The following is a 55,157-nucleotide window of genomic DNA, read 5'->3' as shown; positions in this document are numbered from 1 at the left end:
CGGCCTCCCGCACCTGGCGGCGTCCCGCCCGCCCCGTCATCTGCAGATGCGCCTCGTTGAGATGCGCCATGGCGCCGCCGACGCCGCAGTGGCCGTAGCTCAGCAGACCGCCATGCGTGTTGAGCGGGATGGCGCCGTCGCGGCTGAAATGCCCCGCTTTGATTCGCGACGCCGCCTCGCCGCGGCCGGCAAGACCGAGATCCTCGAGCAGCATGCACAGCGTGATGGTGAAGCTGTCATAGACCGCGGCATAGTCGACATCCGCGATCGCGACACCGGCAGCGGCCTTGGCTTTCTCGATCGCGATCTCCGCTCCGAGCTTGCTCAAAGCCGGAGCCGCGGTGACATGCTGATGCGTGTGCGCCTGGGCGCAGCCGCGCACGCTGATCGCAATCGATCCGGTCGGCTCGCGGCTGACGATGATGGCTGCGCCGCCGTCGGACACCGGACAGCAGTCGAGCAGCTTCAGCGGCTTTGCGACCAGCTTCGACGCCATCACGTCGGCAACCGTGATGGGCTCATGAAACTGCGCGCCGGGATGACCCAGTGCGTGCGTGCGCATCAGCACCGCAAATTCGGCAAGGTCCTCCTCGGTGACACCGTACTCGTGCATGTAGCGCGAGGCGACGAGGCCGTAATAAGCGGGGATGGTCGGACCGAGCGGCAGCTCGTAGCCGGGATGACCGACCTGCGCCAGCGCCTGGATCGAGGCGTCGCGGCTCTGGCCGGTCAGGCGGTTCTCACCGGCGACGACGAGCATATTCTCGACGACGCCTGCCTCGACCAGGTGATGCGCGAGCATCACCATCGCGAGCCCCGTGGCGCCGCCGACCTGCACCGCATGGGCATAGGACGGAGTGATGCCGAAATGCTCGGCGAACACGGTTGCGAGCATGATGTGCGGCGACACCGTCGAATAGCCGCACAGGATGCCGTCGATGTCATCACGCGTCAGCTCGGCGTCATCGAGCGCCAGTTGCGCCGCCATGCTCATCAGGTCGAGCGACGAGCGGCCATCGTGGCGGCCGAACGAGGTCAGGCCGGTGCCGGTGATGTAGGTCATCGCGCCACGCGCTCCGTCATTCCGGGGCATCGCGCAGCGATGAGCCCGGAATCCATAGCCACCGGATGCTGTGTGAGGCACAGACGTGGTTGGCATCCCGCCTCACGACATCGCCCTGGGGTTATGGATTCCGGGCTCGCCCTTCGGGCGCCCCGGAATGACGTAGGGAGGGAGTGCGGGCATGTCATCGTCAAACTCGTCTTCAGTACGATTTCGGCATCCCGAGGACCTTCTCGGCAATGAAGGACAGGATCAGTTGCGGGCTGATTGGGGCAATACGGGGGATCAGGGATTCACGCAGGTAACGCTCGACGTGATACTCGCGTGCATAGCCGAAACCGCCGTGAGTCATCACGGCCTGCTCGCAGGCGTGGAAGCCGGCTTCTGCCGCGAGATATTTCGCGGCGTTGGCGGCCGGGCCGCAGGCCATGCCCTGGTCGTATTGCCAGCCGGCCTGCAACACCATCAGCCACGCGGCTTCCAACTCCATCCAGTTCGTCGCCAGCGGATGCTGGATGCCCTGGTTCTGGCCGATCGGCCGGTTGAAGACGTTGCGCGTCCGCGCATAGGCCGAGGCACGCGACAGCGCAAGATGGCCGAGCCCGACGGCTTCCGCGGCGATCAGGATGCGCTCGGGGTTCATGCCGTGCAGGATGTAGTCGAAGCCTCGCCCCTCCTCGCCGAGGCGGTCCTCGACCGGGATCTCGAAGTCCTCGAAGAACAGCTCGTTGGAGTCGACCGGCTTGCGGCCCATCTTCTCGATCTCGTGCACCTTGATGCGACTGCGGTCGAAATCCGTGTAGAACAGGCTGAGCCCATGGGTCGGGCGCTTGACCTCCTCGAGCGGCGTGGTGCGCGCCAGCAGCAGGATCTTTTCGGCGACCTGCGCGGTCGAGATCCACACCTTCTGGCCGTTGACGACGTAGCGGTCGCCCTTGCGCACGGCGCGGGTTTTCAACTGCGTGGTGTTGAGGCCGGTGTTCGGCTCGGTGACTGCAAAACACGCCTTCTCAGTGCCGTCGACAATGCCGGGCAGCATCCGCGCGCACTGCTCCTTGGTGCCAAACACGACGACGGGATTGAGACCGAACACGTTCATGTGGATCGCCGAGGCGCCGCTCATGCCCGCTCCCGACTCTGCAATCGTGCGCATCATGATCGCGGCATCGAGGATGCCGAGGCCGGAGCCGCCATACTCCTCGGGGATGCAGATGCCGAGCCAGCCGGCGTCCGCCAGGGCCTTGTGGAAGTCGGCAGGGAAGCCACCTTCCTTGTCCTTCTTCAGCCAATACGCGTCGTCGAAATCGGCGCAGATTTTTGCCACCGCATCGCGGATGGATTCCTGGTTGGCGGAGAGCGCGAAATCCATCTGCTCACTCCTTTGCCGCCGGACGGGGCATCGTCACACCGTCGCGGATCATCGCGGCGATCTCGTCCGTCGAGAAGCCGAGCTCGCGCAGGATCTCCTCGCCGTGCTCGTTCGGCCGCCCCGCCAGATGCTGCGGCTCGGCCCTGGTCTCGGACCAGGTCGCGGAGACGCGGGTGCTGCGGATCGGGCCTTCGGTCGGATGCTGCACGACGGGAAAGAAATCGGTCGCGACGAGGTGCGGATCGTGCAGCAGGCTTTCGAGATCGTGCATCGGCATGACCGGGATGTCGGCCCTGTCGAGCAGCGCGGTCCATTCCGCCGTGGTGCGGGTCTGAAAGATGCGCGCCAACTCGGCGTAGACGACATCGATGTTGGCGGCGCGCCGGGCGAAGCTGTTGAAGCGGTCATCGGCGCGGAGGTCGGTGCGGCCGGACGCCTCGAAGAACGCCTCCCATTGCTTGTCGTTGTAGACGATGACGCAGATATGGCCGTCGGCGGTCTTGTAGGGCCGGCGGTCCTGCGACAGGTGCCGCGCATATCCGCCCTTGTCCAGCGGCGGCTCGTAGGTCAGCCCACCCATGTGGTCGCCCATGATGAAGGCCGACATGGTCTCGAACATCGGCACGTCCAGGCGCTGGCCGCGGCCGGTGCGGTCGCGATGCACGAGGCTGGCGCAGATCGCGCCGACGGCGGTGAGTCCCACGATGCGGTCGACCAGCGCGTTCGGCACATAGCGCGGCGTGCCGTCGCCGGCCACCGCCATCAGGTGCGACAGCGCCGCTCCGCCCTGGATCAGGTCGTCATAGGCGGGCTTGGCCGCATAGGGGCCGTTCTGTCCGAAGCCGAACACGCCGGCATAGACCAGCCGCGGATTGAGCGCGGAGATCACGTCGTAGCCGAGGTTCAGCCGCGCCATCGCCTGCGGGCGAATGTTGTAGAGCAGCACGTCGGCGTCCTTGACCATGCGCAGAACCGCCTCGCGGCCGGCCGGCTTCTTCAGGTCGAGGCAGATCACGCGCTTGCTGCGGTTGGTGTTGAGGGTCACCGGCCCCATGCCGGGATGACGCCAGGGGCCGATCTTGCGGGTGACGTCGCCCTCCGGCGATTCCACCTTGATGACATCGGCGCCGTAATCGCCGAGCGTCTGGGCGGCATACGGCCCCATCAGCACGGTGGTCATGTCGATGACCTTGATGCCCGCAAGCGGTCCCATCGCGGCGTCGGCTCCCTGGTTCGTTGTTATGGACAGAGCTAACGGCACAGTCGGTTCCGGAGCAAGCGGGTGTGCGCGTATGGGGCCATGCGCGCGAGCGCGCTGTCGCAACATTCCGCCGCGCGGATCACGGCCGCACCCGGGCCGTTGCATCGCACCAGATGTTCCGTGCCATCAGCTCCATTCTGCGATTCCCTTTCGCCGCCAAGCTGTGTCAGCATGTCCGTCCAACATCCAAGAACACCAGTGAGGGAGAACGCTGTCATGACGCTGTATCAGGGCAAATGCTTCTGCGGCACGGTCGAGCTCGAAGCCGACGGCGAGCCGGAGGCGATGGGCTATTGCCACTGCTCGTCCTGCCGCTCGTGGTCGGCGGGCCCGGTCAACGCCTTCACCTTATGGAAGCCCGCCAACGTGCGCGTGACCAAGGGCGCGGAAGCGATCGGCACCTATCACAAGACCGACATGAGCCACCGCAAATACTGCACCAAATGCGGCGGTCACCTGATGACCGACCACCCGCCGCTCGGCATGATCGACGTCTATGCCGCGACCATCCCGACCTTGAAGTTCACGCCCGGCGTGCACGTCAACTACGCGGAGAGCGTTTTGCCGATCAAGGACGGGCTGCCGAAGCTGAAGGATTTTCCAGCCGAGTTCGGCGGCTCCGGCGAGATGATGCCGGAGTGAGTCAAGGTCCGCGTGCAACAGATGCGCAAGCATCACCGGCCTCGCGACAGGATCTGTCCGAGCTTTGCTGATCCGACCGCCCTCTCTTGAAACAGAGGGCGCAGGGAAGGCCGGGTGCCGACTGGCACCCGTGGCCCCCGTGCGAAAGAAAAGCACGGGGAGAGAACCACAGGTTCAGCCGGACCGACCCGGCCTTCCCTGCGCGATGGTTTTCACGCTTACTTCGCGCTCTCCTCGGTGCACCGGCTTTTGGCCACCGTCGCCCTCGGGATCATCATGCCCCTCAGGCTTGGCATCAGCGTCGGGATGCCGGGATGCCGGGACCACGCGACTTCGCGTCCGCGCCATGCCGTTCGTCCGCGCAGACAAGCTACGCTGCGACACGTCGCGGCCACCGCCTCCCTGCCTCAACGTTCGTGACGATCGCGAAGCGCCCCTCGTGGCGAAGCAGGATGACGGCATCAAAGCATGATTTCTGAAAAATGGAAACAGGATTATTTTTTGCGGCAGGACTGGACAGGGCAAATCGGCTTGATCCCGCAGGCGAATTCTGGCTGCCGGCGCAGGCTCCGAACCGCTTGTCGCAGGGATCGCAGCGCGTCTTCGGACGATGACGCCTCGCCCAAAGACCCGACCATGCGAAGGTCGAGGCCTCGCCCTTCGAGACGCCCGCCCTGCGGGCGGGCTCCTCAGGGTGAGGGGCGAAACCGGTCTGGCAAAGCGGCAAGCACCAATCGGTTCAGGCGTCCGCCTTCTGTCTATGAGCACGCCGCCCATGGTTCGGGCGCCGCGATGATTTCCGAGCTGCCCCCTCATGGTGAGGAGCGCCGCGGGCACGGCGAGCTGACCGGGACGAGCCGCTCATGGAGCGGCGCGTCTCGAACCATGAGGCCACGGCCGTGTCAGACATCCAACCACGGAGCCGAACGATCCGCTCACGCCTGCACGCCTTCCCCCGCCCGCTGTGGCACAAGCTCCGGCGCCGGATCAGGTGGCCGCGTGTCCAGTTCCTCGATCATGCCGCGGGCGATCTCGCGCTCGCCCATGATGACCATGTCGGCGCCGAGCGATTTCAAATGCTCGACTTCGGCGTCCGAATGCGCGCGCGCCACGATGTGCAGAGCGGGGTTGGCGGCGCGGGCCTGCTCGACGATCTGGCCGGCCTCGAACGCCTCGGGGATGGCGATCACCAGCGCATGGGCCGCCGACGGGTTGGTCGCGCGCAGCACGTTGCTGCGGGCGGCGTTGCCGGTGATGGTCTCGATGCCGGCGTCCTTCAGTTGCTTGAGAATGTCATCCGATGTTTCCACCGCAAGGAAGACGTGGCCGCGCTGCTGCAGCGCTTCGCCGACGAGTCGACCGACGCGGCCGTAGCCGACGATGATGGTATGCTCGGTCAGATCCGTCACCGGGATTTCGGCCGGCGGCGTTGCGGCTGGCATGGCCGGATCATCGCGCCGGCGCTCCAGCCGCGGCAGCAGCCAGTCGAGCGCCGCGAACATCAGCGGATTGAGCATGATCGAGATGATGGCGCCGGCCAGGATCAGGTCGCGGCCAGCTTTCGGCAGCAGGTTGGTGGCGCCGCCGATCTCGGCGAGGATGAAGGAGAACTCGCCGATCTGCGCCAGACTTGCCGAGATCGTCAGCGCGGTCGAGACCGGATGGCGGAATGCGACCACGATCAGGAACGCGGCGATCGACTTGCCGAACAGGATGATGAACAGCGTCGCGAGCAGCGGCCAGGGCTCGCGGATGATGCTCGCCGGATCGAACAGCATGCCGGCGGAGACGAAGAACAGCACCGCGAAGGCATCGCGCAGCGGCAGCGATTCCTGCGCAGCGCGCTGGCTCAATGGTGACTCGCCGAGCATCATGCCGGCGAAGAAGGCGCCGAGCGCCAGCGACACGCCGAACAGTTTCGTCGAGCCGAACGCGACGCCGAGCGCGATCGCGAGCACCGCCAGACGAAACAGCTCGCGGGAGCCGGTGTGGGCGACATAGTGCAGGATCCACGGGATCAGGCGGCGGCCGACCAGCAGCATCACCGCCATGAACACGCCGATCTTGGCGAAGGTCAGCAGCAGCACGCCGGTCAAGCCCAGGCCGAAGCGGGCGGCGAGCGGATCGGCGGCGGCGACGTCGCCATTGCCGGTCTGCAGGCTGGCAAAGGCAGGGATCAGCACCAGCGCCAGGACCATCGCGAGGTCCTCGACGATCAGCCAGCCGACCGCGATGCGGCCGCGCTCGGTGTCCATCAGCCGCCGCTCCTGCAAGGCGCGCAGCAGCACCACGGTGCTGGCGACCGACAGCGCCAGGCCGAAGACGAGGCCGCCGCCGATCGACCAGCCCATCGCCCAGCTCAGCGCCATGCCCATCAGGGTGGCGACGGTGATCTGCACGACCGCGCCGGGCACGGCGATGGCGCGCACCGACATCAGGTCCTTCAGCGAGAAATGCAGGCCGACGCCGAACATCAGGAGGATGATGCCGAGCTCGGCGAGCTCGGTCGCCAGCGCCTGGTCGGCGACGAAGCCGGGCGTGAACGGGCCTACGGCTACGCCGGCGAGGAGATAGCCGACCAGCGGGGGAAAGCGGAACCGCTGCGCGAGGGCTCCGAAGACGAAGGCCAATCCGAGGCCGGCGACGATGGTCGCGATGAGGGGTGTGTCGTGCGGCATCTGAACTTGTTGCACGGGAGGCCTGGCGATGCACCGCGACCAATTGTGGCAGAGTTCCGTCACGCGGGTGGGGATGATGCGCCGCGCGGAGCCGAAATCGGTGGTGAAGGGCGCGATCCGTTCCGTATGATCGGCGACGAGCCATCACGGGGTGATCAGACGCAATGCCCGCCGATCTCGTCCAGACTTTTCGTGCCTTCGCTTACAACAACGCCTGGGCCAATCACCGGCTGCTGAGCGCCTGCGGCCAGCTCAGCGCCGAGGAGTTCGCGGCCGAGCGCACCGGCTTCTTCCCGAGCCTGCAGAAGACGCTCAACCACATCTACATCATCGACCTCTTTTACGTCGACGCGCTGGAGGGAGGTTGGCTCGGCCCGATGGCCTGGCAGGACCAGGTGCCGTTCCCGCGCCTCGCCGATCTCGTGAAAGCGCAGAGCGCGATGGATCGCCGGCTGATCGGCTTCTGCGAGGCGCTGACGCCGGCCCGGCTCGATGACACCGTGCGCATCAACCGCGAGACCCGCGTGCAGAACGAGCGCTGCGACCGCCTGCTGCTGCATCTGTTCCAGCACGACATCCACCACCGCGGCCAGGCGCATGCGATGCTGTCGGCGACGGCCGTGAAGCCGCCGCAGCTGGATGAGTTCTTTCCGGCCGATGATGCCGGCTTGCGGACGAAGGATTTCGCCGAGCTGGGGTTCAGCGAGGAGAAGGTGTGGCGGAGCTGAACAAGGTGCGAAAGGCGGCAGCGAGCACGAGCTGAACGTTGGGACCGAAGCCTCACCCCGCGGTCATTCCGGGACGCGCGCAGCAGCAGGCCGACCCATGTCGGCCTACTGTCGGAGTGCGAGCCCGGAATCCATAGCCACCACCTGCCGTGAGGATCGAGCTGGCAGTGGCGCTATTCTTCATCCCACGCCCGCTCGTGGTTATGGATTCCGGGCTCATTCGCGCTGTTTCAAAAATGGCTGCGCCATTTTTGCGCGCGAATGCCCCGGAATGACGAGGAGGAGAGATGAGCGGGCGAGCCGATACGCCATCTGGAAGGACGCACCACCGTCATTGACAGGAGCGAAACGACGCAATCCAGAGCCGAGTGCTTGGCCCTGGATCGCTTTCGCTGCGCTCGCAATGACGGAGGATGGAGTGGCGGCCTACTTCACCGGCTCCAGGATCGACACGTAGTTGGCCACCGCGGCGCCGCCCATGTTGAAGATGCCGCCGAGCTTGGCGTTGGGGAGTTGCATGCCTTCCGGCGCGGAGCCGGTGAGCTGCATGGCGGTCATCACATGCATGGAGACGCCGGTGGCGCCGATCGGGTGGCCCTTGGCCTTGAGACCGCCGGACGGATTGACCGGCAGCTTGCCGTCCTTGAGCGTCCAGCCCTCCTTGATGGCGCGGGCGCCCTGCCCGCGCGGCGTCAGGCCCATCGCTTCGTACTCGATCAACTCGGCGACGGTGAAGCAGTCATGGGTCTCGACGAAGGAGAGGTCGGACAGGGTCACTCCCGCCTTCTCCAGCGCGCGCTGCCAGGCGACGGTGCAGCCCTCGAAGGCGAGGATGTCGCGCTTGGACATCGGCAGGAAGTCCTGCGCATGCGCCGTGGCGCGGACATTGACCGCCTTGGCGAACGACTTCGCCGTCTCGCTGTCGGTCAGCACCAAGGCGGCGGCACCGTCGGAGACGAGCGAACAGTCGGTGCGCTTCAGGGGGCCGGCGACATACGGGTTCTTCTCGCTCTCGGAGCGGCAGAACTCGAAGCCGAAATCCTTGCGCATCTGCGCGAACGGGTTGGCGACGCCGTTCTTGTGGTTCTTGGCGGCGATCAGCGCCAGCGCGTCGGACTGGTCGCCATATTTCTGGAAATAGCCCTGCGCGATCTTGCCGAACACGCCGGCGAAGCCGCCGACCGTGTCGCCGTCCTCCGGCAGATACGACGCCTTGAGCAGGTTCTTGCCGATCTCGGGCCCAGGCGTCCGCGTCATCTGCTCGACGCCGACCACGAGGACGATCTTGGCGGCACCCGCGGCGATGGCGCGGATGCCCTGGTGGACGGCGGCGGAGCCCGTGGCGCAGGCGTTCTCGACCCGGGTTGCCGGCTTGAAGCGCAAGGCCGGATCGGCCTGCAGCACCAGCGAGGCGGTGAAGTCCTGGGGGGAGAAGCCGGCGTTGAAATGGCCGAGCACGATCTCGTCGACGTCGCCGGCCGAGATGCCGGCATCCGCCAGCGCTTCATTGGCGACCTTGACGACGAGGCTCTCGACGGTCTCGGCGTCGAACTTCCCGAACGGCGTATGCGCCCATCCGACGATGCTGGCGGTCATGCTGTCTCTCCCGAATGTCTACCTGCCCTCAAATGGCGCTTTGCGCCATGCGAGTCCAGAGGCTGGTGGCGGTCTCAGGCCACGAACTTGCCGCCGAGCTCATCCTCGATGTGAATCCGGATGATGTCGTCAAAGGTCTTTTCCTCGGTGGTGAAGCCGAGCTCGCGGGCCCGCTTGGCCTCGAAGTTCCGCGGCCAGCCGGCGACAATGCCGACGATGAAGGGATCCGGCTCCCGCTTGATCCGGTCGGCGACCTTGTCGCCGGCGACGCGGCGGAGCGCGGCGATCTGCTCGCCGACGGTCGCGGTCAGGCCGGGCATGGTCAGGTTCCGGCGCGGGCCGATCTTGGCGGTGTCCATGGTCGCGGCATGCAACAGGAAGCCGACCGCCGAACGCGGCGTGGCGTGCCAATGCTGGACGTCCTCGGACACCGGCAGCACGGCCTCCTTGCCGGCCAGCGGCTCGCGCAGGATGTTGGAGAAGAAGCCGGACGCCGCCTTGTTCGGCGCGCCGGGGCGGATACAGATGGTCGGCAGGCGGATGCCGACGCCGTCGAAGAAGCCGCGGCGGCTGTAGTCGGCCAGCAAGAGCTCGCCGATCGCCTTCTGGGTGCCGTAGCTGAGCAGCGGCGCGTTGACGAACTCGTCGCCGATCGCCGCGGGGAACGGCGCGCCGAACACCGCGATCGAGGAGGTGAAAACCAGCCGCGGCTTGTAGCCGTCGCCGATCAGCCTGACCGCGTCGAACAGCATCCGCGTGCCGTCGAGATTGATGCGGTAGCCCTTGTCGAAATCGAGCTCGGCCTCGCCGGAGACGATCGCGGCGAGATGGAAGATGACGTCGGGGCGATCAGCGACGAGCTTCTCGGCGAAGCCGGGGACGGCGAAATCGCCAGCGATGGTTTCGACGGCGATCGACGTGTCGGGCTTGGACGGCGCGACGATGTCCTGCAGGGTCATGCGGGTGATGGCGTGATTGCCGAGGCGGCCGTCGCGGACCAGCCGCTCCACCAGCTTGCGTCCGACCATGCCGGCGGCGCCGAGAACGAGAATATGCAAGGGGATGCTCCTTGTTTCTTTTTGTCTGATCACAACCCGCGGTGATGGCCATTGCGAATGCGGTCTACATTACTGCGCCCTCTCCCCTTGTGGGAGAGGGCTACACCGGCCGTGCCGCAGACTCGCTTGGGTGAGGGGTTGCTCCCACACGCACCGCCTTCGCGGAGAGAGACCCCTCACCCGGCGGCGCGCTTCGCGCGCCACCACCCTCTCCCACAAGGGGAGAGGGTGCACCGTCGATGCGGCGACATCGAAATCGCTTCTAACTAAACCGCCCTACTCCTTCACCGCGCCGGTCATGGCCGACACATAATGCTCGACGAAGAAGGCGTAAAGGATCACGAGGGGCAGCGAGCCGACCAGGGCGCCGGCCATCAGCGACCCCCATTTGTAGATGTCGCCGTCGACGAACTCGTTGACGATCGCGACCGGCACGGTCTTGTTCGGCGTCGACTGCAGGAAGGTCAGCGCGTAGATGAACTCGTTCCAGCACAAGGTGAACGAGAAGATGAAGGCCGAGATCAGCCCGGGCACCGCGAGCGGCACCACGATCTTGACCAGGATCTGCCAGCGGCTGGCGCCGTCGATCAGGGCGCATTCCTCGAGCTCGAACGGGATGGTCTTGAAGTAGCCCATCAAGAGCCAGGTCGAGAACGGGATCAGCAGCGTCGGATAGACCAGGATCAGGGACAGCGGCGAGTCGAACAGCCCATAGGCCTGGATCACCGAGGCCAGCGGAATGAACAGGATCGACGGCGGCACGAGGTAGGCGAAGAAGATCAGCACGCCGACAGTGTCGGCGCCCTTGAAGCGCAGCCGCACGATCGCATAGGCCGCGAGCACCGAGGCGAAGATCGACAGCGTGGTGGCGCCGACCGCGACATACATCGTGTTCCACAGCCAGCGCGGATATTGCGTCTCGAACAGCAGTTTCGAGATGTGCTTGAAGGTCGGATGCACCACCCAGAACGGGTTGTACTTCTCCATGTCGATCAGCTGTTCGTCGGGTTTGATCGAGGTCAGCCCCATCCAGTAGAACGGGAACAGCAGGACCACGAGGATGATGAACAGCGGCAGATAGAGCGTGATCAGCCGCCGCGGCAGCGACTCCAGATAGCTCATGCCCTCCGATTCGTCGGAGCCGGCCGTGGTGGACGCCTTGGCTTGCAGCGTGGTGTCGGTCATTGGTCTGATCCTTGCTGCCATTTGCGCCGTTGCATGCCGAACCAGGAGATCGCGATCGCCGCCGCCAGGAACGGGATCATCGCGGTCGCGATCGCGGCGCCCTCCCCGAGCCTCCCCGAGATGATGCCGCGCTGATAGCTGAGCGTCGCCATCAGATGAGTGGCATTGACAGGGCCGCCACGGGTCAGCGCCCAGATCAGCTGGAAGTCGGTGAAGGTGAACAGCACCGAGAACGTCATCACCACCGCAATGATCGGGGTCAGCAGCGGATAGGTGATGTAGCGGAAGCGCTGCCAGCTGGTGGCGCCGTCCAACGTCGCGGCCTCATACAGCGAGGGCGAGACGGTCTGCAGGCCGGCCAGCAGGGTGATCGCGACGAACGGCACGCCGCGCCAGATGTTGGCAATGATGACGGAGGCGCGCGCCCAGGAGGTGTCGCCGAGGAAGTTGATGTTCTGCGTGATGATTCCGAGCTTGATCAGCGACCAGGAGATGATCGAGAACTGCGAATCGTAGATCCACCAGAACGCGATCGCCGACAGCACCGTCGGCACGATGAACGGGATCAGCACGATGGCGCGGATCATCGCCTTGAACGGCATGTGCCGGTTCAGCAGCAGCGCAAGATACAGCCCGATTGCGAATTTGATGGCGCTCGCCACGATCGTGTAGAGCAGCGTGTTGAACACCGACAGCCAGAAGATCGAATCGTCCCACAGCCATTCGTAGTTCTCAAGACCGACGAAGACGCCGGTACGGCCGATCTTCTCGTCGGTGAAGCTCATCCAGACGCCGAGCCCCAGCGGATAGGCCAGGAACAGGATCAGGAAGGCTGCCGCCGGCAGCATGAACCACAGCGCGATGACGTTGCGGTTGGTCTTCAGGCGCGACCATGCCGAGGGCTCGCCGACGGCGGCGCCCGATGGCAGCGAGGTCTGAATGGTACTCATGTATCGAGCAGCTCCCTTCGAACCGGGGGTGGGCAACCCGAGATGCCCACCGGTGTTCGGGACGGATCAACGCCAATTTCGTCATTGCGAGCGAAGCGAAGCAATCCAGGGCCGAAGCAGGAAAATTTGGATCGCTTCGTCGCCTTCGGCTCATCGCAATGACGGCAGTGAGTAAGCCGTAGAGTCGGCGCGGCGCGCGGGAGATTTGGCTCTCTCCTCCACCCCCGGCGCGCCGCCTTTGCCCACCCTACGAGATCGGCGCCCGCCTCAGCGGAAGATGCGCTTGGCCGACCGCTCGGCGGTCGCCATCGCCGTCTTCACGTCCTCGCGGCCGGTGCAGTAGTTCGCGAACATGTCGACCACCACGAAGTCGGCGATCGCAGCCGCAGCCGCCTCGCCGAGCTTGCCGAGGCCGGCCGGCGTCGTCGCGGTCGCCGCGACCTCGCGATACGGCGTGTTCTTCGGGTCGACCGTCCAGATCGGGTTGGCGTCATAACCCTTCAGGAAGTGCGACAGATAGCCCTGCGCCGCCTCGATCCACGGATTGAACTGCTCCGGCTCCAGCATGAAGGCGGTGAACGCCTTGCAGGTCTGCGGGTACTTGGAGAAGTTGAACACCAGGATCGGGAAGCCGAGATGCATTTCACGAGTCTTTCCGTCCAACCCGGGCGGCAGATGCGCGTGGTTCATGTCCTCGGCGATCTGCGGCGCCTCCTTCTTGGCGGTGACGTAGATCGAGATGCCGTTGACGGTGGCGTAGAGCTGGCCGGCGAGGAACGCCTTGTTGTTCGACGAGTCGTTCCAGGACGCGGTGCCCGGCACGAAATTGTCGTACAGGCCCTTGACGTATTCGAGCGCCTTGGCGGTCTCCGGCGAGTTGATGACGACCTTGTTGTCCTTGTCGATCAGGTTGCCGCCATGCGCCCACAACGCCCAGTGCGTCCAGCCGTTGGCGTCGCCCGAGGCGTGGCCCAGCGCCATGCCGCCCGGCGTGCCGTTCTTGTTCATCGCCTTGAAGAACTCGGACAGCTCCGCGAGATTCTTCGGGAACGTCTTGAAGCCGGCCTTCTCGGCGGCCGAGATGCGGTAGTTGACGAGACCGCCGGTCGCCGCCACGGGGATGCCGATCCACTTGCCGTCGAGCATGCCGTAGGCCTTGCCCGAGTCGGTCCAGCCGCCGCACTTCTTGCCGAGGTAGTCGGCAACATCGGTCATGTCGACGCATTTGTTGGAGAACAGGAAGGGCAACGTGTAGAGGCCCCACACCATGTCGAGGCCCTGCCCGGTGTTGGCCGCGACGGAGGCCTTGGGCTGAACGTCGTCATAGGATTCGTTGGAGACGTTGATCGTGACGTTGTTGGCCTTCTGGAAGGCGTCGACGATCTTCATGAAGGCCACGTCCTCGGCCTCGACGAAGCGCTTCCAGCGCATCATGTTGATCTTGGCGCCGGGCTCCGGCTTGAAGGGCGAGGTCTGCGCCCACGCCTTGGCGTAGCCGAGCAGATCCTCTGCCGACATCGTCGCCGCAGCCGCCAGCAGCGTCGCGCCGCCCTTGAGCAGAGAACGTCGATCGGTGGGGAAATAGGTCATCTGAAGTTTTCTCCCGTTGAGTATTGCTTGTTTTGTTCGTTGCCGATTTTTCGGTCGTTTTGGTTCTTAGGTCTGCGTCGCGCGACCGGATCAAAGTCTCCGGCCGCTGTCCTTGTCGAACAGATGCGCCGCCGACGCGCGCGGGCGCAAATGGATCTTCTCGCCGGGATTGACCTCGTGGCGGTCGCGGAACACCGCGATGATGTCCTGGGTGCCGATACGGGCGACGATCTGGGTCTCCGAGCCGGTCGGCTCGACGACCACGACCTCGGCCTCGATGCCGTCATCGGCAAGCTCGAGATGCTCGGGGCGAACGCCATACACGACCGGGCGGCCGTCGGATGCCGCCGGCGCCGACAGCAGCGGCAGCTTGGCGCCGTTGTCGGTCTCGACATAGACCGAGCCGTTGGACTTGAGATGGCCGTTGAGGAAGTTCATCGCCGGCGAGCCGATGAAGCCGGCGACGAACTGGTTGTCGGGTTTGTCGTAGAGATCGAGCGGCGAGCCCATCTGCTCGACGATGCCGTCATGCATCACGACGATCTTGTCGGCCATGGTCATGGCCTCGATCTGGTCGTGGGTGACGTAGACGGTGGTGGTCTTGAGCCGCTGATGCAACTCCTTGATCTCTGTGCGCATCGCGACGCGCAGCTTGGCGTCGAGGTTCGACAGCGGCTCGTCGAACAGGAATACCTGCGGATCACGAACGATGGCGCGGCCCATGGCGACGCGCTGGCGCTGACCGCCGGAGAGCTGGCGCGGATAGCGGTCGAGCAGCGGCGTCAGCGCCAGGATCTCGGCGGCGCGCGCGACGCCCTTCTTGATGTCCTCGGGCCGCGCGCCGCGCAGCTTGAGCGAGAAGCCCATGTTGTCGGCGACTGTCATGTGCGGATACAGCGCGTAGTTCTGGAACACCATCGCGATGTCGCGCTCTTTCGGCTGCACGTTGTTGACGACGCGCTCACCGATCGAGATCGTTCCGGAGGTGATGTTCTCGAGGCCTGCCAGCATGCGCAGCAGCGTCGACTTGCCGCAGCCCGACGGACCGACCAGCACGACGAACTCGCCATCCTCGATGGGGATGGTCACGCCGTGCAGGACCTCGAATCCGCCGAACGATTTGCGCACGTCGCGAATTTGCACCGACGACATCAATTTCCTCCTCATTGACCGGCTGCATTTGCTGCATGCCGGCGGCATCCTGACCGTTGTTCTCGGCCGTTTGATCTGGCCGCTTGTCGTTGCGTAGTCTTGGTCTGCTGGTCTTGTTGACGTGTTATTGGCTGTCTTGTTGGCAGTCTTCTTGCTGGCTGTTTTATTGGCTGCCTTCGATCGTCTGGCTGCGTCCGGAACCGGCGACCAGCTTCGAAGACATTGTCGGCAGTTTATATCGCTTCCGCAATGCTTCGCTTAGCAACCGCGTGATAGCGCTGTCAATATCGCTTGTCTGCCCGTTCGCCTATGCTATGAGCAATCGCATGGGACGGAAACGTAACGAGCCGGGCAAAGTGCGGCTGACCGAGGTTGCGGCCTTGGCGGGCGTCAGTCCGATTACGGTGTCACGTTTCTTCCGTAATCCCGACACGGTGTCGGCCGGCCGCCGGCTGCGGATCGAGAGTGCCGCCAAGGATCTCGGCTACGTTCCCAACCTCGCCGCGCGCGCGCTCGCATCGCAGCGCACCGAGGTGATTGGCGTATTGATACCGTCCCTCACCAACAACGTGTTCTCCGACGTGCTGCGCGGCATCTATGACGCGTTCGAAGGCAGCCGCTACAGCATCCAACTTGCGAATACACGCTACAGCGTGCTGCAGGAGGAGCGCCTGCTGCGGCTGTTCCTGATGCAGAAGCCGGCCGGGCTGATCGTGACCGGCGTGGATCAGACCGCGGAGGGCCGCGCCATCGTGCAGGCGGCAGACTGCCCGGTGGTGCAGATCATGGAGCTCGGCGCCGATCCGATCGACATGATGATCGGCTTCTCCCACGCGGATGCCTGTCATGCTGCCATTTCGCATCTGCTGGCGCAGGGGTGCCGACGGATCGGCTTTCTTGGCGCACGCATGGACCCAAGGGTGCAGCGCCGTCTTCAGGGCTATCAGAACGCGATGAAGGAGGCGTCCGTGTTCGATCCGCGCCTGATCGTCACCACGGCGGTCCCGACCTCGACGACGATGGGCGGCAGCCTGTTCTCCGATCTCCTGCTCAAGGCGCCGGACCTCGATGCGGTGTTCTGCGCCAATGACGACCTTGCGCTCGGCGTGCTGTTCGAATGCCAGCGCCGGCACATCGCCGTGCCCGAGCAGGTCGCGATCGTCGGATTCAACGACATGGAATTCATGGCATCGGCCGTCCCGACGCTCTCCAGCGTTCGCACCAATCGCTACGAGATGGGCCTGCGCGCGGCGACGATGATCATGGACGAGATCGAAGGGCGCGCCGTGGCCGAGCGCGTGGTGGATCTCGGCTTCGAGGTGATCGAACGGCAGAGCTCGACGTTGCAACGGGCTGCCGCGAACCTGCAGCCGGCATCCGGCCGCGCCACAGGAACAAAATGGTAGCGCAACCAAAATTGGTGATCTAGAACCACGCGGCCGAACGACGCGTTGAACAAAGAAGCCTGGGCGACCGGAGGCCATTGCATCTGACCGCGGTGCTTCATCTCGCGTCTCGACGCGCGTGAGGCACCCCCACCAGACCGGCATCGCCACCTTTGCACTGCGGGAGGAAACGAATGACAAAATCGAACGGACATGCCGGCAACGGCGCTGACAAGAGCCGCAAGCTGCGCTCGCAGGCGTGGTTCAACGATCCGCACAATCCGGGCATGACCGCGCTCTATCTCGAGCGCTATCTCAATTACGGCCTGACCCGCGCCGAGCTGCAGTCGGGCAAGCCGATCATCGGCATCGCCCAGACCGGCAACGATCTGTCGCCCTGCAACCGTCACCATCTCGAGCTGGCACATCGCGTCCGCGAGGGCATCCGCGCCGCTGGCGGCATCGCGATGGAGTTTCCGACCCATCCGATTCAGGAGACCGGGAAGCGTCCGACGGCGGCGCTCGACCGCAACCTCGCTTATCTCGGCCTCGTCGAAATCCTGTTCGGTTATCCGCTCGACGGCGTGGTGCTGACCACCGGCTGCGACAAGACGACGCCGGCCTGCCTGATGGCAGCGGCCACCGTGAACATCCCGGCCATCGTGCTCTCTGGCGGGCCGATGCTGAACGGCTGGCACGAGGGCCAGCGCACCGGCTCCGGCACCGTGGTGTGGAAGTCGCGCGAGCGGCTCGCTGCGGGCGAGATCGGCTATGAGGAGTTCATGCAGATCGTGGCGTCGTCGGCGCCGTCGGTCGGGCATTGCAACACCATGGGCACGGCCTCGACCATGAACGCGCTGGCGGAAGCGCTCGGCATGTCCCTGCCCGGCTGCGCCGCGATCCCCGCGCCCTATCGCGAACGCGGCCAGATCGCCTACGAGACCGGCACGCGCATCGTCGACATGGTGTGGGAAGACCTGAAGCCGTCGGACATTCTCACCCGCAAGGCGTTCGAGAACTGCATCGTCGCGAACTCCGCGATCGGCGGCTCGACCAACGCGCCGATCCACATCAACGCGCTGGCGCGCCATGTCGGCGTCGAGCTCGACATCGACGATTGGCAGACCGTCGGCCACGACGTGCCGCTGCTGGTCAACATGCAGCCGGCCGGCTTCTATCTCGGCGAGGAATTCCATCGCGCCGGCGGCGTGCCGGCCGTGATCGGCGAGTTGATGCGCCACAAGCGCATCCACGAGGACGTCATCACCGTCAACGGCCGCAGCATGGGCGACAATTGCCGCGCCGCGCCGAAGCCGGACAACGACGTGATCTGGTCCTACGACAAGCCGCTGGTGAAGGACGCCGGCTTCCTGGTGCTGCGCGGCAACCTGTTCGATTCCGCGATCATGAAGACCAGCGTGATCTCCAAGGAATTCCGCGACCGCTATCTCAGCAACCCGAAGGACCCGAACGCCTTCGAAGGCCGCGCGATCGTGTTCGAGGGGCCCGAGGATTATCACGACCGCATCGACGACGAGGCGCTGGCGATCGACGAGCACTGCGTGCTGTTCATCCGCGGCGCGGGTCCGATCGGCTATCCCGGCGGCGCCGAGGTGGTGAACATGCAGCCGCCGGCGGCGCTGATCAAGCGCGGCATCCTGTCCCTGCCCTGCATCGGCGACGGCCGGCAGTCCGGCACCTCGGGCTCGCCGTCGATCCTCAACGCCTCACCGGAGGCCGCCGCCGATGGCGGCCTTGCGATCCTCAAGACCGGCGACCGGGTGCGGATCGACCTCAACAAGGGATCGGCCAACATCCTGATCTCCGACGAGGAGCTCGCCAAGCGTCGCGCCGAGCTGAAGGCCAAGGGCGGCTTCCCGCATCCGGCCAACCAGACGCCATGGCAGGAGCTCTACCGCAACACCGTCGGCCAGCAGGCCACCGGCGCCTGCATGGAGCTCGCGACGCGGTACCAGAACATTGCTGGCACCGTCGGCGTGGCCAGGCATAATCACTGAACCATCCGCTGTCATTCCGGGACATCGCGAAGCGATGGGCCCGGAATCCATAACCACGATCGGGAGTATGGATTCCGGGCTCGCCCTTCGGGCGCCCCGGAATGACGGCAACTAACAAACAAGCCATCCCAGGGAGACCCCATGTCCGACCGCCTCAAGGGCAAGCGCGCCTTTGTCACCGCCGCCGCTGCCGGCATCGGCCGCGCCTGTGCCATCGCCTTCGCACGGCAAGGCGCCACGGTGTTCGCGACCGACATCGACGAGAAGGGCTTGGCCACGCTGAAGAGCGAAGGCATCGCCGAGGTCGCGACGCTCGACGTGCGCAACACGGCGGCCGTCAACGCCATGGCCGAGCGGGTCGGCAAGGTCGAGATCCTGCTCAATGCCGCCGGCTTCGTGCACAACGGCACAATCCTCGACTGCTCCGATGACGATTGGGAGTTCTCGTTCGATCTGAACGTGAAGTCGATGCATCGCACGATCCGCGCCTTCCTGCCGAAGATGCTGGATCAGGGCGGTGGCGCCATCGTCAACATCGCCTCCGCCGCCGGCGTGTTCAAGGCGGCGCCGAACCGCTACGTCTACGCGGCGACCAAGGCCGCGGTGGCGGCGGTGACGCGCTCGGTCGCTGCCGACTTCGTCGGTCGAGGCATCCGTTGCAATTGCATCTGCCCCGGCACGATCGAGACGCCGTCGATGCTCGGCCGCGCCGCGGCCGCCGGCCCCAACGGGCTTGAGATGTTCATTTCGCGCCAGCCGATGGGCCGGCTCGGCACCGCCGAGGAGATCGCGCATCTGGCCGTCTATCTCGCCAGCGACGAGAGCGCGTTCACCACCGGCGTCGCGCACACCATCGACGGCGGCTGGACGTTGTAGGTCTTTACCTCTCCCCGCCTGCGGGGAGAGGTCGGATCGCATCGCAGATGCGATCCGGGTGAGGGGGTACAGGTCCAACCACGCACACCACCCGTGCGTCTGCCCCTCACCCCGCCCTCTCCCCGTAAGAACGGGGAGAGGGAGCGCACCGCTCGCGCTGCAAGAGGCGGGGTTGTTAGGAGAGGAAACACCATGAACCACATCGATCTCGCCAACCGCTGCGCCGTCGTCACCGGCGGCGCGCAGGGCTTCGGCCGGGCCATCACCGAGCGCTTCAAGGCCTCGGGCGCGAAGGTTGCGATCTGGGATCACGACATTGCGCTGGCCGAAAAGGCTGCGCAGGAGATCGGATCCGAGGTGCTGGCGCTGAAGGTCGACGTCACCGACAACGCGGCTGTCGAAGGCGCGCGCGATGCCACGCTGGCCGCGTTCGGCAGCATCGACATCCTGGTCAACAATGCCGGTATCGCCGGCATCAACAAGACGGTGTGGGAGACCGATCTGGAGGAATGGCGCAAGGTGCTGCGCATCAACCTCGACGGGCCCTTCATGTGCGCCAAGGCCATCGTGCCCGTCATGCTGAAACAGGGCTATGGCCGCATCGTCAACATCGCCTCGATCGCCGGCAAGGAAGGCAATCCGAACGCGGCACACTACTCCGCCTCGAAGGCCGGCCTGATCGCGCTGACCAAGTCGCTCGGCAAGGAGCTGGCGCAGCACAACATCACCGTCAACGCGGTGACGCCGGCCGCGGCGAAGACCGCGATCTTCGATCAGATGACGGAAGCGCACATCAACTTCATGCTGTCGAAGATTCCGAAGGGCCGCTTCGTTCTCGTCGAGGAGCTCGCCGCGCTGGTGTCCTGGCTCGCCTCCGAGGAATGCTCCTTCTCGACTGGCGCGGTGTTCGACATCTCCGGCGGCCGCGCAACCTATTAGGAGCCCGTAGCCCGGATGCGCGTAGCGACATCCGGGGTCTCACGCGCTGCCGACGCGAACCCGGATGTCGCTACGCGCATCCGGGGCTACGCAGTTGTCGTCGCGACGGCGAGATCCGCCTAATTGTGCTTCTTCCAGAAGATGCGCGCGCCCTGCACCGACTGCGCGACGTTGATGCGGGCGCGCTCGAACGGCGTCACCACGCCGTCGGCCTTGGCGCGGTTCTCCAGCCGCTGCACGTGGATCTGGCCGCGGACCAGCTGCTGCGTCTCCGGATAGGTCAGCCGGCCCGAGGCGATGCCGTTGTAGATGCGATGCGACTGCGCATTCTGCCGCGCGTCGATCAGCGGCGTGCCGGCAAAGCTCGCTCCCGACGTGATGACGAGCAGCAGTGCACCGGTCATGATGGACTTCATGTCACTCTCCTGTGGGGTGGTGTCCACCGGCGTGAAGACGTCATTGTCCGCACTCCTCCAGCGAACGGCCGGCAGGATGAGCGAGATCGACGGCGACGACCGTGCGCGCACTCACACTCGATCATGTGGCGGACGCCCGATCGTCGCCCCGCCGTCCGGCAGGATGTGCCGGTCCCGGCGTCGAGATGCTCCGGAAAAAAATCTCGGCATGCGTGAAATGCCGGTCTTGCAAATCTCACCTTTGAGTGCATGTTCACGGCGCACTACTTTTGAATGAATCATTTTTAACATCATTGACGGCGCTCGGCGGCCGGACTTCGCGGCAGACCATCACCGCTCCCCCGCGGGTCCATTCCAGCGCGCGCATCACATGGAGATTGGCCATGAAGACCATTCAGTGGCTCACCCTGACTTTCGCAACGACGATGGCGGCAGGCGGACTTGCCGGCGCGCTCAGCCCGGCCAACGCGGCGGCGCCGCCGCCGGCCAAGAACTGCCCGGCGTTCGGCTGGTCGGAGGGACTCGGCCAGTATCTCAAGCCGGACGCCGCCTTCCCCACCTCGGATACCAAGACGATCCCGACCCCGGACTGCAACTTTCACCAATGGTCGTGGGAAGCATTCGTCTGGGCAACCGCGCTGGTCAAGGATCCGGGATCAGGCAGCAACGTGCCGCGCTTCATGACGCTGGCGACGCCGGCCGAGCTGCTCAGCAATGCCGATGACGCCGGTGCCCCGAAGCTGCGGCCGCTGACCTTGGCGGCCCGCGCGCAGGTCTTCCATGGCGCGGCGGGCTTCACCGAAGGCGCCGGCGCGATCGTCCAGGCTGATGGCAACATGCTGGTCGCCCAGAACGGCTACCCGGTCTATGCCTCGGTTCACATGAACCAGACCTATTTCAACACCGCGCGCAAGAACCTGATCGTGACCGGCGGCTATCAGAGCCAGCCGGCGGGCTCGTCCTTCGCGGTGGGTGATGCCGTGTTCAAGGCGACATGGCTGCGGCTGGATCCGAACCAGGCGCCGCCCGCCGGGGCCTACACGACGCAGGCACAGGTGCCGGTGCTGGAGAACAAGATCACGCCCGGCCAGATCACGATCCAGCCGGTGGCCGGCAAGTTCGTCACTGTGACCGTGGCGCTGATCGGACTGCACGTGGTCGGCTACACCGAGAACCATCCGGAATTCCTGTGGGGCACGTTCGAGCTGAAGAACAACTCGCCGCAGACGCCGGACAACACCTTCGAGCCGTCGGCGAGCCGCTCCGATCCGAAGAGCTACACGCTGTACAAGGGCCGCACGCCGTTCTCGCAGGTCAACATCGCAGCACAGCCCGGCGCCAGCCGGCCGCAGTTGACGCTCGATCCCGCAACCCAGAAGCTCACGCCCGTGACCAATGTCGTGCTGGAGAACAAGACCGGCGGCGAGAACCAGCCGAACGGCGTCGGCAACATCTACGCGATCAATGCGCAAGCCCAGGGCTTCCTGTCCAACCTGAAGGGCCCGCAATCGACCTTCGCCAGCTACAGCCTCGACGGCACGGTGTGGATGCTGCCGAACTCCTACAATCTGAACAGCAACCAGACCAATGCCGTCGGCTCGGTCAATCTCGCCAACGCCACCGCCGAGACCTTCGTGCAGCAGGCCGACAACACGCCGATCAAGAACGTGCTGAACTGTTTCCTGTGCCACAACCCGACGTCCTACTCGTTCCAGACGCCGCCGCCGGCCAAGCTGCCGAACCGGCTGATCGCGCTCAGCCACGTGCTGTCGATCGGCTCGCCCTACGAGGTGCCGAACTCGATTTCGGGCAAGCTTCTGATGCGCCCCGATCCGTTCCGGAAGTAGTTCCTGAGAGCGCGGATTGCCGCCGGTGCCGAATGTAAGCCCGCGCTCTCTCCGGATTGTCATTCCGGGGCGTGCGCAGCACGAACCCGGAATCCATACCGAGCAATGCGTTGTGAGGCACGGGCAGAGCTTTGTCTCGCTCCATCACATCGGACTGTGGTTATGGATTCCGGGCTCATCGCTGCGCGATGCCCCGGAATGACGTGTGGAGAGACGACGCCCTTTTCCGTGATGATGACGACCACTCACCAATCAGCTCCGCGTCGACGTCCGATAGAACGGCGTGTGCGCGGCCGCATCGAAATAGCCGTCATAGAATTGCTTGACGTGCGGGAACACCGCCAGGCCGAGCTCACGGCGGGCGACCTCCTCCTCGGTGCGCGGCTTGGCCAGGATGTCGGCGATCTCGGCCAGCACCTCGTCGCGGTTGATGCGGGTGAAGCGGCCGTCGGCGTAGACGATGTCGCCGCCGACATAGACGGCCGCCACGTGCTGCGATTTGGCGCGCTGAACGAGCGCATCCAGCATCGGGATATCCGGATCCTGGAACGGATAGGTCGCCGCGTTCCAGTCGATCAGCACCGCATCGAACAGCCGGCCCTGCTCCAATCTGCCGATGCTGTCGCCGAACGCCGTGGTCTTGGCGCCGCCTTCGGTGGCCATGCGCACGATCTGCGGCGCCGTCGGCACATCGTCGTCCATGCCCGGCGTGCGGTGGACACGCAGCGCCAGCTTCAACTCCTGCAGCATGTCCCGGTCCTCGTTGATGCCCGCTTCGTCGAGGCCCATGCCGATGGTGATGCCCTTCTTCTCCCAGACGTTGAGCGGCGCGAGCCCCGAGCGCAGCCGGAAGTTCGACGAGCAGTTGTGGCAGATGCAGGTGCCGGTGTCGGCGACGATGTCGATGTCCTCCTCGGTCAGCCAGACGCCGTGGCCGAGCGTCATGTGCGGGCCGAGCACGCCGAGGTCATGCAGGTGCCGCACGGCGGTCTTGCCGGTGCGCCGCCGCGCATATTCCTTCTGATAGGCGGTCTCCAGCAGGTGCATGTGCATCGGCACCTTGGCGGCGCGCGACTTCTCGTGTAGCGCCACGAGGCCGTCGTCGGTGCACCAGTGCAGATTGGCCGGCGCGAGCTGGATGCGGGTCAGCGTCTCGCCGGCGTTCTCGGCCGTGAGCACATCGAACAGCTTCATGTAGTCCGCGAACGGCACCTGCTGCGCCTTCAGATGCGCGGCCAGCCGCTCGTTCCAGGGCGCGGGCAGCCGGGCGCAGAATTCTTCGTCGGCCTCATAGACCAGCCGGTTCTGCTCGCGCACGGCGTAGCAATAGGAGGCGCGCATGCCGATCGCGCGATAGGCCTGCAGCACCTTGGTGGCGGCGCCGTGGATGGCGTCGAAGCCGCCGGCCATCCAGCCGTGAATGTGCTGCACGGTGGTGACGCCCGAGGCGACCATCTCGAAGGCCGAGTACAGGGTATCGAGATAGAGATCGATCCGGCGCGCCGGCAGGCGGCTGGCGAACCACAATTCCAGCGCATGATCGGGCGAGCCGAGCTGCAACGGCGTCAGCCCGACATGGTGGTGGCTATTGACGAAGCCCGGCAGCATCACGTGGTTCGGATGGCGCTTGACGGTCGCCTGCGGCGCCAGCCGCTCCAGCTCGGCAAACGATCCGACCGCCACGATGACGCCGTCGCGGGCCAGCACCGCCCCATCCTCGATCACGACGGGCGTGTGCCGATCCTGGATTCCGGAGACGACCCACTTCGCCCCGACCAACACATCAGTCATCTTGTCTCCTCCCGCTGTCCGGTTCACAGGCCCGACTGCTCGGCGAAGGCCTTGTCGACCTCGGCGGCGAGCAGCTCGGTGAAATAGTCGCGATATTCGTGATAGCGCGGCGAGCGCGTCGGCCTCGGCCGCGGCAGGTCGATCGGCACGATCTCCTTGACCCGGCCCGGCCGCGCCGTGAACACGATCACGCGGTCGGCGAGGCTGATCGCCTCGTCGATGGAATGCGTGACGAGCAGCACCGAGGCGCGGCTGTCCTGCCAGATCTGCAGCAGGAAATCCTGCAGCTTGGCGCGGGTCTGGACGTCGAGCGCGGCGAACGGCTCGTCCATCATCAGCACTTTCGGCTGCATCACGAGCGCGCGGGCGAACGCGGCGCGCTGGCGCATGCCGCCGGACAGTTCATCCGGCTTCTTGTCGAGCACGTCGCCGAGCCCGACGCGGCGCAGGATCTCGCGTGCCTTCTCTCGCCGCCGCTCCGGCAGCTCGGCGCGGATGGCGAGACCAAAGGCGACATTGTCGAGGATGGTCAGCCAGGGAAACAGCGAGGCTTCCTGGAAGATCAGGCCGCGCTCCGGCGACGGGCCGGCGATGGCGAGACCGTCATCCTCGATGACACCATCGCTCACGCTCTCCAGCCCCGCGATCATGTAGAGCAGCGAGGACTTGCCGCAGCCGGACGGGCCGAGCAGCACGACGAACTCGCCGGGCGCGACGTCGAACGACAGCTCGTCGATGGCGCGCAGCGGAGGTCGGCCCTCGACGTCCCAGGTCTTGCCGACATTGCGAATGGAGACGGCCGGACGCGCCATCACACCCCTCCCCTGCTCGGCGCCACCCACCACAGCATGCGGCGCTGGATCTGGCGCAGACCCCAGTCGCTGAGGAAGCCGAGCGCGCCGATCACGGCCATGGTGAAGAAGACGAGCTTGGCGTTGAAGGTCGCGCGCGCCATCGAGATGATCTGGCCGAGCCCGGTGCCGACGCCGACGGTCTCGGCGATCAGGACCACCATCCAGGCGCCGAACAGGTTGAGCCTGAGGGTCATGAACAGGCTCGGCAGGATCGCCGGCAGGATCACGCGCCAGAACAGCTGCGTCTGCGTCGCGCCCATGATACGGGCGACATGGATGTAGTTGACCGGCACGCTCTCGATTTGCGCCGAGGTCGACAGCACGATGGTGAAGAACACGGTGATGAAGACCAGGAAGATCGCCGGCACGTCACCGATGCCGAACACGAAGATCGCGACCGGCAGCCAGGCGACCGGTGAGATCGGCGCCAGCAGCAGCACCGTCGGCATCAGGAGGTTGCGCAGCCAGCGCACGTAGTGCAGCGCGGCGCCGACGGCAACGCCGCTAACGAAGCCGAGCGCGAGCCCGGTGAAGACGCGGAACACGGTCCAGAACATCGTGATCGCCAGCGCGCCGGCGCCGCCGCCCGAAGCGACCGAGCCGACGCGGTTGGAGCGGTCGAAGAATTTCAGCGTGCCCGGGACGTCCTGCAGGAACAGATGCGGCGGCGGCAGCAACAGCGGGTTGATCTTGCCGAAATACCACAGCGCTTCCCAGATCGCGCCGAACAGCCCGATGGAGATCACGCCCCAGCCGAGAGCGACGAGCTGGCGCTGGGCCTTGCGCCAGTTACGCGAGCTGATGGGAGGCGAAGAAGAGCGCGCCATTGGCGACGCGACCGTGGTTTCAAGGGCCATGGGCTGAGGTCCGCAATGCCGTGGTGTGACTGGCCATGATGACGTGACTATCCTTCGAGACGGCCGCCTCCGGCGGGCTCCTCGGGATGAGGTCTGTTTGCGCTGAGAGAGACCCTCATGGTGAGGAGCGTCGCACTTGCGACGCGTCTCGAACCATGAGGCCAACGATCCCTCACGCCGATTTCAGCTTCAGCCCCTCATAGAGCGCCTTGTTGTCGGCGATGACGGCCTCCAGCAGCGACCAGTCGAAGGCGCCCTGGTCGGGCAGCTTCTTGACGTAGCCGAGCTCCTTCATCGAGACGCCGCGGTCGATGATGAACTGGGTCTGGCTGCGCTGGTCGACCACGATGGGCTGCTTCGAGGAGGCGTCGATCGCCGCCTCCATCGAGGTCTTGTAATACTTGCCGACGGTGTCCTTCAGCGCGGCGCCCTTGTCGGCCTCGGCCTGGCTCTGCGCCACCATCAGCGCCTTGATGACCGCCTTCACCGCCGCCGGATTCTTCTCGATCAGCGGGGTGCGCGCCGCCAGCACGCAGTCCGAATAGCCCTTGCCGTAGAGGTCGGTGCCGTCGGACAGCACGGTCGCGCCCTTACGCTGCTGCACGCATTGCGTCGCATACGGCTCGATGTGGCAGATCGCGTCGAGCGCACCGGCCATGAAGGCTTGCGCAAGCTCCGGCGAGGTGTCGAGATATTTGATGTCGACGTCCTTGAACGACAGTCCGGCCTTCTTCAGATAGTCATAAGGCAGCACTTCGAGCGTGTCGGCCTGGAACGTGCCGAAGGTCTTGCCCTTGAGATCGGCGGCGGACTTGATGCCGTCCTTTGCGACGATGATGCAGCCCTGCACGCCGCCGCCGGCGACGATCTTCACCGGTGCGCCGGCGTCGTACAGCGTCATGAAGTTGGAATATGGGATCATCGAGATATCGACGAGGCCGGCGCCGAACATGGTGGTGATCTCGGTGTTCGACGGCGTCACCACGAATTCGAGCTCGACGCCGTCGGCCACCGTGAGGTTGCGCTCCTTGGCGAGGAAGATGCCCATGTTGCAGAAGCCGGAGCCATGGGTCGCCTTGATGACGGTCGCAGCCATTGCCGACGTCGGCGCCAGCAAGGTTGCGAGATGAGCAGGAATGGCCACGGTGGCGGTGGCTGCGGCCACCGAGGTCTTGATGAAGTTACGGCGAGAGAAGCTGCGATAAAACGTTCCGTCACGATCGCACATGCGAGTCTCCATCCATGACGACGGGATGGACCCATGAGGGGTGACGAGCTGATAGCTCCATCGACGGCGGGCGCGATCTCGACATCGTCCCACCGACCCAACGGGGATCCCGACGATGGGCACGCCAACCCATGAGAGCGAAGCTCTGCGCTGAGGTCAATTACGCAAGCCGTGTGCCAACGGGCTGACGTTGAACTCACAGCAGAATTCGTTGTTGTGGAACGCGAGCCGCGGCGACCGCGCTCAATCAAGCATCAGCCTGCTCACGACCGCAGCATCACGGCGCCGCTTGCGCCGCCTCGGCCTTCGCCACAAAGCCCTTGGCGAGCGCATGATAGAGCCCCTCCTCGCAGATCAACCGCGACGTGCCGTAGGCGATCAGCGAAGCCATCATCAGCGGCACCACCATGGCGTGGTTGTCGGTCATCTCGGTGACGATGACGAAGGCGGTGATCGGCGCCTGCACCACGCCGGCGAAATACGCGACCATGCCGAGCAGCATGATCGGCGCCAGCGGGGTCTGATGGAACAACGAGGCGACATTGGCTCCGATACCCGCGCCGACGGCGAGCGAGGGCGCGAAGATGCCGCCGGGAATGCCGCTGATCGCGGCGAAGGTGGTGGCGAGGAACTTCAGCGCGCCGAAATCGACCGGCAGCGGCGTGCCGGTCTCCAGCGCCGCCTTCACCTGCGCATAGCCGGTGCCGTAGATCGTGTCGCCGGAGGCGAGCCCACACAGCGCGACGGCGAGGCCGCAGGCGAGCGCGAACAGCAGCGGCCGGCCTTTGATGAACAGGCCGATCGTCCCCGGCAGCCCGCGCGCCATGCCGATCAGGATGCGGCTGAACAGGCCGCCGGCGGCGCCGCCGGCCACGCCACAGACGGGCACCGCCAGCCAGTCGATGCCCTTGCCCAGCGCCATCGGCGTCGTGCCGAAATAGGCGTAGTTGCCCATCAGCGCCAGCGAGGTGAGGCCCGCGGCGATCACGGTGGCGATGACGAGGCTGGAGGTCCGCGTCTCGAAGGCGCGGCTCATCTCCTCGATGCCGAACACGATGCCGGCGAGCGGCGTGTTGAAGGCCGCCGCGACCCCGGCCGCTGCGCCGGCCAGGATCAGACCAGGCTGCCGCCGGGGCGACAGCCGGCCGAGCGCGAACATGATGGAGGCGCCGACCTGAACCGTCGGCCCTTCGCGCCCGACCGAGGCGCCGCACAATAGCCCCAGCAGGGTCAGTAGCACCTTGCCGATCGCGATCCGGATCGACACCAGCGGGCTGCGCGCCCGCGTGTCCGACAGATGCCGCGCAGCGATCGCCTGCGGGATGCCGCTGCCTTGCGCGTTCGGGAAGTAGCGCTGGGTCAGATAGACCGACAGCGCAAAACCGGCGGGCGTCACGATCAGCGAGGCATAGCGCGATGTCGACAGCAACCAGTTGAAGGCAAGCTGGGCCTGATCGGCGAGCTCCGCCAGAGCGACCGCCGCCGCCCCCACCACCAGCCCGCCAACCACGAACAGCACCCGCCGCTGCCAGCGCGCCGAGGTCAGCTTGAGCCAACGCTTGCGGCGGGGGGTGATCTTCAGCATCGGCGGGGCGATCCGGTCTCTACGCAGGTGCAATACCCTCGACGAAAACCAGCCGGCGGTCCAGCGCCTTCCGGCGCACGCCGAGCGCCTCGGCATATTCGGGCGACGCATACCATTCGCGCAGCCGCGCCATCGAGGGAAACTCGACGATGATGAGAGTTTTGGCCGGAGGCCCGCCTTCGATGATTTCGGCGGGCCCGCCGCGGACCAGATAGCGTCCGCCGTGCTGCGCGATCGATCGCGCAGCAAGACTGCGGTAGCGCTCCATCACCTCGGCGTCCCGGACCTCGACCTCGGAGATGACGTAGGCGGACATCGCCGGGCCCTCAGGCGATGGTGTCGATGATGCCGCCCTCGGTCCGCAGCGCCGCGCCATTGGTGGCGGACGCTTGCTGGGATGCGGCATAGACCACCATGTTGGCGATCTCGTCGACGCTGGCGAAGCGCTGCAGCAACGAGGCCGGCCGGTGCTGCTTGACGAACGACGCTGCTGCCTCCTCTTCCGACTGGCCGTTCTGCCGCGCCAGATCCTTGACGAAGGTCTCGACGCCTTCGGACATCGTCGGCCCCGGCAGCACCGCATTGACGGTGACGCCGGTGCCGCGCGTCAGCTTGGCGAGCCCGCGCGAGACGGCGAGCTGCGCCGTCTTGGTCATGCCGTAGTGGATCATCTCGGTCGGGATGTTCAGCCCCGATTCCGAGGAGATGAAGATGATGCGGCCCCAGTTGCGCTTCAGCATGCCCTGCATGTAGGCGCGCGCCATGCGCACGCCGGACATCACGTTCACCTCGAAGAAGCGGCTCCAGTCCTCGTCGGGAATGTCGAAGAAGTCCTTCGGCTCGAAGATGCCGGCATTGTTCACGAGGATGTCGACCTCGGGGACCGCCGTGACGATGGCATTGCCGCCGTCGACCTGGGCGACGTCGCCGACGACGCCACGCAGCTTGGCGCCGGACACCGCCTGCTTCAGCCTGGCCACAGCGTCGTCGACGCGGCCTTGGGCACGGCCGTTGACGACCACCTCGGCGCCGGATGCGGCCAGCCCTTTGGCGATGGCAAAGCCGATGCCGGCGGTGGAACCGGTGACGAGGGCGGTCTTTCCCGTGAGATCGATGTGCATGAGCAGCTCTCCGTTGTGCTGGAGGAGCGCATGTAGGTCGCCGTTGCGCCGACCCCAACGCGCTGCACGCAGAGCTGATCCTCAAGAATAAGACCGGGCAACCAGGATGCGGCGCGCATGTTGGTAGATGGCTCATCTCCATCCACACGTCATTCCGGGGCATCGCGCAGCGATGAGCCCGGAATCCATAACCACGAACGTCTCGGCATTCGAAGATAGGAGCCACGTACATCCTGCCCCACAGAGCTGCCTGTGGCTATGGATTCCGGGCTCGCGCTCCGCGCGCCCCGGAATGACGCGCGGAGAGACTGCGGTGGCCATCAACAGTCAGAACCGCGGCCAAAATGGACGCGAGTCCATTTGGCCGATTATCCAGTGCGTACTAGGCGCCTTTGGCCCGGGCGTCCCTCAAACGAAAACGGCGCCCGAAGGCGCCGTCTGGCAAACTCAAATCGGAGCGTCGCTTATGCGGCTTCCGAGGTCTCCTGCACCGGGCCGGAATCCTGGCCCTTGGCATCGACGTCGCGATCGACGAACTCGATCACGGCCATCGCGGCGTTGTCGCCGTAGCGGAAGCCGGCCTTGATGATGCGGGTGTAGCCGCCGTTGCGGTCCTTGTAGCGGGGCGCCAGCACGTCGAACAGCTTCTTCACCTGGTCGACGTCGCGCATCTCGGCGATCGCCTGACGGCGCAGGGCGAGGCCGCCCTTCTTGCCGAGGGTGACCAGCTTTTCGACGATCGGCCGCAGCTCCTTGGCCTTCGGCAGCGTGGTGACGATCTGCTCGTGCTTGATCAGCGCGGCGCACATGTTGGCGAACATCGCCTTGCGATGCTCGGCGGTGCGGTTGAGCTTCCGATGAACCTTGCCGTGACGCATTGTCTTAGTCCTTCATTTCAATCTGCCGCGACGGTTCGTCGGACATGTTGCTCAGGTGGGCTGCCTGCGTTCGCCCAAGAGAGCGAGTAGCGAATGGCGAGTAGCGAATGGTGTCGTCCCAGTTCGCTATTCCCCTACTCGCTATTCGCCACTCCCTATTCGCTCAGTAGTGATCCTCGAAGCGCTTGGCCAGCTCGTCGATGTTCTCCGGCGGCCAGCCCGGCACTTCCATGCCGAGATGCAGACCCATCTGGGCCAGCACTTCCTTGATCTCGTTCAGCGACTTGCGGCCAAAGTTCGGGGTGCGAAGCATCTCCGCTTCCGACTTCTGCACGAGGTCGCCGATGTAGACGATGTTGTCGTTCTTCAGGCAGTTCGCCGAACGCACCGACAGCTCGAGCTCGTCCACCTTCTTGAGGAAGGCCGGGTTGAAGGCGAGGTCAGGGATGATCTCCTGGGCGACTTCCTTGCGCGGCTCTTCGAAGTTGACGAACACGTTGAGCTGATCCTGCAGGATGCGGGCGGCATAGGCCACCGCATCCTCCGGCGAGATCGCGCCGTTGGTCTCGATCGTCATCGTCAGCTTGTCATAGTCGAGAATCTGGCCCTCGCGGGTGTTCTCGACCTTATAGGAGACCTTGCGGACCGGGGAGAACAGGCTGTCGACCGGGATCAGGCCGATCGGCGCATCCTCGGGACGGTTGCGATCAGCGGCGACGTAGCCCTTGCCGGTCGCGACCGTGAACTCCATGCGGATCTCCGCGCCCTCGTCCAGGGTGCAGAGCGGCAGGTCGGGGTTGAGCACGACGATGTCGCCGACGGTCTGGATGTCACCGGCAGTGACGGCACCCGGGCCCTGCTTCTTCACGACCATGCGCTTCGGGCCTTCGCCCTGCATCTTGATCGCAATGTCCTTGATGTTCAGCACGATGTCGGTGACATCCTCGCGGACACCGGCGATCGAGGAGAACTCGTGCAGCACGCCGTCGATGTGCACCGACTGCACCGCGGCGCCCTGCAACGACGACAGCAGGATGCGGCGCAGCGCATTGCCCAGCGTCTGGCCGAAGCCGCGCTCCAGCGGCTCGGCGACCACCGTGGCGAAACGGGTCGCGTCGGAGCCCGGCGTGACCTGGAGCTTGTTCGGCCGAATCAATTCTTGCCAATTCTTCTGGATCGTCACTGTTTCACCCATTGGCCGGTCATGGAATCTGACTGACTGGCGTTGGAGAACCGCGCATCAGATCGCGGCAACCGAAATGTCTCAAAAGCATGACGAGGCGGACATGCTGTCCGCCTCTTTCACATCTTCACATCAGACGCGCCGGCGCTTGCGCGGACGGCAGCCATTGTGCGGGATCGTCGTCACGTCGCGGATCGAGGTGACGGTGAAGCCCGCGGCCTGCAGCGCGCGCAGGGCCGACTCACGGCCGGAACCCGGACCGGCAACCTCGACTTCGAGGGTGCGCATGCCGTGCTCTTGGGCCTTCTTGGACACGTCCTCCGCCGCGACCTGCGCAGCATACGGGGTCGACTTGCGCGATCCCTTGAAACCCATCGTGCCGGCCGACGACCAGGCAATGGTGTTGCCCTGGGCATCGGTGATGGTGATGGTCGTGTTGTTGAACGACGAATTCACGTGGGCGACGCCGGAGGCGATGTTCTTGCGCTCACGACGACGGACACGTGCGGCTTCCTTGGCCATATAGGTACCTTTCTCGAGATCTCAACGCCGCCGTAGTGCCAGCGGCTACACCAGAAACGCGAATGGTGAATAGCGAGTAGCGAATAGGGATCTCCCCTACTCGCCACTCGCTATCAGCAACTCGCGAAATTACTTCTTCTTGCCGGCGATCGCCTTGGCCGGACCCTTGCGCGTGCGCGCATTGGTATGAGTGCGCTGACCGCGCACCGGCAAGCCACGGCGATGACGCAGGCCGCGATAGCAGCCGAGGTCCATCAGCCGCTTGATGTTGATGCCGGTCTCGCGCCGCAGGTCGCCCTCGACGACGTAGTCACGGTCGATGACTTCGCGGATCTGCAGGACTTCCTGGTCGCTCAGCTGATTGACGCGACGATCCTCGGCAATCTTCACCTTCTCGATGATGTCGGCCGCGATCTTCGGGCCAATGCCATGGATATACTGGAGCGCGATCAGGACGCGCTTATTGGTCGGGATGTTGACACCGGCAATACGGGCCACGGACTTCTCTCCTGTCACCGATCCAAGGACGGACCGGCCTTCGTTCTCGCTATCTCGGGCAGGCGTCCGCAAACGCGAACAAGACGCCCACCCCTCGATTCCCTAAGGGCCCGGCATCTTTGGAAAACTATCCGACTTGGATGCGGGCTTATTAATGGATTCACACGGCGGTCGTCAACCGCCCCTACAAGATTCGATCACCTCTTGGCGCGCTTTTTTGGTGCCTTTGCAGAGGTTTTCCGGGTTCCGCTAGCCGCCTTGGCGGCGGCCTTTGAGGCCTTCTTCGAAACCTTGGGGGCCTTCTTGGGAGCCGCCTTGGCGGCCTTTGTTGCAGTCTTGGCCGCCCTTTTGGCTGTCTTTCCGGCCTTTTTTGCCGGGGCAGCCGCCTTCGGAGCCATTTTGGCGGCCTTCCTGGCCGATTTCGCCGGCGTAGCCTTGCCCGGAGCTTTGGCGCTCCGCTTGGCCGGGCTCGCCTTCTTGGCCGCCCGGCTGCCCTCACTCTTGCCGACGGCGGCCAGGATCCGGCCGATCTCCTCGGTCACCTCTTCGATCGGCATCATGCCGTCGACGGTCGCGAGCATCCGGTGGTCGGAATAATAGTGGATCAGCGGCTCGGTCTGATCGCGGTAGCTGGCCAGGCGCTTGGTGAGCACCTCCGGGGTATCGTCCGCCCTGACCGCCTCGCCGCGAGCCCGCGTCTCGGCCGCCCGGCGCTCGACCCGCTCCAGCAGCACGCCTTCGTTGACCCGGAGCTCGATCACGGCGTCCAGCTTCATCTGCTTCTGCTTGAGCAGCGCGTCCAGCGCCTCGGCCTGCGGCACGGTTCGCGGGAAGCCATCCAGAATGAAACCATTCGCCGCGTCAGGCTGCTCGATTCGGTCGGCAATGATGCCGACCACGACCTCGTCCGGCACCAGGCCGCCGGCCGCCATGATGTCCTTGGCCTTCAGCCCGATCGGCGTCTGCGCGGCCACGGCGGCACGCAGCATATCGCCGGTCGACAGCTGGACGATGCCATGACGCTGTACCAGGCGCTGCGCCTGCGTGCCCTTGCCCGAACCGGGCGGTCCCAGAAGAATGAGTCTCATCGAATTTCGCCCCCCGGCACACGGTGGGCGACCTCCCGCACACCTTGTTCTTGGCTTTTTGGTTCCCGGGCGCGGATCCGCCGCGATCAGCGGCGACGCCCCCGCAGCTTCGACTTCCTGATCAACCCCTCATACTGATGGGCGAGCAGATAACCCTGAACCTGCGCCACGGTATCCATCGTAACGCTGACCACGATCAGAAGCGAAGTGCCACCAAAGTAGAACGGGACGGAAGCGTAGGAAATCAGAATTTCCGGGATCAGACACACGATCGCCAGATAGATGGCGCCGAGCACGGTGATCCGCGACAGCACGTAATCGATGTATTCCGCAGTGCGCTCACCCGGCCGGATGCCTGGGATGAAGCCGCCATGCTTCTTCAGATTGTCGGCCGTCTCGGTCGGGTTGAATACGATGGCCGTATAGAAGAACGCGAAGAACAGGATCAGCGCCAGATACAGCACCAGGAACAGCGGGCGGCCGTGGCCGAGCTGGGTGGTGATCCACTGGAACCATTCCGGGCCCTTGCCGGCGTTGAAATTGGCGACCGTGGTCGGCAGCAGCAGAAGCGACGAGGCGAAGATCGGCGGAATCACACCCGAGGTGTTGAGCTTCAGCGGCAGATGCGAGGACTGGCCCTCGAACATTTTGTTGCCGACCTGACGCTTCGGATACTGGATCAGGAGGCGGCGCTGGGCGCGCTCCATGAACACGATGAAGGCGATCACGGCGACCGCCATCACGATGACGATCAGGATCAGGCCGGTCGACAGCGCGCCCTGACGTCCGAGCTCGAGCATATTGGCGAGCGCCGAGGGCAGCTCCGCGACGATGCCGGAGAGGATGATCAGCGAGATGCCGTTGCCGATGCCGCGCGAGGTGATCTGCTCGCCCAGCCACATCAGGAACATGGTGCCGCCGGTCAGCGTGATCGCAGTCGACAGGCGGAAGAACAGACCGGGATCGGCGACGACATTGCCGGCGCCCTCGAGGCCGACCGCAATGCCGTAGGACTGCACGGCGGCCAGGATCACCGTCAGATAGCGGGTGTACTGGTTCAGCATCTTGCGGCCCGCCTCACCCTCTTTCTTGAGGGCTTCGAGCTGCGGCGAGACGGTGGTCAAGAGCTGGATGATGATCGATGCCGAGATGTACGGCATGATGTTCAGCGCGAAGATCGCCATGCGGTGGATGCCGCCGCCGGCGAACATGTTGAACATGCCGAGGATGCCGCCGGCCTGGGTGCGGAACACCGAATCCCAGATGTTCGGGTCGATGCCGGGCAGCGGAATATAGGTGCCGAGGCGGTAGACCAGCAGCGCGCCGAGGGTGAACCAGATGCGCTTCTTCAGCTCATCGGCTTTTGCAAGCGCGCCGAAATTGAGGTTTGCCGCAAGTTGTTCCGCTGCTGAGGCCATGTCTAGCTTTCTCCCGCCGCCCGTTCTTGACCGCATCAGCCCCGCGAGGGCTCGCGGGGCTTGGGCAGACGTCGGATATTATCTGGTGCGCAGGCGCAGTCTGTCCATCGCCCTGCCCGCTTCGGCGTGAACCGAAGCCAGGGAGATGACGCAGAAGTTACGCCGCTTCGCCTTCGTCCTTGGCCGGAGCCAGGAGCTTGACGGTGCCGCCGGCCTTCTCGACCGCCGCGATCGCCGACTTCGAGGCACCATGCACCTCGATGTTGATCTTCGCGGTGAGTTCGCCACGGCCGAGCAGACGCACGCCGTCCTTTGCGCGGCGCAGCGCGCCCGACTTCACGAGGGACTCGGCGTTGATCACACTGCCGGCGTCCAGCTTCTTGGCATCGATCGCCTGCTGGATCCGGTCGAGATTGATCTCGACGAAATCGAGCGCGAAGATGTTGTTGAAGCCGCGCTTCGGCAGACGGCGATGCATCGGCATCTGACCGCCTTCGAAGCCCTTGATGCGCACGCCGGAGCGTGCGGTCTGGCCCTTGCCGCCACGGCCGGAGGTCTTGCCCTTGCCGGAGCCGATGCCGCGGCCGACGCGCATGCGCTTCTTGCGCGCGCCGGCGTTGTCGGCGATATCGCTGAGCTTCATCGCCCTTCTCCTTACTTCTCGTCGACGATGCGGACGAGATGATGAACCTTGGTGATCATGCCGCGGACCGCCGGCGTATCCGGCAGCTCGGTCACCCGGCCGATCTTGTTGAGCTTCAACCCGATCAGCGTCTCGCGCTGCGAGTGATGCCGGCGGATCGGACTGCCGATCTGCTCGATCTTGATCGTCTTGGCGCTAGCCATTGTGCTCACTCCGAGATGCGCCTGCCAAAGGCGGCGCGCGTTCGTTAGTCGGCGGCTGCCTCGGCATCGCCACCGACGCGGCGGGCCTGCAGGGTCGACACCTTGATGTTGCGGCGGGCAGCGACCGAGCGCGGGCTGTCCTGGTGCTTCAGCGCGTTGAAGGTCGCGCGCACCATGTTGTACGGGTTGGACGAGCCGATCGACTTCGCCACCACGTCCTGGATGCCCAGCGTCTCGAACACGGCGCGCATCGGGCCGCCGGCGATGATGCCGGTACCGGCCGGAGCCGCACGCAGATAGACGCGGCCCGCACCGTGACGACCGAAGATGTCGTGGTGCAGGGTGCGGCCCTCGCGCAGCGCGACGCGGGTCAGGTTGCGCTTGGCGGAATCGGTCGCCTTGCGGATCGCCTCCGGCACCTCGCGCGCCTTGCCGTGGCCGAAGCCGACCCGGCCCTTCTGATCGCCAATCACGACGAGCGCCGCAAAGCCGAAGCGCTTACCGCCCTTCACGACCTTCGCGACTCGGTTGATGTGGACGAGCTTGTCGACGAACTCGCTGTCGCGCTCCTCGCGCTCCTTGCGATCGCGACCGCCTCGTTCCCGTTCACCTGCCATGGTGCTATCCAATCTTCTGAGGGGCTCTCGCGCCCATATCCATTGATGTTAGAAGCTCAGCCCGCTCTCGCGCGCCGCGTCGGCCAGCGCCTTGACGCGCCCGTGATAGAGATAGCCGCCGCGATCGAACACGACTTCCTTGATCCCGGCCTTCACAGCGCGCTCGGCGAGCAGCTTGCCCACCGCCTTGGCCGCGTCGATGTCGGCACCGGTGTTGCCGGCCGCGCGCATCTCCTTCTCCATCGACGACGCGGAGGCGAGCGTCTCGCCCTTCTGATCGTCGATGACCTGAGCGTAGATGTGCTTCGACGAGCGGAACACAGACAGACGCGGACGGCCGCCGGCGGAGCGGCGCAGCGACAGCCTCACACGCTGCTTGCGCCGGGCATTCGTAACCTTTGCTCTCGACATGTCCGGCTCCGTTACTTCTTCTTGCCTTCCTTGCGGAAGATGAATTCACCCGCGTACTTCACGCCCTTGCCCTTGTAGGGCTCCGGCGGACGGTAGGCGCGGATTTCGGCGGCCACCTGGCCGACGCGCTGCGGGTCGATGCCCGTGACCGTGATCTCGGTCGGCTTCGGCACCGCGATCGTGATGCCTTCCGGGATCTGGTAGACGACGTCGTGGCTGTAGCCGAGCGCGAGCTGCAGGTTCTTGCCCTGCATCGCGGCACGGTAGCCGACGCCGGTGATCTCGAGCTTCTTCTCGAAACCCTTGGTCACGCCTTCCACAAGGTTGGCGATCTGGGCGCGGGCGGTGCCGTACAGCGAGCGCGCGCGCTTGGTCTCGGCGCGCGGGGCAACCTTGACCTGGCCGTTCTCGAACTTCACGTCCACGTCGTCATGAACGATGAACTGAAGCTGGCCCTTCGGCCCCTTCATCTTGACGGTCTGTCCGTCGACGGAGGCCGTCACACCGGACGGCACCGTCACAGGCTTCTTGCCAATACGTGACATGGCTCAATCCTTCTTAGAACACCGTGAAGAGAACTTCACCGCCGACATTCGCGTCACGCGCGCTATGGTCGGCCATGATTCCCTTCGGCGTCGACAAAACAGAAATTCCGAGCCCGTTGTTCACGCGCGGCAGGTTCTTCACCGAGGTGTAGACGCGCCGGCCGGGCTTGGAGACGCGCTCGATCTCGCGGATCACGGGCTCGCCGTCGAAATATTTCAGCTCGATCTCGATCTCGCTGCGGCCCGACGGATGCTCCACCGTGGCGTAGCCGCGGATGTAGCCTTCGGACTTCAGCACTTCGAGCACGCTGGCGCGCATCTTCGAGCCCGGCGTCGAGACCTTCGACTTCGAGCGCATCTGCGCGTTGCGGATGCGGGTGATCAGATCGCTGATGGGATCGTGCGTTGACATGTTCGACCCTCCTTACCAGCTCGACTTCACGAGGCCCGGAACCAGGCCCTTGGATCCGAGCTCGCGCAGCGCGATGCGGCTCAGCTTGTTCTTGCGGTAGTTCGACCGCGGGCGGCCCGTCAGCTCGCATCTGTTGCGGATGCGGGTGGTCGACGAGTTGCGCGGCATTTCGGCCAGCTTCAGGGTCGCGGCGAAGCGCTCCTCCATCGGCTTGGTCTTGTCGGCGATGATCGCCTTCAACCGCGCACGCTTCGGGGCGGCGTTCTTCGCCATCCGCTTGCGCCGGTTGTTCTTCTCGACTGAACTCTTCTTTGCCATGCTTGGCTCCTGGGTATCCGCGTTTGAGAAGCTTCGAAAGTCAGCTGCTCACTGCCGGAACGGGAAATTGAATGCGGTCAGAAGGGCACGGGCCTCGTCGTCGGTCGTCGCGGTGGTGCACACCGTGATGTCCATGCCCCAGCTCTCCCCGGCCTTGTCGAAGTCGATCTCGGGGAAAATGATGTGCTCCTTGATGCCGAGCGAGTAGTTGCCGCGGCCGTCGAAGCTCTTCGGGTTCAGGCCGCGGAAGTCGCGGACGCGCGGCAGCGCGACGTTGATCAGGCGGTCGATGAACTCGTACATCTTGGTCTTACGCAGCGTGACCTTGCAGCCGATCGGCTGGTTCTCGCGCAGCTTGAAGGTCGCGATGGCGACGCGCGAATAGGTCACGACCGCCTTCTGGCCGGCGATCAGCGACAGGTCAGCCGCCGCCGTCTCCGCCTTCTTGCGGTCGTTCACGGCCTCGCCGATGCCCATGTTGAGCACGACCTTGTCGAGCCGCGGCACCTGCATGACGTTGGCGTAGCCGAACTTCTCGGTCAGCTGGCTCTTGATCGTGCGGTCGTATTCCGTGCGGAGGCGCGGGGTGTATGCGGTCTCAGCCATCGATCTCAACTCCCGAGCTCTTGGCAACGCGGACCTTCTTGCCGTCCGCCTGAATCTTGAATCCGATGCGCGTCGGCTTGCCGTCCTTGCCGACGTAGGCGACGTTGGACAGGTTGATCGGCGCTTCCTTGGTGATGATGCCGCCTTCCTGGTTCTGCGTCTGCTTCTGATGACGCTTCACCAGGTTGATGCCGCGCACCAGCGCCGTGCCGGCGTCGGGACGCACCTCGAACACCTCGCCGGTGCGACCCTTGTCGCGACCGGTCAGGACGATCACCTTGTCGCCCTTGCGGATCTTGGCAGCCATCACAGCACCTCCGGCGCGAGCGAAATGATCTTCATGTGGTTCTTGGCGCGCAGCTCGCGCGGCACCGGCCCGAAGATACGGGTGCCGACCGGCTCCGACTGGTTGTTGATCAGAACGGCCGCGTTGCGGTCGAAGCGGATCACCGAGCCGTCGGCGCGGCGGATGTCCTTGCGGACGCGCACCACGACGGCCTTCATGACGTCGCCCTTCTTCACCTTGCCACGCGGAATGGCTTCCTTGATCGACACCACGATGATGTCGCCGACGGTGGCATAGCGGCGCTTCGAGCCGCCGAGCACCTTGATACACATGACACGGCGTGCGCCGGAATTATCGGCCACGTCGAGGTTGGTCTGCATCTGAATCATTGATGCACCTCGTCCTCTTCATCTGCTGCGCAGGAAAGCTGCGCCTTTTCTGATCCCGAAAGCGAAACCGGCCCCTTCAATCAGGGCCGCGTCTCACGACTCAGGCGGTTTTCTTATGCTCGCCGCGGACCACGGTCCAGCGCTTCAGCTTCGAGATCGGCTTGCTCTCCTCGATCCAGACCATGTCGCCCGGCTTGAACTCGTTGTTCTCGTCGTGGGCGTGGTAGTTCTTCGAGCGGCGGATCGTCTTCTTGTAGATCGGGTGGGTGAAGCGCCGGTCGACGCGCACGACCACCGTCTTGGCCTGCTTGTCGCTGACGACAACGCCCTGGAGGGTCCGTTTCGGCATGTCGAGCCTCTTACTTCGTCTTGGCGCGCTGCTGCGCGGCGATGGTCTTGATACGGGCGATGTCGCGGCGCGCCTCACGCAGGCGAGCAGTGTTCTCGAGCTGCCCGGTGGCGCGCTGAAAACGAAGGTTGAAGCGCTCCTTCTTCAGATTGACGATCGCATCGTCCATCTGGTCGGGGCTCATCGCGCGAATGTCGGCAATCTTCATCTCGGCCATGACCATTACTCCGCAATGCGTTCGACGAAGCGCGTCTTGATCGGCAGCTTGGCAGCGGCCAGGGTCAGCGCCTCGCGCGCGATCTGGTTGCTGACGCCGTCGATCTCGAACATCACCCGGCCCGGCTTGACGCGGGCCACCCACAATTCCGGCGAGCCCTTGCCGGAGCCCATGCGGACTTCGGCCGGCTTCTTCGACACCGGCAGATCCGGGAACACCCGGATCCAGACGCGGCCGGCGCGCTTCATGTGACGGGTCAGCGCACGACGGGCGGCCTCGATCTGGCGCGCGGTGACGCGATCCGGCTCCATCGCCTTCAGCCCGAACTGGCCGAAGGCCAGTGTCGCGCCCGAGGACGCAACGCCGTGGATACGGCCCTTATGCGCCTTTCGGAACTTGGTCTTCTTTGGTTGCATCATGGCTTTGAGCCCTCAAACCTGTCTTGTCGCGGCTGATCGATCAGGCCGCGTCGCGGCGCGAACGCGGCGACGGGCTTTCGCCACCACCCTCGTTCATCCGCTTGTCCTGTGCCATCGGATCGTGCTCGAGGATCTCGCCCTTGAAGATCCAGACCTTCACGCCGCAGGTGCCGAAGGTCGTGAACGCGGTGGCCACACCGTAGTCGATGTCGGCGCGCAGCGTATGCAGCGGCACCCGGCCCTCGCGATACCACTCCATGCGGGCGATTTCCGCGCCGCCCAGACGACCCGAGCAGTTGATGCGGATGCCCTCGGCGCCGAGACGCATCGCCGACTGCACGGCGCGCTTCATGGCGCGGCGGAACGCAACGCGGCGCTCGAGCTGCTGCGCGATCGACTCGGCGACCAGCGTGGCATCGAGCTCCGGCTTGCGGATCTCGACGATGTTGATGACGACGTCAGACGACGTGATGTCGGCGACGCGCTTGCGCAGCTTGTCGATGTCGGCGCCCTTTTTGCCGATCACGACGCCGGGACGCGCCGAGTGGATCGTGACGCGGCACTTCTTGTGCGGACGCTCGATCACGATGCGGGCGACAGCCGCCTGCTTGAGCTCCTTGTGCAGGATCTCGCGGATCTTGACGTCCTCATGCAGCAGCTTGCCGTACTCGGCCTTGCCGGCGAACCAGCGCGAATCCCAGGTCCGGTTGATGCCGAGACGCAGACCGATCGGATTGATCTTTTGACCCATCGTATTCTCCCAGCGCCCGACTTAAGCGCTCGCCTCGACCTGACGAACAATGATCGTCAGCTGCGAAAACGGTTTGAAAACTCGGCCCGAACGGCCACGGCCGCGCGGCGAGAAGCGCTTCATCACGATTCCCTTGCCGACGAAAGCCTGCGAGACGACGAGATCGTCGACCTCGAGCTCGTGGTTGTTCTCGGCATTGGCGATCGCCGATTCCAGACACTTCTTGACGTCGACCGCAATCCGCTTGCGCGAGAACTGCAGGTCGGCGAGGGCTGCCGACGCCTTGCGGCCGCGGATCATCTGCGCCACCAGGTTCAGCTTCTGCGGGCTCACCCGAAGCATCCGGGCCACAGCCTTGGCCTCGTTGTCGGGGAGGCTCCGTTCGCGCTTTGGTTTGCTCATCGCTTAATCCTCAAGCCTTCTTGGCTTTCTTATCGCCCGAATGGCCGTGGAAGGTGCGGGTCGGCGAGAACTCGCCGAACTTGTGGCCGACCATCTCTTCGTTGATCGCCACCGGCACGTGCTTCTGGCCGTTGTAGACGCCGAACGTCAGGCCGACGAACTGCGGCAGGATGGTCGAGCGGCGGCTCCAGATCTTGATGACGTCGTGACGGCCGGACGCGCGCGCCGCATCTGCCTTCTTGAGCAGCGACGCCTCGACGAACGGGCCTTTCCAGACTGAACGAACCATGTCCGTCGTTCCTTACTTCTTCCGCTTGTGGCGGCTCAAGAGAATGAATTTGTCGGTCGACTTGTTGGTGCGGGTCTTCTTGCCCTTGGTGGGCTTGCCCCATGGAGTGACCGGGTGACGACCGCCCGATGTACGGCCTTCGCCGCCGCCGTGCGGATGGTCGATCGGGTTCATCGCGACACCGCGGTTGTGCGGGCGACGGCCCATCCAACGCTTGCGGCCGGCCTTGCCGATCGAGGTGTTCATGTGGTCCGGGTTCGACACCGCACCGATGGTGCCGCGGCAGCGGCCATGCACCAGGCGCTGCTCGCCCGAGTTCAGGCGGACGATCACGTAGTCCTGGTCGCGACCGACGATCTGGGCATAGGTGCCAGCCGAACGCGCGAGCTGGCCGCCCTTCCCGATCTTGACCTCGATGTTGTGGACGATCGTGCCCACCGGCATGTTGCCGAGCGGCATGACGTTGCCCGGCTTCACGTCGACATAGTTGCCGGCGACGATGGTGTCGCCGACCGCCAGGCGCTGCGGCGCCAGGATGTAGGCGAGCTCGCCGTCCTGATACTTGACCAGGGCGATGAAGGCCGTGCGGTTCGGATCATACTCCAGGCGCTCGACGGTCGCGGGAACGTCGACCTTGTCGCGCTTGAAGTCGACCGTGCGGTACGACTGCTTGTGGCCGCCGCCGAGGAAGCGAACCGTGATGCGGCCGGTGTTGTTGCGGCCGCCGCTCGACTGCTTGCCCTCGGTCAACGCCTTGACCGGCTTGCCCTTGTACAGGGCCGAACGATCGACCATCACCAGCTGGCGCTGGCCCGGCGTCGTGGGATTGAATGTCTTCAGTGCCATGGCAGCTCAGCCTTACAGTCCGGTGGTGACGTCGATCCGGTGGCCCTCTTCGAGGGTCACGATCGCCCGCTTGCTGTCCGATTGCGAACCGAAATTGCCGCGGAACACCTTGGTCTTGCCCTTGCGGACGAGCGTATTGACGCTCTTGACCTTGACGTCGAACAGCTTCTCGATCGCTTCCTTGATCTGCGGCTTGGTCGCCTTGGCGGCCACCTTGAACAGAACCTTGTTGTGCTCGGAGGCGAACGTCGCCTTCTCGGTCACGACCGGCGCGATGATGATGTCGTAGTGGCGCGGATCGATGGTCTTCATTTGAAGCGCGCCTCCAGCGCATCGATCGCCGCCTTGGTCAGCACGAGCTTCTGACGGCGCAGGATGTCATAGACGTTGATGCCCTGGATCGGCAGCACGTCCATGTTCGGGATGTTGCGGGCAGCAGCAGCGAAGCCGTTGTGCAGCTCGGCGCCGTCGATGATCAGCGCGTTGGTCAGGCCGAGACCGGAGAAATGACCGATCAGCGCCTTGGTCTTCGCCGCCTCCAGCGTGGCGTTCTCCAGGACGACCAGATCGCCGTCCTTGGCCTTCGCCGACAGCGCATGCTTCAGCGCCATCGCCCGGACCTTCTTCGGCAGGTCGGTGGCGTGCGAACGCACGACCGGACCGAAGGCACGGCCACCGCCACGGAACTGCGGCACGCGGGCCGAGCCGTGACGAGCACCGCCGGTGCCCTTCTGCTTGTACATCTTCTTGCCGGTGCGCCAGATCTCCGCGCGGCCCTTGGCCTTGTGGGTGCCGGCCTGGCGCTTGTTGAGCTGCCACTGGACGCAGCGCTGGATGATGTCAGCGCGCGGCTCCAGACCGAAGATGGCGTCGGACAGCTGGACGGAGCCGGCTTCCTTGCCCTCGAGCGTGGTGACTTTCAGTTCCATTTATGCGCCCTCCTGCACGGCCGGCGCTTCGGCAGCCTGCTCACCCGCGACCTTGAACTTGCCGGGCTTCGGCGCTTCCTTCGGCAGCGGCTTCTTCACGGCGTCGCGCACCGAGATCCAGCCACCCTTGGAGCCGGGCACCGCGCCTTCGACCAGGATCAGGCCGCGCTCGACGTCCGTCTGCACCACACGCAGGTTCAGCGTGGTGATGCGGTCGACACCCATGTGACCGGGCATCTTCTTGTTCTTCCAGGTCTTGCCGGGGTCCTGACGGCCACCGGTCGAACCGATCGAACGGTGCGAGATCGACACACCGTGCGTGGCGCGCAGACCGCCGAAGTTCCAGCGCTTCATGCCGCCGGCGAAGCCCTTACCGACCGAGGTGCCGGTGACGTCGACGAACTGGCCGACGACGAAGTGGTCGGCCTGGATTTCGGCGCCGACCGGGATCAGCGAATCCTCGCTGACACGGAATTCGGCGAGCTTGCGCTTCGGCTCGACCTTGGCGACCGCGAACTGGCCGCGCTCCGCCTTCGGCATGTAGACCGTCTTGCGGCTGCCGCTGCCGAGCTGCAGCGCGACGTAGCCGTTCTTCTCGGTGGTGCGGTGACCGACCACCTGGCAATTGCCGAGCTTCAGCACGGTCACAGGGATATGCTCGCCGGTCTCCGTAAAGACCCGCGTCATCCCGACCTTTTGTGCGATCACTCCGGAGCGCATCGGCGTGCTTCCTGTTCTTCTCTATGTCCGCGAAAGAGCGAACGTGAATCCAAAAACTTAGAGCTTGATCTCGACGTCGACGCCGGCGGCCAGGTCGAGCTTCATGAGAGCATCGACGGTCTGCGGGGTCGGATCGACGATGTCGAGGAGACGCTTGTGGGTGCGCATCTCGAACTGCTCGCGGCTCTTCTTGTCGACGTGCGGCGAACGGTTGACGGTGAACTTCTCGATGCGGGTCGGCAGCGGAATGGGTCCGCGAACCTGCGCGCCGGTCCGCTTCGCCGTGTTGACGATCTCGCGCGTCGACGTATCGAGGATGCGATGGTCAAACGCCTTGAGACGGATGCGGATATTTTGGCCGTTCATTGCCGTATCTTTCTTTGAGTAGTGAGTGGCGAGTAGCGAACGGCGAATGGATGATCTCCATTCGCCACCCGCCATTCCCTATTCGCTGTTGTTACTCGATGATCGAGGCGACGACGCCGGCGCCGACGGTGCGGCCGCCCTCGCGGATGGCGAAGCGCAGCTTCTCCTCCATCGCGATCGGCACGATCAGGTGCACTTCCATCGCGATGTTGTCGCCCGGCATCACCATCTCGGTGCCTTCCGGCAGGTGAACGACGCCGGTCACGTCGGTCGTGCGGAAGTAGAACTGCGGACGGTAGTTGGTGAAGAACGGCGTGTGACGGCCGCCCTCTTCCTTGGTGAGAATGTAAGCCTCAGCCTTGAACTTGGTGTGCGGCTTGACCGAACCCGGCTTGCACAGCACCTGGCCGCGCTCGACGTCCTCGCGCTTGGTGCCGCGGAGCAGCGCACCGATGTTGTCGCCGGCCTGGCCCTGATCGAGCAGCTTACGGAACATCTCGACGCCCGTGACGGTCGTCTTCTGGGTCGGACGGATGCCGACGATCTCGATTTCCTCACCGACCTTGATGATGCCGCGCTCGACACGGCCGGTCACCACGGTGCCGCGGCCCGAGATCGAGAACACGTCTTCGACCGGCATCAGGAAGGGCTGGTCGATCGGACGCTCCGGCTGCGGAATGTACTCGTCGACATTGCGCATCAGCTCGAGGATGGCGTCGTGGCCGAGCTTCTTGTCCGAATCTTCCAGAGCGGCCAGAGCCGAGCCCTTGATGATCGGGATCTTGTCGCCCGGGAATTCGTACTTCGACAGCAGCTCGCGAACCTCGAGCTCGACCAGCTCGAGCAGCTCCGGATCGTCGACCATGTCGCACTTGTTGAGGAACACGACCAGCGCGGGAACGCCGACCTGGCGGGCGAGCAGGATGTGCTCGCGGGTCTGCGGCATCGGGCCGTCAGCGGCCGACACGACCAGGATCGCACCGTCCATCTGGGCGGCGCCGGTGATCATGTTCTTCACGTAGTCGGCGTGGCCGGGGCAGTCGACGTGCGCGTAGTGGCGGTTCTTGGTCTCGTACTCGACGTGAGCGGTCGAGATGGTGATGCCGCGGGCCTTCTCTTCCGGCGCCTTGTCGATCTGATCGTAGGCAGTGAACGTCGCACCGCCCGTCTCGGCCAGGATCTTGGTGATGGCAGCCGTCAGCGAGGTCTTGCCATGGTCGACGTGACCGATGGTGCCGATGTTGCAGTGGGGCTTGTTACGTTCAAATTTAGCTTTGGCCATTTGACTCTCCGTTCAGTCGCTAACTTGAGCTCGCGACAATCAGGCAAACTTCTTCTGGACTTCCGCCGACACGTTGGCCGGCGCTTCAGCGTAGTGCGAGAACTGCATCGTGAAGGTCGCGCGACCCTGGCTCATCGAGCGCAGGTTATTCACGTAACCGAACATGTTCATGAGCGGCACCATCGCGTTGATGACGTTGGCGTTGCCGCGCATGTCCTGGCCCTGGATCTGGCCACGACGCGAGTTCAGGTCGCCGATGACCGAACCGGTGTAGTCCTCCGGGGTCACGACCTCGACCTTCATGATCGGCTCGAGCAGAACCGACTTGCCCTTCTGCAGCGCTTCGCGGAAAGCCGCGCGGGACGCGATTTCGAAGGCCAGCGCCGACGAGTCGACGTCGTGATACTTGCCGTCGACCAGCGCGACCTTGACGTCGACCACCGGGAAGCCGGCAACCACGCCCGCGCCGAGCACGCTCTCGATGCCCTTCTCGACGCCGGGGATGTATTCCTTCGGAACGGCACCACCGACGATCTTGGACTCGAACACGTAGCCGCCACCCGGCTCGTTGGGCTCGACCACGAGGCTCACGGCCGCGAACTGGCCCGTGCCGCCGGTCTGCTTCTTGTGGGTGTAGTCCACATTGGCCGGCTTGGTGATGCGCTCACGGAACGCCACCTGCGGCGCGCCGATGTTCGCATCCACCTTGTAGGTGCGCTTCAGGATGTCGACCTTGATGTCGAGATGGAGCTCGCCCATCCCCTTGAGGATGGTCTGGCCCGACTCGTGGTCGGTCGACACGCGGAAGGACGGATCCTCCGCGGCCAGCTTCGCCAGCGCGACGCCGAGCTTCTCCTGGTCGGCCTTCGACTTCGGCTCGATCGCGATCTCGATGACCGGCTCCGGGAATTCCATCTTTTCCAGGATCACCTGGTTGGACGGATCGCACAGCGTGTCACCGGTGCGGGCTTCCTTGAGGCCTGCGAGAGCGACGATGTCGCCGGCATAGGCTTCCTTGATGTCCTCGCGGTTGTTCGCATGCATCAGCAGCATGCGGCCGATGCGCTCCTTCTTCTCGCGGGTCGAGTTCACGACGCCGGTGCCCGAGGTCAGGATGCCCGAATAGATGCGGCAGAACGTGATGGTGCCGACGAAGGGGTCGTCCATGATCTTGAACGCCAGCAGCGCCAGAGGCTCCTTGTCGTCCGCCTTGCGCACGACTTCGTTGCCCTTGTCGTCGGTGCCCTTGATCGCGGGCACGTCGAGCGGTGATGGCAGGTAGTCGACGACCGCGTCGAGCAAGGGCTGAACGCCCTTGTTCTTGAAGGCCGAGCCGCACAGCACCGGATAGAAGGCTCCGGTCAGCACCGCCTTGCGGATCAGCTTCTTGAGCGTCGCCTCGTCCGGCTCCTTGCCGTCGAGGAACGCGGTCAAGGCATCGTCGTCGAGCTCGACGGCGGCTTCCACCAGCTTCTCGCGATATTCCTTGGCCTGATCGGCCAGATCAGCCGGGATCTCGGCGTAGTCGAACTTCGCGCCGAGCGCTTCGTCGTTCCAGACGATCGCCTTCATCGTCACGAGATCGATGCAGCCCTTGAAGTTGTTCTCGGCGCCGATCGGCAGCTGGATCGCAACCGGCTTCGCGCCCAGGCGGTCGACGATGTCGGCCAGGCACTTGAAGAAGTCGGCACCGGTCTTGTCCATCTTGTTGGCGAAGACGATGCGCGGCACCTTGTACTTGTCGCCCTGACGCCAGACGGTCTCGGTCTGCGGCTCGACGCCCTGGTTGGAGTCGAGCACGCACACGGCGCCGTCGAGCACGCGGAGCGAACGCTCGACTTCGATGGTGAAGTCGACGTGGCCGGGGGTGTCGATGATGTTCAGGCGCTTGCCGTTCCAGAACGCGGTGGTGGCAGCGGAAGTGATCGTGATGCCACGCTCCTGCTCCTGCTCCATCCAGTCCATCGTCGCGGCACCTTCGTGCACTTCGCCGATCTTGTGGCTCTTGCCGGTGTAATACAGGATGCGCTCGGTCGTCGTCGTCTTACCGGCGTCGATATGCGCCATGATACCGAAGTTACGATAGTCTTCGATGGCGTGTTGGCGGGGCATGGATCTGTTCCCTGATTTCCGTTCGGGCCGCTGTTACCAGCGGTAGTGCGAGAAGGCGCGGTTGGCTTCCGCCATCCGGTGCACGTCTTCACGCTTCTTCACGGCGTTACCCCGATTGTTCGAGGCATCGAGCAGCTCCGCCGAAAGCCGCTCGGTCATAGTCTTCTCGTTGCGGTCGCGGGCCGCCGAGATCAGCCAGCGAATGCCCAGCGCCTGCCGGCGGGTCGAGCGAACTTCGACCGGCACCTGGTAGGTCGCACCACCGACGCGGCGCGAGCGCACTTCGATCGTCGGCATGACGTTTTCCAGCGCCTGCTCGAACACCGTCAGCGGGCTCTGCTTGGTCTTGGCCTCGATGATACCGAATGCGCCGTAGACGATTCCTTCGGCGACCGACTTCTTGCCGGCGTACATCACCGAGTTCATGAACTTGGTGACGATGATGTTCCCGAACTTCGGATCCGGAAGCACTTCACGCTTTTCGGCTGAATGGCGACGCGACATCTGATCTGTTCCCGCTTCTCTCGAACGTCTTACTTCGGACGCTTCGCGCCGTACTTCGAACGACGCTGCTTACGGTTCTTGACGCCCTGGGTATCCAGCACGCCGCGGAGGATGTGATAGCGCACGCCCGGCAAGTCCTTGACGCGGCCGCCGCGGATCATGACCACCGAGTGCTCCTGCAGGTTATGGCCCTCACCCGGGATGTAGCCGATCACCTCGAAGCCGTTGGTCAGGCGCACCTTGGCGACCTTACGAAGCGCCGAGTTCGGCTTCTTCGGGGTCGTGGTGTAGACGCGCGTGCAAACGCCACGCTTCTGCGGCGACTGCTGCAGCGCCGGCACCTTCTTGCGCGACTTCTGCACTTCGCGCGGATTTGCGATCAGCTGGTTGATCGTCGGCATCTTGGCCTTCACCCTTCTCAACGTTCGAACGGAGACCGTGACCGGCTTCCGCAAATTCTGTTTGAGGTTCCCCGCCTCACCGGGCCGCCTCGCGCGAAAAACCCGCGCAAAACGAAATCGCGCCAACCATTCATCGCTGAACGGAAAGCGCTTGACGCCACAGAGGACCGCGATCACCACCCTTCAGCTTGCGCTGATGGCGGCCTACCGAGGTCATGCATCCGAAATTGGTCTCCAGAGAACGAGCTCGAGAGATCTAATATCGTTTTGGCATTGCCTAGCTATGATCGACAGCGTTTGAGCGGCATTCGTCGAGGCTGGTGCCCGTCTTGCCCTGTTAGAGGCGGTCCGGGTGATCCGTACCGACGCTGGCGAAGCTCACCGCCTGTCGTTGAGTGCCGGCCTTTTATAAGCGGTAAAACCCCAAGTCAAGCAAAACGACGCCGCAGGACGCGCAAACCGCTCTTTCGGGACCCGGCCACCGCAACCCATCGCCCGCTCGGTGCCGGCCATCAGGTGAGCCTCACCTATTCACTCAATGCTGCCTTTCAAGTCCATGTTGTCGCTGCAAGATTGGTCTCCCGGCAAGAACCGCTATCAGTGATGCCGGCGCGAGACAAAGCGCCTGACGGTCACCTGGGCTGCCGCCCGCCGGGCCTGCACGCTCCGCAGCCCGGCAGGCCTTGGCGTCCGGCGAATCCCTCCGTTCACCCTCAGCAACAGGCTGAAACAACAGAGCTAAGGCTTTGTTCGGCTTTGGCGGACAAGGATGGCGCCGCAACGAGGCATCCGGTGACCCGATATACCGACATTGCGATCATTGGCGGCGGTCTGGCGGGCTCGATTGCGGCCGGCATGCTGGGGCGGGCAGGCATGCCTACGGTTCTGGTCGATCCGCATGCGGTCTACCCGCCTGACTTCCGAATCGAGAAGATTTCCGGCGCCGAGCAGATCGCGCGCTTCCGGCGCACGGGGGGTGCCGACCTGGCGCTGCGCCGGGCGACCTTGGCGTCCGAGAACTGGATCGCGCGATTCGGCTACGTGCTCGACAAGGCGCCGGTCCATCAATACGGGATCATGTACGATGCGCTGGTCGCGGCGGTCCGGGAGGAAATTCCCGGCGCCGTCGCGCGAATCGTCGCCAAGGCGGTCGCGATCAACCCCAGCGAAGACCGCCAATCCGTCACCCTGTCGAACGGAGAGACCCTCTCCGCCCGTCTGGTCGTGCTCGCCAATGGCCTGAATGTCGGGCTGCGTCACATGCTGGGAATCACCCGCAGGATCACCAGCCCAGCCCACTCGATCTCGGTCGGCTTCGATCTGGTGCCGATTGGGCGCCCCACCTTCCCGTTTCCGGCCATGACCTATTTCCAGGAGCGGGCCAGCAGCCGGGTGCCCTACGTCACGCTGTTCCCGATCGGCGACCGCATGCGGGCCAATCTTTTCGCCTATCGCGAGGCCGATGATCCCTGGCTGAGGACGGTCCGGCACAACCCGGTCGAGATGCTGCAGGCCGCCCTGCCCGGACTCAAGCGGATCGCCGGCGACTACGCCGTGACCGGCGAGGTCAAGGTCCGTCCGGCCGACCTCATCATCAACAGCGGCTATCGCATGCCCGGCGTGGTCCTGATCGGCGACGCCTTCTGCACGACCTGCCCGGTCACGGGTACGGGCTCCGACAAGGTGTTCACCGATGTCGAGCGCCTGTGCAACGTGCACATCCCGCGCTGGCTCGCCACCGACGGGATGAGCGAGGGCAAGATCGCAGCGTTCTACGACGACCCGGTCAAGACAGCCTGCGACGCGTGGTCGCTCGACAAGGCCTGGCGTTTCCGAGAGGTCTCGATCGGCACCGGCCCGTATTGGCTGGCGCAGCGCTGGGCGCGATTTGCGGTCTCGCTCGGCCGCGGCGTGCGGCACCGGCTTGAAAGCGCGGGGCTCCAGGCGGGTTCTCGTAGCCCGAATGAGCGCAGCGATATCCGCGGTCTCACCAAAAGCTCGTGAGACCCCGCATGTCGCTGCGCTCATGCGGGCTGCGGGTCACTCCTCATCGTCCTCATCGTCCTCGAGGTCGTCCTCGTCGTCGCTGTCGTCATCCGCCTGAGCGAGCCGGCTCGGCTGGTGGCCCTGGTCGTCCCAGAGCTTGCGATAGGTACCGTTCTTGGCCAGCAGCTCGGCATGGCTGCCGCGCTCGATGGCGCGGCCGCCGGAGATGACGATGATCTCGTCCATCTCGACCACCGAGGTCAGGCGGTGGGTCGACCAGATCATGGTGCGCCCCTTGGCGACCTTGAGCAAGGTGCGGTTGATCGCGGCTTCCGTGGTCTGGTCGAGCGCCGAGGTCGCCTCGTCGAGCAGCAGCACCGAGGGATTGCGGATGATGGCCCGGGCGATCGCGATGCGCTGGCGCTGGCCGCCGGACAGCGTGTCGCCGCGCTCGCCAACCAGGGTGTCGTATTTCTGCGGCAGGCTCATGATGTAGCGGTGGATCTCGGCCTTCTTGGCCGCCTCCTCCACCTCCTCGTCGGTCGCCCCCTCTTTGCCCAGCCGGATGTTTTCCCGCAGCGACATGTTGAACAGCATGTTCTCCTGGAACACCACCGCCATGCTGCCACGCAGCGAATCGCGCGTCACCTTGCGGATGTCGACGCCATCGATGGTGACGCGGCCTTCATCAGGCACATAGAGCCGCAGGATCAGGTTGAGCAGCGTGCTCTTGCCCGAGCCCGAGGGGCCGACGATGGCGATTCGCTTGCCGACATCGAGCCTGAGGCTGAGATTGTCGAGCACCGGCGTCTGGCTGCCCTCATACGTGAAGCCGACACGCTCGAACGTGATGTCGTGGCTGATGCGCGGCAGATCCGGCGCGCCCGGCCGGTCGGCGCCGCGGGTCGGCTCGTCCAGCAGCTCCTGCATGTGCCGGATCGCAGCCGCCGAGGAGATCGACACCGGCACGAAATGCATGACGTGGGCGATGTTGTAGGATACCTCCCAGAACGCGCTCTCGAAGGTGACGAAGGTGCCGATCGTGATCTGGCCCTTGGTGGCGAGATAGGCGCCGATGGCGAGCACCACGAGGTGCAGCAGCAGCACCGCGATCGTCACCGAGCGCTCGACCATGGTCGAGAGGAACATCGCGTCGGCGATCTTGTGCCGCGCCTCGTCGTTGCGGAAGGAGAACCAGCCGAACACCTTGCGGTGCAGGCTGAAGGCCTTGATCACCGCCTGCGCGGCGATGTTCTCCTGGATGACGCCGAGAAGCGTGGCCTCGTTGAGCTTCTGCTCGTAGTTGGCATGCACCGCCTTGGGCGTCAGGATACGCGGGCCGATCAGGGTGATCGGAAACACCAGCAGCGCGACCGCGGCGAGCTGCCAGTTGAGGAACAGCATCAGGATGATGCCGGCGATCAGCTCGAGCAGCGGCAGGGCTGCGCTGTTCACGAAGGTCTTGACCACGCCCTCGAAGGCCGACATGTCGACCGAGAAGCGCGACAGGATCTCGCCGCGCTTGGTGCGCTGGAAATACGCTGCCGGCAGGTTCTGCACGTGATCGAACAGACGCGTGCGGACATCCGAAATGATTCCGGCCGCCAGGCGCGCATCCCAGCGCTCGTAGAGCACGGCGACGATCGAGGTGAAGATGCCGGCCGCCGCCAGCACGCCGAGGATGCGGTACAGCGCCTCGAAATCCTCCTCGCCGAGCGCATCGTCGATCAGGAACTTCAGGCTGAGCGGCATGATGACGTTGAACAGCGTCTCGATCAGGACGCCGATCGTCACGAAGGCCAGCATCTTCTTGTATTTCGCCAGCAGCGGCGAGACGAAGCCGTAGATCGTCGCCAGCGCGCCGGCGGCCTCGCGGGCGGTGTAGACGACGAGATCCTCGTCGTCGTCATCGTCGTCCAGATCGAGAGCGGTCTCTTCGCCGTCCTCATCCTCGTCATCATCGTCGTCGGTGACAGGAGCCTTGTCGCTCGCCGTCGCCTTCGGCGTTCCTGCTTTTGGAACCGCGGGCTTGGCCGCAGCCGTCATCGCGCGCTTGTCCGGATCATCAGCAGCATCAGCTGCCGACCCGGACTTCTGATTTTCCGGCGGTGAAGATTTGGGCGCCATTCAACGAACCGATCCTGCACGGCCCATCTGGCCGTCACGGACTAAAGCGGCCCGGCTTTAACACCTGTGCTGGCCTGCCGCCAGCGTTCTCGCGACATGGTGCCGCAGCGGCGGCGAGCACGGCGCGCCGCTGTCGCGCAATCAGCACAGTTCATTGGCGACCAGGGCGCCGACGAGCGGCCCACGCAGCCGCTCATCCGCTATCAGTCCTCGTCGTCCTCGACCTTGTCGAAGAACGAATAGCGCAGGCTGTCCGCGTCGGCATACCACTGGCCCGGCCCCTTGTTGGCCGCCAGGGTTGCAGCCCAGACCTCGTCGGTGCAGTCGCGGCGGTGCATCGCCAGATCGAAACCGTTGCCGAAGAACAGCTCGGACCACTCCCACCAGGTGCCGAGCTTCTTGACGCCGCGCAGCAGGTCGTAGCGGTCGACCAGCGCCGGCGCCATGTCCGAGGTGATCGAGCCGAACACCAGACCGGTCTTGACCACCCGGTTGAGCTCGCGAATCGCCCGGGCCACCTGCTTGTCGCCGAGATGGCACAGGCTGGTCTCGAACACGAAGTCGAACTCGCCGGCCTTGAACGGCAGGTCGGTGATCGAGCCGAGCTTGTTGTACTTCTTCAGCGCCTTCGGCGTCTTGCCGTGAATGTAGCGGTTGTTTTCGACGCCCCAGGCATCGATGCCGCGCTCGCGCAGCGCGCCGATCAGTTCGCCGCTGGCCGAGCCCGCGACCAGGAGCTTGTAGCCCTTGCCCTTGCTGGCACGGTTCCAGACGATCTTGATCAGGCTGGTCAGATAGTCCGGATCGGTGAAGTGGGACCATGATTCGGCGTATGGCCCCTGCCCGCGATAATTGTCGAAATAGTCGCGGTCGATCTTGTCCGACAGCGGCGCTTCGGCCTGCGAGCGGGCACGGCGCAGCCGCATCATCTCGGTAAGGATGATGTCGGTGGCGGCATCGGACGAGTCCAGCAGGCCGTTCAGGGTTGAATCGAACAGGTAGTCGCCGACCACCACGATCCCCGGATGCTCCTTCGGCTCGGGTCGGTGATTCGTCATGACGTCGCGCACCGGCAGGCCGCCGGGCAGCGCATTGACCGACGACAGCCAGCGGTGGATCTTGCCTTCCATGAAGTGCGCCCGAGCGTCGCCGAGCGCCGCGGGCAGCGACTTCAGGGCGGCATCGATCAGCTCCTGGTCGGAGAGGTTGGCGAAGGCGAGCGCATCGGAGCCGGCGATCAGCCAGTTCAGC

At 64.9% G+C, this 55,157-nt stretch carries 60 protein-coding genes (2 of these 60 cut by a window edge); 8 read left to right on the top strand and 52 right to left on the bottom strand.

All coding sequences use genetic code 11. The features are described from left to right. From QX108_RS00540 to QX108_RS00530, 3 genes are all read right to left on the bottom strand, one after another. Positions 1 to 1,063, bottom strand: the 5' portion of a protein-coding gene (locus tag QX108_RS00540) for a thiolase family protein (protein ID WP_315785005.1). Its footprint begins 74 nt before the window's first position; only the first 1,063 of its 1,137 coding nucleotides appear in the window; the start codon lies at positions 1,061 to 1,063; its stop codon lies off the left edge, out of view. A gap of 202 nt (positions 1,064 to 1,265) precedes the next feature. After that, on the bottom strand, positions 1,266 to 2,432 hold the full coding sequence (locus QX108_RS00535; RefSeq protein WP_315719588.1) for an acyl-CoA dehydrogenase family protein: 1,167 nt from the start codon (positions 2,430 to 2,432) through the stop codon (positions 1,266 to 1,268). A 4-nt stretch (positions 2,433 to 2,436) separates the two neighbouring features. Further along, positions 2,437 to 3,645 carry a CoA transferase gene (locus QX108_RS00530; protein WP_315785009.1) on the bottom strand — a complete coding sequence of 403 codons (1,209 nt, stop codon included), beginning with the start codon at positions 3,643 to 3,645 and terminating at the stop codon, positions 2,437 to 2,439. 264 nt (positions 3,646 to 3,909) lie between these two features. Here QX108_RS00530 and QX108_RS00525 point away from each other — a divergent pair, with 264 nt between their 5' ends. Continuing rightward, on the top strand, positions 3,910 to 4,335 hold the full coding sequence (locus QX108_RS00525) for a GFA family protein (RefSeq protein ID WP_172130784.1): 426 nt from the start codon (positions 3,910 to 3,912) through the stop codon (positions 4,333 to 4,335). A 935-nt stretch (positions 4,336 to 5,270) separates the two neighbouring features. On the opposite strand, the gene ybaL is transcribed toward QX108_RS00525, so the two are convergent. After that, positions 5,271 to 7,013, bottom strand: coding sequence for a YbaL family putative K(+) efflux transporter (gene ybaL, locus QX108_RS00520; protein ID WP_315785013.1), 1,743 nt, complete (start codon positions 7,011 to 7,013; stop codon positions 5,271 to 5,273). 164 nt (positions 7,014 to 7,177) lie between these two features. On the opposite strand from ybaL, the gene QX108_RS00515 reads away from it, so the two are divergent. After that, a complete protein-coding gene (locus tag QX108_RS00515) occupies positions 7,178 to 7,741 on the top strand; it encodes a DinB family protein (RefSeq protein WP_315785016.1) in 564 nt (187 codons plus the stop codon). Between the two features lie 426 nt (positions 7,742 to 8,167). On the opposite strand, the gene QX108_RS00510 is transcribed toward QX108_RS00515, so the two are convergent. The 6 genes from QX108_RS00510 to QX108_RS00485 all read right to left on the bottom strand — a co-directional run bounded on the left by QX108_RS00510 (position 8,168) and on the right by QX108_RS00485 (position 15,272). Continuing rightward, positions 8,168 to 9,337: an acetyl-CoA acetyltransferase gene (locus tag QX108_RS00510; protein WP_315785019.1), complete on the bottom strand. Its 1,170-nt coding sequence runs from the start codon at positions 9,335 to 9,337 to the stop codon at positions 8,168 to 8,170. A 74-nt stretch (positions 9,338 to 9,411) separates the two neighbouring features. Continuing rightward, positions 9,412 to 10,395, bottom strand: coding sequence for a D-erythronate dehydrogenase (denD, locus tag QX108_RS00505; RefSeq protein WP_315785022.1), 984 nt, complete (start codon positions 10,393 to 10,395; stop codon positions 9,412 to 9,414). A 276-nt stretch (positions 10,396 to 10,671) separates the two neighbouring features. Then, complete coding sequence (locus QX108_RS00500; protein WP_172108113.1) at positions 10,672 to 11,580, bottom strand: carbohydrate ABC transporter permease; 909 nt, start codon at positions 11,578 to 11,580, stop codon at positions 10,672 to 10,674. Further along, positions 11,577 to 12,530, bottom strand: coding sequence for a sugar ABC transporter permease (locus QX108_RS00495; protein ID WP_315719580.1), 954 nt, complete (start codon positions 12,528 to 12,530; stop codon positions 11,577 to 11,579). Before QX108_RS00495 ends, QX108_RS00500 begins: the two co-directional genes overlap by 4 nt. Before the next feature lie 267 nt (positions 12,531 to 12,797). Continuing rightward, positions 12,798 to 14,120, bottom strand: coding sequence for an ABC transporter substrate-binding protein (locus QX108_RS00490; protein WP_315719579.1), 1,323 nt, complete (start codon positions 14,118 to 14,120; stop codon positions 12,798 to 12,800). A 90-nt stretch (positions 14,121 to 14,210) separates the two neighbouring features. Then, positions 14,211 to 15,272, bottom strand: a complete 1,062-nt coding sequence (locus tag QX108_RS00485; protein WP_172108107.1) for an ABC transporter ATP-binding protein — start codon at positions 15,270 to 15,272, stop codon at positions 14,211 to 14,213. Positions 15,273 to 15,598: 326 nt separating this feature from the next. On the opposite strand from QX108_RS00485, the gene QX108_RS00480 reads away from it, so the two are divergent. From QX108_RS00480 to QX108_RS00465, 4 genes are all read left to right on the top strand, one after another. Further along, complete coding sequence (locus QX108_RS00480; protein ID WP_315726118.1) at positions 15,599 to 16,678, top strand: LacI family DNA-binding transcriptional regulator; 1,080 nt, start codon at positions 15,599 to 15,601, stop codon at positions 16,676 to 16,678. Positions 16,679 to 16,851: 173 nt separating this feature from the next. Then, positions 16,852 to 18,675, top strand: coding sequence for an IlvD/Edd family dehydratase (locus QX108_RS00475; protein WP_315785027.1), 1,824 nt, complete (start codon positions 16,852 to 16,854; stop codon positions 18,673 to 18,675). A 141-nt stretch (positions 18,676 to 18,816) separates the two neighbouring features. Continuing rightward, complete coding sequence (locus tag QX108_RS00470) at positions 18,817 to 19,551, top strand: SDR family oxidoreductase (RefSeq protein ID WP_315719577.1); 735 nt, start codon at positions 18,817 to 18,819, stop codon at positions 19,549 to 19,551. A 192-nt stretch (positions 19,552 to 19,743) separates the two neighbouring features. Then, positions 19,744 to 20,490: an SDR family NAD(P)-dependent oxidoreductase gene (locus QX108_RS00465; RefSeq protein ID WP_315719576.1), complete on the top strand. Its 747-nt coding sequence runs from the start codon at positions 19,744 to 19,746 to the stop codon at positions 20,488 to 20,490. A 119-nt stretch (positions 20,491 to 20,609) separates the two neighbouring features. On the opposite strand, the gene QX108_RS00460 is transcribed toward QX108_RS00465, so the two are convergent. After that, complete coding sequence (locus QX108_RS00460) at positions 20,610 to 20,906, bottom strand: hypothetical protein (protein WP_315719575.1); 297 nt, start codon at positions 20,904 to 20,906, stop codon at positions 20,610 to 20,612. 253 nt (positions 20,907 to 21,159) lie between these two features. Continuing rightward, entirely contained in the window at positions 21,160 to 21,300 is a 141-nt protein-coding gene (locus tag QX108_RS00455) for a hypothetical protein (RefSeq protein ID WP_315719574.1), read from the bottom strand. Between QX108_RS00455 and QX108_RS00450 the strand changes: the two genes are divergently transcribed. Further along, positions 21,290 to 22,753 carry a hypothetical protein gene (locus QX108_RS00450; RefSeq protein WP_315785032.1) on the top strand — a complete coding sequence of 488 codons (1,464 nt, stop codon included), beginning with the start codon at positions 21,290 to 21,292 and terminating at the stop codon, positions 22,751 to 22,753. The genes QX108_RS00455 and QX108_RS00450 overlap by 11 nt on opposite strands. A gap of 252 nt (positions 22,754 to 23,005) precedes the next feature. Here the strand turns inward: QX108_RS00450 and QX108_RS00445 are convergent, their stop codons facing one another. From QX108_RS00445 to rpsL, 38 genes are all read right to left on the bottom strand, one after another. After that, positions 23,006 to 24,544, bottom strand: a complete 1,539-nt coding sequence (locus QX108_RS00445) for an amidohydrolase family protein (protein ID WP_315719572.1) — start codon at positions 24,542 to 24,544, stop codon at positions 23,006 to 23,008. Between the two features lie 23 nt (positions 24,545 to 24,567). Further along, positions 24,568 to 25,356 carry an ABC transporter ATP-binding protein gene (locus QX108_RS00440; RefSeq protein WP_315719571.1) on the bottom strand — a complete coding sequence of 263 codons (789 nt, stop codon included), beginning with the start codon at positions 25,354 to 25,356 and terminating at the stop codon, positions 24,568 to 24,570. Next, positions 25,356 to 26,255 (bottom strand): ABC transporter permease, encoded by a 900-nt coding sequence (locus QX108_RS00435; protein WP_315785036.1) that lies wholly within the window; start codon positions 26,253 to 26,255, stop codon positions 25,356 to 25,358. Before QX108_RS00435 ends, QX108_RS00440 begins: the two co-directional genes overlap by 1 nt. Before the next feature lie 172 nt (positions 26,256 to 26,427). Further along, positions 26,428 to 27,483 carry an ABC transporter substrate-binding protein gene (locus QX108_RS00430; RefSeq protein WP_315785039.1) on the bottom strand — a complete coding sequence of 352 codons (1,056 nt, stop codon included), beginning with the start codon at positions 27,481 to 27,483 and terminating at the stop codon, positions 26,428 to 26,430. Between the two features lie 277 nt (positions 27,484 to 27,760). Then, entirely contained in the window at positions 27,761 to 29,068 is a 1,308-nt protein-coding gene (locus tag QX108_RS00425) for a chloride channel protein (RefSeq protein ID WP_315785042.1), read from the bottom strand. 19 nt (positions 29,069 to 29,087) lie between these two features. Next, positions 29,088 to 29,384, bottom strand: coding sequence for a DUF1330 domain-containing protein (locus QX108_RS00420; protein WP_315785045.1), 297 nt, complete (start codon positions 29,382 to 29,384; stop codon positions 29,088 to 29,090). A 10-nt stretch (positions 29,385 to 29,394) separates the two neighbouring features. Continuing rightward, positions 29,395 to 30,189: an SDR family oxidoreductase gene (locus QX108_RS00415; RefSeq protein ID WP_315785048.1), complete on the bottom strand. Its 795-nt coding sequence runs from the start codon at positions 30,187 to 30,189 to the stop codon at positions 29,395 to 29,397. Between the two features lie 464 nt (positions 30,190 to 30,653). Continuing rightward, entirely contained in the window at positions 30,654 to 31,067 is a 414-nt protein-coding gene (rplQ, locus tag QX108_RS00410; RefSeq protein WP_006611863.1) for a 50S ribosomal protein L17, read from the bottom strand. Positions 31,068 to 31,230: 163 nt separating this feature from the next. Beyond that, on the bottom strand, positions 31,231 to 32,262 hold the full coding sequence (locus QX108_RS00405; RefSeq protein ID WP_006611862.1) for a DNA-directed RNA polymerase subunit alpha: 1,032 nt from the start codon (positions 32,260 to 32,262) through the stop codon (positions 31,231 to 31,233). Between the two features lie 120 nt (positions 32,263 to 32,382). Next, on the bottom strand, positions 32,383 to 32,772 hold the full coding sequence (gene rpsK, locus QX108_RS00400) for a 30S ribosomal protein S11 (RefSeq protein WP_006611861.1): 390 nt from the start codon (positions 32,770 to 32,772) through the stop codon (positions 32,383 to 32,385). A 129-nt stretch (positions 32,773 to 32,901) separates the two neighbouring features. Beyond that, on the bottom strand, positions 32,902 to 33,270 hold the full coding sequence (rpsM, locus tag QX108_RS00395; RefSeq protein ID WP_172108081.1) for a 30S ribosomal protein S13: 369 nt from the start codon (positions 33,268 to 33,270) through the stop codon (positions 32,902 to 32,904). 197 nt (positions 33,271 to 33,467) lie between these two features. Beyond that, on the bottom strand, positions 33,468 to 34,358 hold the full coding sequence (locus QX108_RS00390) for an adenylate kinase (protein ID WP_315785052.1): 891 nt from the start codon (positions 34,356 to 34,358) through the stop codon (positions 33,468 to 33,470). Between the two features lie 86 nt (positions 34,359 to 34,444). Beyond that, the gene (gene secY / locus QX108_RS00385) at positions 34,445 to 35,776 is read right to left on the bottom strand and encodes a preprotein translocase subunit SecY (RefSeq protein WP_011926058.1); all 1,332 of its coding nucleotides are present in this window, start codon (positions 35,774 to 35,776) and stop codon (positions 34,445 to 34,447) included. Between the two features lie 157 nt (positions 35,777 to 35,933). Continuing rightward, positions 35,934 to 36,419, bottom strand: coding sequence for a 50S ribosomal protein L15 (rplO, locus tag QX108_RS00380; RefSeq protein WP_172108077.1), 486 nt, complete (start codon positions 36,417 to 36,419; stop codon positions 35,934 to 35,936). An 11-nt stretch (positions 36,420 to 36,430) separates the two neighbouring features. Then, positions 36,431 to 36,622 (bottom strand): 50S ribosomal protein L30, encoded by a 192-nt coding sequence (rpmD, locus tag QX108_RS00375; RefSeq protein ID WP_006611856.1) that lies wholly within the window; start codon positions 36,620 to 36,622, stop codon positions 36,431 to 36,433. A 44-nt stretch (positions 36,623 to 36,666) separates the two neighbouring features. After that, on the bottom strand, positions 36,667 to 37,239 hold the full coding sequence (gene rpsE, locus QX108_RS00370) for a 30S ribosomal protein S5 (RefSeq protein WP_006611855.1): 573 nt from the start codon (positions 37,237 to 37,239) through the stop codon (positions 36,667 to 36,669). 48 nt (positions 37,240 to 37,287) lie between these two features. Next, positions 37,288 to 37,650 (bottom strand): 50S ribosomal protein L18, encoded by a 363-nt coding sequence (rplR, locus tag QX108_RS00365; RefSeq protein WP_008963474.1) that lies wholly within the window; start codon positions 37,648 to 37,650, stop codon positions 37,288 to 37,290. A gap of 11 nt (positions 37,651 to 37,661) precedes the next feature. Further along, a complete protein-coding gene (rplF, locus tag QX108_RS00360) occupies positions 37,662 to 38,195 on the bottom strand; it encodes a 50S ribosomal protein L6 (protein ID WP_315719564.1) in 534 nt (177 codons plus the stop codon). A 13-nt stretch (positions 38,196 to 38,208) separates the two neighbouring features. Beyond that, the gene (gene rpsH, locus QX108_RS00355; RefSeq protein WP_172108072.1) at positions 38,209 to 38,607 is read right to left on the bottom strand and encodes a 30S ribosomal protein S8; all 399 of its coding nucleotides are present in this window, start codon (positions 38,605 to 38,607) and stop codon (positions 38,209 to 38,211) included. Positions 38,608 to 38,619: 12 nt separating this feature from the next. Continuing rightward, positions 38,620 to 38,925 (bottom strand): 30S ribosomal protein S14, encoded by a 306-nt coding sequence (rpsN, locus tag QX108_RS00350; RefSeq protein ID WP_315719563.1) that lies wholly within the window; start codon positions 38,923 to 38,925, stop codon positions 38,620 to 38,622. 48 nt (positions 38,926 to 38,973) lie between these two features. Then, complete coding sequence (rplE, locus tag QX108_RS00345; RefSeq protein WP_172108070.1) at positions 38,974 to 39,531, bottom strand: 50S ribosomal protein L5; 558 nt, start codon at positions 39,529 to 39,531, stop codon at positions 38,974 to 38,976. Further along, positions 39,524 to 39,838, bottom strand: coding sequence for a 50S ribosomal protein L24 (rplX, locus tag QX108_RS00340; RefSeq protein ID WP_006611849.1), 315 nt, complete (start codon positions 39,836 to 39,838; stop codon positions 39,524 to 39,526). Before rplX ends, rplE begins: the two co-directional genes overlap by 8 nt. Further along, complete coding sequence (rplN, locus tag QX108_RS00335) at positions 39,838 to 40,206, bottom strand: 50S ribosomal protein L14 (RefSeq protein WP_006611848.1); 369 nt, start codon at positions 40,204 to 40,206, stop codon at positions 39,838 to 39,840. The genes rplX and rplN overlap by 1 nt, the downstream gene beginning before the upstream one ends. 100 nt (positions 40,207 to 40,306) lie before the next feature. Continuing rightward, positions 40,307 to 40,555, bottom strand: a complete 249-nt coding sequence (gene rpsQ, locus QX108_RS00330) for a 30S ribosomal protein S17 (protein WP_008963469.1) — start codon at positions 40,553 to 40,555, stop codon at positions 40,307 to 40,309. Between the two features lie 10 nt (positions 40,556 to 40,565). Next, positions 40,566 to 40,772, bottom strand: a complete 207-nt coding sequence (gene rpmC, locus QX108_RS00325; RefSeq protein ID WP_006611846.1) for a 50S ribosomal protein L29 — start codon at positions 40,770 to 40,772, stop codon at positions 40,566 to 40,568. A gap of 5 nt (positions 40,773 to 40,777) precedes the next feature. Then, positions 40,778 to 41,191 (bottom strand): 50S ribosomal protein L16, encoded by a 414-nt coding sequence (rplP, locus tag QX108_RS00320; RefSeq protein ID WP_006611845.1) that lies wholly within the window; start codon positions 41,189 to 41,191, stop codon positions 40,778 to 40,780. A 40-nt stretch (positions 41,192 to 41,231) separates the two neighbouring features. After that, complete coding sequence (gene rpsC, locus QX108_RS00315) at positions 41,232 to 41,942, bottom strand: 30S ribosomal protein S3 (RefSeq protein ID WP_006611844.1); 711 nt, start codon at positions 41,940 to 41,942, stop codon at positions 41,232 to 41,234. A 21-nt stretch (positions 41,943 to 41,963) separates the two neighbouring features. Next, on the bottom strand, positions 41,964 to 42,344 hold the full coding sequence (gene rplV / locus QX108_RS00310) for a 50S ribosomal protein L22 (protein ID WP_006611843.1): 381 nt from the start codon (positions 42,342 to 42,344) through the stop codon (positions 41,964 to 41,966). 10 nt (positions 42,345 to 42,354) lie between these two features. Next, positions 42,355 to 42,633 carry a 30S ribosomal protein S19 gene (rpsS, locus tag QX108_RS00305; protein ID WP_006611842.1) on the bottom strand — a complete coding sequence of 93 codons (279 nt, stop codon included), beginning with the start codon at positions 42,631 to 42,633 and terminating at the stop codon, positions 42,355 to 42,357. Positions 42,634 to 42,645: 12 nt separating this feature from the next. Further along, the gene (gene rplB, locus QX108_RS00300; protein ID WP_006611841.1) at positions 42,646 to 43,479 is read right to left on the bottom strand and encodes a 50S ribosomal protein L2; all 834 of its coding nucleotides are present in this window, start codon (positions 43,477 to 43,479) and stop codon (positions 42,646 to 42,648) included. Positions 43,480 to 43,491: 12 nt separating this feature from the next. Next, complete coding sequence (locus QX108_RS00295; protein WP_172108066.1) at positions 43,492 to 43,791, bottom strand: 50S ribosomal protein L23; 300 nt, start codon at positions 43,789 to 43,791, stop codon at positions 43,492 to 43,494. Beyond that, positions 43,788 to 44,408, bottom strand: coding sequence for a 50S ribosomal protein L4 (rplD, locus tag QX108_RS00290; protein ID WP_015667617.1), 621 nt, complete (start codon positions 44,406 to 44,408; stop codon positions 43,788 to 43,790). The genes QX108_RS00295 and rplD overlap by 4 nt, the downstream gene beginning before the upstream one ends. Beyond that, positions 44,409 to 45,128: a 50S ribosomal protein L3 gene (gene rplC, locus QX108_RS00285; protein ID WP_006611838.1), complete on the bottom strand. Its 720-nt coding sequence runs from the start codon at positions 45,126 to 45,128 to the stop codon at positions 44,409 to 44,411. A gap of 57 nt (positions 45,129 to 45,185) precedes the next feature. Next, complete coding sequence (rpsJ, locus tag QX108_RS00280; RefSeq protein ID WP_002712302.1) at positions 45,186 to 45,494, bottom strand: 30S ribosomal protein S10; 309 nt, start codon at positions 45,492 to 45,494, stop codon at positions 45,186 to 45,188. Positions 45,495 to 45,585: 91 nt separating this feature from the next. Beyond that, positions 45,586 to 46,776: an elongation factor Tu gene (gene tuf / locus QX108_RS00275; protein WP_006611837.1), complete on the bottom strand. Its 1,191-nt coding sequence runs from the start codon at positions 46,774 to 46,776 to the stop codon at positions 45,586 to 45,588. A 39-nt stretch (positions 46,777 to 46,815) separates the two neighbouring features. Then, entirely contained in the window at positions 46,816 to 48,888 is a 2,073-nt protein-coding gene (gene fusA, locus QX108_RS00270; RefSeq protein ID WP_172108062.1) for an elongation factor G, read from the bottom strand. A gap of 33 nt (positions 48,889 to 48,921) precedes the next feature. Continuing rightward, positions 48,922 to 49,392 carry a 30S ribosomal protein S7 gene (rpsG, locus tag QX108_RS00265; protein WP_006611835.1) on the bottom strand — a complete coding sequence of 157 codons (471 nt, stop codon included), beginning with the start codon at positions 49,390 to 49,392 and terminating at the stop codon, positions 48,922 to 48,924. A 29-nt stretch (positions 49,393 to 49,421) separates the two neighbouring features. Beyond that, positions 49,422 to 49,793: a 30S ribosomal protein S12 gene (gene rpsL, locus QX108_RS00260; protein WP_006611834.1), complete on the bottom strand. Its 372-nt coding sequence runs from the start codon at positions 49,791 to 49,793 to the stop codon at positions 49,422 to 49,424. Positions 49,794 to 50,585: 792 nt separating this feature from the next. Between rpsL and QX108_RS00255 the strand changes: the two genes are divergently transcribed. Further along, the gene (locus QX108_RS00255) at positions 50,586 to 51,797 is read left to right on the top strand and encodes an NAD(P)/FAD-dependent oxidoreductase (protein ID WP_315785166.1); all 1,212 of its coding nucleotides are present in this window, start codon (positions 50,586 to 50,588) and stop codon (positions 51,795 to 51,797) included. A 36-nt stretch (positions 51,798 to 51,833) separates the two neighbouring features. Here QX108_RS00255 and QX108_RS00250 read toward each other — a convergent pair whose 3' ends face one another. After that, a complete protein-coding gene (locus tag QX108_RS00250) occupies positions 51,834 to 53,906 on the bottom strand; it encodes an ABC transporter ATP-binding protein (protein ID WP_315785061.1) in 2,073 nt (690 codons plus the stop codon). Between the two features lie 203 nt (positions 53,907 to 54,109). Then, positions 54,110 to 55,157, bottom strand: partial view of an FAD-dependent oxidoreductase gene (locus QX108_RS00245; protein WP_315719560.1) — the 3' portion only. It continues 1,019 nt past the right edge of the window; only the last 1,048 of its 2,067 coding nucleotides appear in the window; its start codon lies beyond the right edge, outside the window; it ends in the stop codon at positions 54,110 to 54,112.

The organism is Bradyrhizobium sp. SZCCHNR1002, assembly GCF_032381435.1.
In the GTDB taxonomy this organism is placed as follows: Bacteria; Pseudomonadota; Alphaproteobacteria; order Rhizobiales; family Xanthobacteraceae; genus Bradyrhizobium; species Bradyrhizobium aeschynomenes.
Note: the sequence above shows the minus strand (reverse complement) of the source record. Positions and strands in the feature narration are given on the sequence as shown.

Coding starts and splice junctions, on each gene's coding strand:
- QX108_RS00535 (WP_315719588.1), bottom strand. CDS start 2,432: ATGGATTTCGCGCTCTCCGCCAACCAGGAATCCATCCGCGATGCGGTG.
- QX108_RS00530 (WP_315785009.1), bottom strand. CDS start 3,645: ATGGGACCGCTTGCGGGCATCAAGGTCATCGACATGACCACCGTGCTG.
- QX108_RS00525 (WP_172130784.1), top strand. CDS start 3,910: ATGACGCTGTATCAGGGCAAATGCTTCTGCGGCACGGTCGAGCTCGAA.
- ybaL (WP_315785013.1), bottom strand. CDS start 7,013: ATGCCGCACGACACACCCCTCATCGCGACCATCGTCGCCGGCCTCGGA.
- QX108_RS00515 (WP_315785016.1), top strand. CDS start 7,178: ATGCCCGCCGATCTCGTCCAGACTTTTCGTGCCTTCGCTTACAACAAC.
- QX108_RS00510 (WP_315785019.1), bottom strand. CDS start 9,337: ATGACCGCCAGCATCGTCGGATGGGCGCATACGCCGTTCGGGAAGTTC.
- QX108_RS00500 (WP_172108113.1), bottom strand. CDS start 11,580: ATGACCGACACCACGCTGCAAGCCAAGGCGTCCACCACGGCCGGCTCC.
- QX108_RS00495 (WP_315719580.1), bottom strand. CDS start 12,530: ATGAGTACCATTCAGACCTCGCTGCCATCGGGCGCCGCCGTCGGCGAG.
- QX108_RS00490 (WP_315719579.1), bottom strand. CDS start 14,120: ATGACCTATTTCCCCACCGATCGACGTTCTCTGCTCAAGGGCGGCGCG.
- QX108_RS00485 (WP_172108107.1), bottom strand. CDS start 15,272: ATGTCGTCGGTGCAAATTCGCGACGTGCGCAAATCGTTCGGCGGATTC.
- QX108_RS00480 (WP_315726118.1), top strand. CDS start 15,599: ATGGGACGGAAACGTAACGAGCCGGGCAAAGTGCGGCTGACCGAGGTT.
- QX108_RS00475 (WP_315785027.1), top strand. CDS start 16,852: ATGACAAAATCGAACGGACATGCCGGCAACGGCGCTGACAAGAGCCGC.
- QX108_RS00470 (WP_315719577.1), top strand. CDS start 18,817: ATGTCCGACCGCCTCAAGGGCAAGCGCGCCTTTGTCACCGCCGCCGCT.
- QX108_RS00465 (WP_315719576.1), top strand. CDS start 19,744: ATGAACCACATCGATCTCGCCAACCGCTGCGCCGTCGTCACCGGCGGC.
- QX108_RS00460 (WP_315719575.1), bottom strand. CDS start 20,906: ATGAAGTCCATCATGACCGGTGCACTGCTGCTCGTCATCACGTCGGGA.
- QX108_RS00450 (WP_315785032.1), top strand. CDS start 21,290: ATGAAGACCATTCAGTGGCTCACCCTGACTTTCGCAACGACGATGGCG.
- QX108_RS00455 (WP_315719574.1), bottom strand. CDS start 21,300: ATGGTCTTCATGGCCAATCTCCATGTGATGCGCGCGCTGGAATGGACC.
- QX108_RS00445 (WP_315719572.1), bottom strand. CDS start 24,544: ATGACTGATGTGTTGGTCGGGGCGAAGTGGGTCGTCTCCGGAATCCAG.
- QX108_RS00440 (WP_315719571.1), bottom strand. CDS start 25,356: ATGGCGCGTCCGGCCGTCTCCATTCGCAATGTCGGCAAGACCTGGGAC.
- QX108_RS00435 (WP_315785036.1), bottom strand. CDS start 26,255: ATGGCCCTTGAAACCACGGTCGCGTCGCCAATGGCGCGCTCTTCTTCG.
- QX108_RS00430 (WP_315785039.1), bottom strand. CDS start 27,483: ATGTGCGATCGTGACGGAACGTTTTATCGCAGCTTCTCTCGCCGTAAC.
- QX108_RS00425 (WP_315785042.1), bottom strand. CDS start 29,068: ATGCTGAAGATCACCCCCCGCCGCAAGCGTTGGCTCAAGCTGACCTCG.
- QX108_RS00420 (WP_315785045.1), bottom strand. CDS start 29,384: ATGTCCGCCTACGTCATCTCCGAGGTCGAGGTCCGGGACGCCGAGGTG.
- QX108_RS00415 (WP_315785048.1), bottom strand. CDS start 30,189: ATGCACATCGATCTCACGGGAAAGACCGCCCTCGTCACCGGTTCCACC.
- rplQ (WP_006611863.1), bottom strand. CDS start 31,067: ATGCGTCACGGCAAGGTTCATCGGAAGCTCAACCGCACCGCCGAGCAT.
- QX108_RS00405 (WP_006611862.1), bottom strand. CDS start 32,262: ATGGGTGAAACAGTGACGATCCAGAAGAATTGGCAAGAATTGATTCGG.
- rpsK (WP_006611861.1), bottom strand. CDS start 32,772: ATGGCCAAGGAAGCCGCACGTGTCCGTCGTCGTGAGCGCAAGAACATC.
- QX108_RS00390 (WP_315785052.1), bottom strand. CDS start 34,358: ATGAGACTCATTCTTCTGGGACCGCCCGGTTCGGGCAAGGGCACGCAG.
- secY (WP_011926058.1), bottom strand. CDS start 35,776: ATGGCCTCAGCAGCGGAACAACTTGCGGCAAACCTCAATTTCGGCGCG.
- rplO (WP_172108077.1), bottom strand. CDS start 36,419: ATGAAGCTCAGCGATATCGCCGACAACGCCGGCGCGCGCAAGAAGCGC.
- rpmD (WP_006611856.1), bottom strand. CDS start 36,622: ATGGCTAGCGCCAAGACGATCAAGATCGAGCAGATCGGCAGTCCGATC.
- rpsE (WP_006611855.1), bottom strand. CDS start 37,239: ATGGCAGGTGAACGGGAACGAGGCGGTCGCGATCGCAAGGAGCGCGAG.
- rplR (WP_008963474.1), bottom strand. CDS start 37,650: ATGTCGAGAGCAAAGGTTACGAATGCCCGGCGCAAGCAGCGTGTGAGG.
- rplF (WP_315719564.1), bottom strand. CDS start 38,195: ATGTCACGTATTGGCAAGAAGCCTGTGACGGTGCCGTCCGGTGTGACG.
- rpsH (WP_172108072.1), bottom strand. CDS start 38,607: ATGTCAACGCACGATCCCATCAGCGATCTGATCACCCGCATCCGCAAC.
- rpsN (WP_315719563.1), bottom strand. CDS start 38,925: ATGGCAAAGAAGAGTTCAGTCGAGAAGAACAACCGGCGCAAGCGGATG.
- rplE (WP_172108070.1), bottom strand. CDS start 39,531: ATGGCTGAGACCGCATACACCCCGCGCCTCCGCACGGAATACGACCGC.
- rplX (WP_006611849.1), bottom strand. CDS start 39,838: ATGGCTGCCAAGATCCGCAAGGGCGACAAGGTGATCGTCCTGACCGGT.
- rplN (WP_006611848.1), bottom strand. CDS start 40,206: ATGATTCAGATGCAGACCAACCTCGACGTGGCCGATAATTCCGGCGCA.
- rpsQ (WP_008963469.1), bottom strand. CDS start 40,555: ATGCCGAAACGGACCCTCCAGGGCGTTGTCGTCAGCGACAAGCAGGCC.
- rpmC (WP_006611846.1), bottom strand. CDS start 40,772: ATGGCCGAGATGAAGATTGCCGACATTCGCGCGATGAGCCCCGACCAG.
- rplP (WP_006611845.1), bottom strand. CDS start 41,191: ATGATGCAACCAAAGAAGACCAAGTTCCGAAAGGCGCATAAGGGCCGT.
- rpsC (WP_006611844.1), bottom strand. CDS start 41,942: ATGGGTCAAAAGATCAATCCGATCGGTCTGCGTCTCGGCATCAACCGG.
- rplV (WP_006611843.1), bottom strand. CDS start 42,344: ATGAGCAAACCAAAGCGCGAACGGAGCCTCCCCGACAACGAGGCCAAG.
- rpsS (WP_006611842.1), bottom strand. CDS start 42,633: ATGGTTCGTTCAGTCTGGAAAGGCCCGTTCGTCGAGGCGTCGCTGCTC.
- rplB (WP_006611841.1), bottom strand. CDS start 43,479: ATGGCACTGAAGACATTCAATCCCACGACGCCGGGCCAGCGCCAGCTG.
- QX108_RS00295 (WP_172108066.1), bottom strand. CDS start 43,791: ATGAAGACCATCGATCCGCGCCACTACGACATCATCATCGCGCCGGTC.
- rplD (WP_015667617.1), bottom strand. CDS start 44,408: ATGGAACTGAAAGTCACCACGCTCGAGGGCAAGGAAGCCGGCTCCGTC.
- rplC (WP_006611838.1), bottom strand. CDS start 45,128: ATGCGCTCCGGAGTGATCGCACAAAAGGTCGGGATGACGCGGGTCTTT.
- rpsJ (WP_002712302.1), bottom strand. CDS start 45,494: ATGAACGGCCAAAATATCCGCATCCGTCTCAAGGCGTTTGACCATCGC.
- tuf (WP_006611837.1), bottom strand. CDS start 46,776: ATGGCCAAAGCTAAATTTGAACGTAACAAGCCCCACTGCAACATCGGC.
- fusA (WP_172108062.1), bottom strand. CDS start 48,888: ATGCCCCGCCAACACGCCATCGAAGACTATCGTAACTTCGGTATCATG.
- rpsG (WP_006611835.1), bottom strand. CDS start 49,392: ATGTCGCGTCGCCATTCAGCCGAAAAGCGTGAAGTGCTTCCGGATCCG.
- rpsL (WP_006611834.1), bottom strand. CDS start 49,793: ATGCCGACGATCAACCAGCTGATCGCAAATCCGCGCGAAGTGCAGAAG.
- QX108_RS00250 (WP_315785061.1), bottom strand. CDS start 53,906: ATGGCGCCCAAATCTTCACCGCCGGAAAATCAGAAGTCCGGGTCGGCA.